The 57,671-nt window shown below is 62.2% G+C and carries 41 protein-coding genes and 1 pseudogene (2 of these 42 only partly in view); 32 read left to right on the forward strand and 10 right to left on the reverse strand.

Translation table 11 applies throughout. From position 1 onward, the window contains the following. From AC0IW7_RS06080 to AC0IW7_RS06150, 15 genes and pseudogenes are all read left to right on the forward strand, one after another. On the forward strand, positions 1-6,930 hold the 3' portion of the coding sequence (locus AC0IW7_RS06080) for a non-ribosomal peptide synthase/polyketide synthase (RefSeq protein ID WP_471816429.1). Its footprint begins 6,003 nt before the window's first position; only the last 6,930 of its 12,933 coding nucleotides appear in the window; its start codon lies off the left edge, out of view; the stop codon is at positions 6,928-6,930. Between the two features lie 864 nt (positions 6,931-7,794). Next, entirely contained in the window at positions 7,795-7,884 is a 90-nt protein-coding gene (kdpF, locus tag AC0IW7_RS06085) for a K(+)-transporting ATPase subunit F (protein WP_108097287.1), read from the forward strand. A 10-nt stretch (positions 7,885-7,894) separates the two neighbouring features. After that, complete coding sequence (gene kdpA / locus AC0IW7_RS06090) at positions 7,895-9,592, forward strand: potassium-transporting ATPase subunit KdpA (RefSeq protein ID WP_471816431.1); 1,698 nt, start codon at positions 7,895-7,897, stop codon at positions 9,590-9,592. 12 nt (positions 9,593-9,604) lie between these two features. Continuing rightward, the gene (gene kdpB / locus AC0IW7_RS06095) at positions 9,605-11,650 is read left to right on the forward strand and encodes a potassium-transporting ATPase subunit KdpB (RefSeq protein ID WP_471816433.1); all 2,046 of its coding nucleotides are present in this window, start codon (positions 9,605-9,607) and stop codon (positions 11,648-11,650) included. A 23-nt stretch (positions 11,651-11,673) separates the two neighbouring features. Then, positions 11,674-12,225, forward strand: coding sequence for a potassium-transporting ATPase subunit KdpC (gene kdpC / locus AC0IW7_RS06100; RefSeq protein WP_471816435.1), 552 nt, complete (start codon positions 11,674-11,676; stop codon positions 12,223-12,225). Positions 12,226-12,685: 460 nt separating this feature from the next. After that, entirely contained in the window at positions 12,686-15,331 is a 2,646-nt protein-coding gene (locus AC0IW7_RS06105; protein ID WP_471816437.1) for a DUF4118 domain-containing protein, read from the forward strand. Further along, on the forward strand, positions 15,328-16,020 hold the full coding sequence (locus tag AC0IW7_RS06110) for a response regulator (RefSeq protein ID WP_471816438.1): 693 nt from the start codon (positions 15,328-15,330) through the stop codon (positions 16,018-16,020). Before AC0IW7_RS06105 ends, AC0IW7_RS06110 begins: the two co-directional genes overlap by 4 nt. A 150-nt stretch (positions 16,021-16,170) precedes the next feature. Continuing rightward, positions 16,171-17,238: pseudogene (locus tag AC0IW7_RS06115) on the forward strand (monovalent cation:proton antiporter-2 (CPA2) family protein); the annotation flags it as partial. Then, positions 17,230-17,937: an NAD-binding protein gene (locus AC0IW7_RS06120; protein WP_471816572.1), complete on the forward strand. Its 708-nt coding sequence runs from the start codon at positions 17,230-17,232 to the stop codon at positions 17,935-17,937. The pseudogene AC0IW7_RS06115 and the gene AC0IW7_RS06120, both read left to right, overlap by 9 nt. Positions 17,938-18,514: 577 nt before the next feature. Beyond that, positions 18,515-19,882 carry a glutamine synthetase family protein gene (locus AC0IW7_RS06125; RefSeq protein WP_471816440.1) on the forward strand — a complete coding sequence of 456 codons (1,368 nt, stop codon included), beginning with the start codon at positions 18,515-18,517 and terminating at the stop codon, positions 19,880-19,882. Positions 19,883-20,012: 130 nt separating this feature from the next. Beyond that, a complete protein-coding gene (locus AC0IW7_RS06130) occupies positions 20,013-21,302 on the forward strand; it encodes an NAD(P)/FAD-dependent oxidoreductase (RefSeq protein WP_471816441.1) in 1,290 nt (429 codons plus the stop codon). 296 nt (positions 21,303-21,598) lie between these two features. Beyond that, complete coding sequence (locus AC0IW7_RS06135; protein ID WP_122497068.1) at positions 21,599-22,516, forward strand: AAA family ATPase; 918 nt, start codon at positions 21,599-21,601, stop codon at positions 22,514-22,516. After that, positions 22,513-23,472, forward strand: coding sequence for a DUF58 domain-containing protein (locus tag AC0IW7_RS06140; protein WP_471816574.1), 960 nt, complete (start codon positions 22,513-22,515; stop codon positions 23,470-23,472). Before AC0IW7_RS06135 ends, AC0IW7_RS06140 begins: the two co-directional genes overlap by 4 nt. Then, complete coding sequence (locus AC0IW7_RS06145; protein ID WP_471816443.1) at positions 23,469-25,463, forward strand: transglutaminase TgpA family protein; 1,995 nt, start codon at positions 23,469-23,471, stop codon at positions 25,461-25,463. The genes AC0IW7_RS06140 and AC0IW7_RS06145 overlap by 4 nt, the downstream gene beginning before the upstream one ends. A gap of 12 nt (positions 25,464-25,475) precedes the next feature. Further along, entirely contained in the window at positions 25,476-26,243 is a 768-nt protein-coding gene (locus AC0IW7_RS06150; RefSeq protein WP_471816445.1) for a CHAD domain-containing protein, read from the forward strand. A 220-nt stretch (positions 26,244-26,463) separates the two neighbouring features. Here AC0IW7_RS06150 and AC0IW7_RS06155 read toward each other — a convergent pair whose 3' ends face one another. Together AC0IW7_RS06155 and acnA are read right to left on the reverse strand one after the other, a co-directional pair. Beyond that, positions 26,464-28,029, reverse strand: a complete 1,566-nt coding sequence (locus tag AC0IW7_RS06155) for a methyl-accepting chemotaxis protein (RefSeq protein ID WP_471816446.1) — start codon at positions 28,027-28,029, stop codon at positions 26,464-26,466. Positions 28,030-28,209: 180 nt separating this feature from the next. Beyond that, positions 28,210-30,951, reverse strand: coding sequence for an aconitate hydratase AcnA (gene acnA, locus AC0IW7_RS06160; RefSeq protein ID WP_471816448.1), 2,742 nt, complete (start codon positions 30,949-30,951; stop codon positions 28,210-28,212). Positions 30,952-31,150: 199 nt separating this feature from the next. Between acnA and rlmM the strand changes: the two genes are divergently transcribed. Together rlmM and tusA are read left to right on the forward strand one after the other, a co-directional pair. Beyond that, positions 31,151-32,206 (forward strand): 23S rRNA (cytidine(2498)-2'-O)-methyltransferase RlmM, encoded by a 1,056-nt coding sequence (gene rlmM, locus AC0IW7_RS06165; protein ID WP_471816450.1) that lies wholly within the window; start codon positions 31,151-31,153, stop codon positions 32,204-32,206. Positions 32,207-32,228: 22 nt separating this feature from the next. Beyond that, a complete protein-coding gene (gene tusA, locus AC0IW7_RS06170) occupies positions 32,229-32,486 on the forward strand; it encodes a sulfurtransferase TusA (RefSeq protein WP_122451156.1) in 258 nt (85 codons plus the stop codon). Positions 32,487-32,523: 37 nt separating this feature from the next. Here the strand turns inward: tusA and AC0IW7_RS06175 are convergent, their stop codons facing one another. After that, on the reverse strand, positions 32,524-33,921 hold the full coding sequence (locus AC0IW7_RS06175) for an MATE family efflux transporter (RefSeq protein WP_471816452.1): 1,398 nt from the start codon (positions 33,919-33,921) through the stop codon (positions 32,524-32,526). A 226-nt stretch (positions 33,922-34,147) separates the two neighbouring features. Here AC0IW7_RS06175 and pdxB point away from each other — a divergent pair, with 226 nt between their 5' ends. Beyond that, positions 34,148-35,278: a 4-phosphoerythronate dehydrogenase PdxB gene (gene pdxB, locus AC0IW7_RS06180; protein ID WP_471816454.1), complete on the forward strand. Its 1,131-nt coding sequence runs from the start codon at positions 34,148-34,150 to the stop codon at positions 35,276-35,278. A gap of 95 nt (positions 35,279-35,373) precedes the next feature. Here pdxB and AC0IW7_RS06185 read toward each other — a convergent pair whose 3' ends face one another. Further along, positions 35,374-35,553 carry a PA1571 family protein gene (locus AC0IW7_RS06185; RefSeq protein ID WP_463382321.1) on the reverse strand — a complete coding sequence of 60 codons (180 nt, stop codon included), beginning with the start codon at positions 35,551-35,553 and terminating at the stop codon, positions 35,374-35,376. 156 nt (positions 35,554-35,709) lie between these two features. Between AC0IW7_RS06185 and AC0IW7_RS06190 the strand changes: the two genes are divergently transcribed. Both AC0IW7_RS06190 and AC0IW7_RS06195 read left to right on the forward strand, forming a co-directional pair. Next, positions 35,710-36,852, forward strand: coding sequence for an ATP-NAD kinase family protein (locus AC0IW7_RS06190; RefSeq protein WP_471816456.1), 1,143 nt, complete (start codon positions 35,710-35,712; stop codon positions 36,850-36,852). Between the two features lie 149 nt (positions 36,853-37,001). Next, a complete protein-coding gene (locus tag AC0IW7_RS06195; protein ID WP_471816457.1) occupies positions 37,002-38,795 on the forward strand; it encodes an ABC transporter transmembrane domain-containing protein in 1,794 nt (597 codons plus the stop codon). Here AC0IW7_RS06195 and rhtA read toward each other — a convergent pair. The 3 genes from rhtA to AC0IW7_RS06210 all read right to left on the reverse strand — a co-directional run bounded on the left by rhtA (position 38,779) and on the right by AC0IW7_RS06210 (position 40,754). Next, on the reverse strand, positions 38,779-39,678 hold the full coding sequence (gene rhtA / locus AC0IW7_RS06200; RefSeq protein ID WP_471816459.1) for a threonine/homoserine exporter RhtA: 900 nt from the start codon (positions 39,676-39,678) through the stop codon (positions 38,779-38,781). The two genes, AC0IW7_RS06195 and rhtA, sit on opposite strands and share 17 nt — an antisense overlap. A 159-nt stretch (positions 39,679-39,837) precedes the next feature. Then, on the reverse strand, positions 39,838-40,119 hold the full coding sequence (gene ppnP, locus AC0IW7_RS06205) for a pyrimidine/purine nucleoside phosphorylase (protein ID WP_122451165.1): 282 nt from the start codon (positions 40,117-40,119) through the stop codon (positions 39,838-39,840). An 89-nt stretch (positions 40,120-40,208) separates the two neighbouring features. Further along, positions 40,209-40,754, reverse strand: a complete 546-nt coding sequence (locus AC0IW7_RS06210) for a 3'-5' exonuclease (protein ID WP_471816461.1) — start codon at positions 40,752-40,754, stop codon at positions 40,209-40,211. 165 nt (positions 40,755-40,919) lie between these two features. Here AC0IW7_RS06210 and AC0IW7_RS06215 point away from each other — a divergent pair, with 165 nt between their 5' ends. The 3 genes from AC0IW7_RS06215 (at position 40,920) to AC0IW7_RS06225 (ending at position 42,824) form a co-directional block, all read left to right on the forward strand. Further along, the gene (locus tag AC0IW7_RS06215) at positions 40,920-41,783 is read left to right on the forward strand and encodes an NAD(P)-dependent oxidoreductase (RefSeq protein WP_471816463.1); all 864 of its coding nucleotides are present in this window, start codon (positions 40,920-40,922) and stop codon (positions 41,781-41,783) included. A 108-nt stretch (positions 41,784-41,891) separates the two neighbouring features. Next, positions 41,892-42,167 carry a YkgJ family cysteine cluster protein gene (locus AC0IW7_RS06220; protein ID WP_471816465.1) on the forward strand — a complete coding sequence of 92 codons (276 nt, stop codon included), beginning with the start codon at positions 41,892-41,894 and terminating at the stop codon, positions 42,165-42,167. Positions 42,168-42,215: 48 nt separating this feature from the next. Further along, positions 42,216-42,824 carry an START domain-containing protein gene (locus tag AC0IW7_RS06225; protein WP_471816467.1) on the forward strand — a complete coding sequence of 203 codons (609 nt, stop codon included), beginning with the start codon at positions 42,216-42,218 and terminating at the stop codon, positions 42,822-42,824. A 150-nt stretch (positions 42,825-42,974) separates the two neighbouring features. Here AC0IW7_RS06225 and gltA read toward each other — a convergent pair whose 3' ends face one another. Beyond that, positions 42,975-44,264: a citrate synthase gene (gene gltA / locus AC0IW7_RS06230; protein ID WP_471816469.1), complete on the reverse strand. Its 1,290-nt coding sequence runs from the start codon at positions 44,262-44,264 to the stop codon at positions 42,975-42,977. Positions 44,265-44,613: 349 nt separating this feature from the next. On the opposite strand from gltA, the gene sdhC reads away from it, so the two are divergent. The 9 genes from sdhC to sucD all read left to right on the forward strand — a co-directional run bounded on the left by sdhC (position 44,614) and on the right by sucD (position 55,986). Further along, positions 44,614-45,000, forward strand: coding sequence for a succinate dehydrogenase, cytochrome b556 subunit (gene sdhC / locus AC0IW7_RS06235; RefSeq protein ID WP_206000775.1), 387 nt, complete (start codon positions 44,614-44,616; stop codon positions 44,998-45,000). Beyond that, the gene (gene sdhD, locus AC0IW7_RS06240; protein ID WP_122451172.1) at positions 44,994-45,362 is read left to right on the forward strand and encodes a succinate dehydrogenase, hydrophobic membrane anchor protein; all 369 of its coding nucleotides are present in this window, start codon (positions 44,994-44,996) and stop codon (positions 45,360-45,362) included. Before sdhC ends, sdhD begins: the two co-directional genes overlap by 7 nt. A gap of 3 nt (positions 45,363-45,365) precedes the next feature. After that, positions 45,366-47,138: a succinate dehydrogenase flavoprotein subunit gene (gene sdhA / locus AC0IW7_RS06245; RefSeq protein WP_122451173.1), complete on the forward strand. Its 1,773-nt coding sequence runs from the start codon at positions 45,366-45,368 to the stop codon at positions 47,136-47,138. A gap of 11 nt (positions 47,139-47,149) precedes the next feature. Further along, on the forward strand, positions 47,150-47,869 hold the full coding sequence (locus tag AC0IW7_RS06250) for a succinate dehydrogenase iron-sulfur subunit (RefSeq protein ID WP_122451280.1): 720 nt from the start codon (positions 47,150-47,152) through the stop codon (positions 47,867-47,869). A 250-nt stretch (positions 47,870-48,119) separates the two neighbouring features. Further along, a complete protein-coding gene (locus AC0IW7_RS06255) occupies positions 48,120-50,954 on the forward strand; it encodes a 2-oxoglutarate dehydrogenase E1 component (protein ID WP_471816472.1) in 2,835 nt (944 codons plus the stop codon). Positions 50,955-51,031: 77 nt separating this feature from the next. Then, positions 51,032-52,267 (forward strand): 2-oxoglutarate dehydrogenase complex dihydrolipoyllysine-residue succinyltransferase, encoded by a 1,236-nt coding sequence (gene odhB / locus AC0IW7_RS06260; protein WP_463382329.1) that lies wholly within the window; start codon positions 51,032-51,034, stop codon positions 52,265-52,267. Between the two features lie 65 nt (positions 52,268-52,332). After that, the gene (lpdA, locus tag AC0IW7_RS06265) at positions 52,333-53,769 is read left to right on the forward strand and encodes a dihydrolipoyl dehydrogenase (protein ID WP_471816474.1); all 1,437 of its coding nucleotides are present in this window, start codon (positions 52,333-52,335) and stop codon (positions 53,767-53,769) included. Positions 53,770-53,932: 163 nt separating this feature from the next. After that, entirely contained in the window at positions 53,933-55,099 is a 1,167-nt protein-coding gene (gene sucC, locus AC0IW7_RS06270) for an ADP-forming succinate--CoA ligase subunit beta (RefSeq protein ID WP_463541768.1), read from the forward strand. Then, on the forward strand, positions 55,099-55,986 hold the full coding sequence (sucD, locus tag AC0IW7_RS06275; protein WP_122451178.1) for a succinate--CoA ligase subunit alpha: 888 nt from the start codon (positions 55,099-55,101) through the stop codon (positions 55,984-55,986). Before sucC ends, sucD begins: the two co-directional genes overlap by 1 nt. Before the next feature lie 469 nt (positions 55,987-56,455). Here the strand turns inward: sucD and AC0IW7_RS06280 are convergent, their stop codons facing one another. Then, positions 56,456-56,953, reverse strand: coding sequence for a DUF934 domain-containing protein (locus AC0IW7_RS06280; RefSeq protein WP_122451179.1), 498 nt, complete (start codon positions 56,951-56,953; stop codon positions 56,456-56,458). After that, a protein-coding gene (locus AC0IW7_RS06285) for a nitrite/sulfite reductase (protein ID WP_471816477.1) crosses the window boundary here: on the reverse strand, positions 56,937-57,671 show its end. Its footprint extends 924 nt past the window's final position; the window shows 735 of its 1,659 coding nt (coding positions 925-1,659); its start codon lies off the right edge, out of view; it ends in the stop codon at positions 56,937-56,939. The genes AC0IW7_RS06280 and AC0IW7_RS06285 overlap by 17 nt, the downstream gene beginning before the upstream one ends.

Here is a 57,671-nt window from a genome sequence, read left to right on the forward strand (position 1 = left end):
GGCGCCTTTCTTAACACCCAAGTGCTGCGCTGCCAGGTCGATGGGCAACTGAGCGTGGCGCAATTGCTGGAGCAGGTTCGCCACACCGTGATCGATGGCCAGTCCCACCAAGACCTGCCGTTCGATCATCTGGTCGACGCCCTGCAACCGCCACGCAGCGCCGCCTATAACCCGCTGTTCCAAGTGATGTGCAACGTGCAGCGCTGGGAATTCCAGCAAACTCGCACGCTGGCCGGCATGACGGTGGAATACCTCGCCAACGATGCGCGGGCGACCAAGTTCGACCTCAACCTGGAAGTCACCGACCTCGACCATCGCCTGGGTTGCTGCTTCACCTACAGCTGCGATTTGTTTGACGCGCCGCGCATCGCGCGCATGGCCGAGCATCTGCTCAACCTGCTACAGGCGATGCTCGATCAGCCGCAGCAACGCCTTGGCGAATTGCCGCTGCTGTCGGCGTCTGAACAGCAAGCACTGCTAGACAACCTCGGCGCAGAGCCGGGCGCGCACGCGCTTGACGCCACTGTGCACCAACGGTTCGCCGCGCAAGCCGCCGCCACGCCACACGCGCGGGCTTTGAGCGTGGGCGGCCACACGCTGACCTACGCCGAGCTGGACGCCCAGGCCAACCGCCTGGCCCAGTGGCTACGCGCCAACGGCGTCGGCCCGGAAGTGCGGGTTGGCCTGGCCTTGCCGCGTTCTACCGATCTGGTCGTCGGCCTGCTGGCCATTCTCAAAGCCGGCGGCGCCTATGTGCCGCTGGACCCGGAATACCCGCCGGAGCGCTTGCAGTTCATGGTCGAAGACAGCGGCATTGCGCTGCTGCTCGGTCACGCCGAATGGCTGGCGACGCTGGGCGACTTGCCGGGCCATGTTCTGCGCGGTTGTCTGGATCAACTCAACCTCGCCGATTATCCCAGCCAGGCGCCGACTGACCTCAGCTCGCCGCTGCATCAGGCCTACTTGATCTACACCTCCGGCTCCACCGGCAAACCCAAGGGGGTGGCCGTCAGTCACGGCGAAATCGCCATGCACTGCCGCGCCGTGATTGCCCATTTCGGGATGCGCAGCGACGACTGCGAGCTGCACGTGTATTCCATCAACTTCGACGCCGCCAGCGAGCGCCTGCTGACGCCGTTGCTCTGTGGCGCCGAAGTGGTGCTGCGCGCGCAGGGCCAATGGGGCGCCGAGGACATCTGCGGGCTGATCCGTCAGCACCGCGTCACCATTCTCGGTTTCACCCCCAGCTACGGCAGCCAGTTGGCGCAATGGCTGGCAAGCCGTGGCGAACAGCTGCCGGTGCGCCTGTGCATTACTGGCGGCGAGGCGCTGACCGGCGAGCACCTGCAACGTATTCGCGCAGGCTTCGCACCCGTGCAGTTCTTCAACGCCTATGGGCCGACGGAAACGGTGGTGATGCCACTGGCCAGCCTGGCGCCGGAGCACCTGCCCGAAGGTGCCAGCAGCGTGGCCATCGGCCGGATAGTCGGCGCGCGCACTGCGTATGTGCTGGACGCCGACATGGCGCTGGTGCCGCCCGGTTCCACCGGCGAGCTCTACATCGGCGGCGCCGGCCTGGCCCGTGGTTATCACGCGCGGCCGGCGCTGACTGCCGAGCGTTTCGTGCCCAACCCGTTTGCCAACAGCGGCGCGGGCGGGCGCCTTTACCGCACGGGCGACTTGGTGCGCCAACGCGCCGATGGGCAACTGGAATACGTCGGCCGTATCGACCAACAAGTGAAGGTGCGCGGCTTTCGTATCGAACTGGGCGAGATCGAAGCGCGCCTGCTCGACCACCCCGAGGTCAACGAGTGTGTGGTGCTGGCGCTGGACGGTCCCAGCGGCAAACAGCTGGTGGCCTATGTCGGCACGGCGCTGGCCGATGCCAACAGCGAGCGACAGCAAACCCTGCGCGACAGCCTGAAAACGCACCTGCTGGCGCAACTGCCGGACCATATGCTGCCGACCTTCACCGAGCTGCTGCCGAGCTTGCCGCTGACCGCCAACGGCAAGGTCGAACGCCGCGCCTTGCCCGCGCCCGACCTGGAACAAAACCGTCAGCAGTTCGTAGCCCCACGCAGCGAGATGGAACAGCGCTTGGCGGCGATCTGGCGCGACGTGCTCAACGTGCAGCAAGTGGGCCTGGCGGATAACTTTTTCGAATTGGGCGGCGACTCGATTCTGTCCATTCAAGTGGTCAGCCGCGCGCGCCAACAGGGTATTCACTTCAGCCCGCGCGACCTGTTCCAGCATCAGACCGTGCAGGCGCTCGCCAGCGTCGCCACGCATCAACAGCAGGTGCTGAGCGAGCAGGTCGCCTTGAGCGGCGAGGCGGCGCTCACGCCCATTCAGCACTGGTTTTTCAGCCGCGACATGGGCGAGCGCAACCACTGGAACCAGGCGCTGGTGCTGCACGCGCAACAACCGCTGGACGCCGACCTGTTGCAGCGCAGCGTGCAGCGTGTGATGCAACAACACGACGCCTTGCGCCTGCGCTTTACCGATGCCGATGGCCAATGGCGTGCGTTTTACCGCGAGCACACCGATGACGACGCGCTGCTCTGGCAGACCAGCGCCGAGCAAGCGCCCGCGCTGTTCGAACAAGCCCAGCGCAGCCTCGACCTTGAGCACAGCCCGCTGCTGCGTGCCGTGCTGGTGGACGGGCAAAAACTGCTGCTGGCGATTCATCACGCCGTGGTCGATGGCGTCTCATGGCGCGTGCTGCTCGACGATCTGCAATCGGTTTATGAGCAGTTAATAAGCGGCAAAACAGAACCGCAATTGCCGGCCAAAACCAGCGCCATGGGCCAATGGGCCGCGCGCCTCGGCGCTTATGCCAGCAGCGAATCGCTGCGCGAAGAGCTGGGCTGGTGGCAGCGGCAACTGGGCGGGCAGGGCGGTGAACTGCCGGGCGTGCGCAGCGCCGGCAGCAACCTTGAGCGCGACGCCGACAGCGTTAGCGTGCGCCTTGATACCGAGCGCACACGCCAGCTGCTCACGCAGGCGCCAGCGGCCTATCGCACCCAGGTCAACGACCTGCTGCTGACCGCGCTCAGCCGCGTGTTGTGCCAATGGACCGGGCAGACCTCGGCGCTGATTCAACTCGAAGGCCATGGCCGCGAAGCGCTGTTCGACGACCTCGACCTGACCCGCAGCGTCGGCTGGTTTACCAGCGCTTATCCGCTGCGCATCGGCCATCACGCCGACCTCGCCACGGCGATCAAAGCCACCAAGGAACACTTACGCAGCGTGCCGCACAAAGGCCTGGGTTATGGCGTATTGCGCTACCTCGCCGACCCGGCCAGCCGCGCCGCCGTCAGCGAATTGCCCGAAGCCAGAGTGACCTTCAACTACCTCGGCCAGCTCGACGCAGGCTCGGATGGGCTGTTCACGCTGCTGCAAGACAACCCCGGCGCCATTCACAGCGCGCTGGCGCCACTGGCCAATGAGCTGAGCATTGACGGCCAGGTGCTTAACGGCGAACTGCACGTGCGCTGGACCTTCAGCCGCGAACGCTACGATGCCCACGCGGTGCAAGGGCTGGCCGAGGCATTGATCGAAGAACTGCACGGCGTCATCGAGCATTGCCTGCAAGCCGGGATCGGCGGCTTCACACCGTCGGACTTCCCCCTTGCGCACCTCAGCCAGCAGCAGCTCGACAACCTGCCGGTGCCCGTAACGCACATCGACGACGTGTTTCCGCTCACGCCCATGCAGGAAGGGTTGCTGCTGCACACGCTGCTGGAACCGGGCACCGGCATCTATTACATGCAGGATCGCTACCGCATCAACAGCGTCCTGGACCCTGAGCGTTTCGCCCGCGCCTGGCAGGCTGTGGTCGCGCGCCATGAAGCGCTGCGCGCCTCGTTCGCCTGGAACGCCGGCGAGGCCATGCTGCAGATCATTCACAAACCCGGCGCCGCCGACCTGGAGCTGCTCGACTGGAGCGCCTTGCCCGAACACGAGCATGAAACGCGTCTGCAAGCCCTGCACAAACGCGAGCGCGAAGCCGGCTTCGACTTGCTCAATCGCCCGCCCTTCCACCTGCGCCTGATCAAGCTGGCCGAGCAGCGCTACTGGTTCATGATGAGCAACCACCACATCCTCATCGACGCCTGGTGTCGGGGCTTGCTGATGAGCGATTTCTTCGAAATCTACAGCGCCCTCGGCGACCAACGTGCGCCGCAATTGCCCGAAGCGCCGCGTTACCGCGACTACATCAGTTGGCTGCAACGCCAAGACCTCAATCAGGCGCGCGAGTGGTGGCAACGCAACCTGGCCGGGTTCGAGCGCCGCACGTATATCCCCAGCGACCGGCCCATCGCCCACGACCACAGTGGTGACAACGGCGGCATGTTGGTCGGCGATTGCTACACCCGTTTGCAACCGAGCGAAGGCGCGCACTTGCGCGAATTGGCGCAGCGTCATCAGCTCACCGTCAACACCTTCGCCCAGGCTGCCTGGGCGCTGGTGCTGCGCCGTTACAGCGGCGAGCGCGACGTGCTGTTTGGCGTGACTGTGGCCGGTCGCCCGGTGGGCATGCCCGCCATGCAACGCACCGTTGGCCTGTTTATCAACAGCGTGGCCCTGCGGGTGAAACTGCCGGCCGCCGGGGAAAAGCGCAGCGTGCGCGACTGGCTGCACGGCCTGTTCGCCAGCAACATGGACCTGCGCGAACACGAATACCTGCCGCTGGTGGCAATTCAGGAATGCAGCGAATTGCCCAAGGGCCAGCCGCTGTTCGACAGCCTGTTCGTGTTCGAAAACGCCCCGGTGGAAACCACCGTGCTCGACCAGGCGCAAAGCCTGAACGCCACCTCCGACTCGGGCCGCACCCACACCAACTTCCCGCTGACGGTGGTGTGCTATCCGGGCGACGACCTGGGTCTGCACCTGTCCTACGACCAGCGCTACTTCGACGTGGCAACCATCGAACGCCTGCTCGCCGAATTCAAACGGCTGCTGCTGGCCCTGGCCGAACACTTCCACGGAGATCTGGACGAACTGCCTTTGTTGGGCGAGCGCGAACGGCATCTGCTGACCGTCGACTGCAACAACAGCGAGCGCGCCTATCCGCTGGAGCAAGGCTACGCACGGCTGTTCGAAGCGCAGGTTGAGGCCGCGCCGCAACGCGTGGTCGCCAGTTGCCTGGAGCAGCACTGGACCTATGAGCAATTGAACGGGCGCGCCAACCGTCTTGGTCACGCGTTGATCGCCGCCGGCGTGCGCCGCGACCAGCCGGTGGCGCTGCTGGCCGAGCGCAGCCTGGAACTGCTGGGCATGATCGTCGGCAGCTTCAAAGCCGGCGCCGGCTACCTGCCGCTGGACCCCAGCCACCCCGTGCAACGGCTGACGCGCATCATCGAACTGAGCCGCACGCCGGTGCTGGTGTGCACCCGCGCATGCCGCGCGCAGGCGCTGACCCTGCTGGAAGAACTCGGCTGCGGCGGCCGTCCGCGCTTGCTGGTATGGGAGGAAATACAGGAAAGCGCCTGGCCGGACTGCAACCCCGGCATCTACAGCGCGGCGAACAACCTGGCCTACGTGATCTACACCTCGGGCTCCACCGGTTTGCCCAAAGGCGTGATGGTCGAGCAGGCCGGCATGCTCAACAACCAACTGAGCAAAGTGCCGTACCTGAACCTCGGCAGCGACGATGTGATCGCGCAAACCGCCTCGCAAAGCTTCGACATTTCCGTCTGGCAATTCCTCGCCGCGCCGCTGTTTGGTGCGCGCGTGGCCATCGTACCCAACACCATCGCCCACGACCCACAGGCGCTGCTCGCCCATGTCGCCGAACAGCGCATCAGCGTGCTGGAAAGTGTGCCGTCGCTAATCCAGGGCATGCTCGCCGAAGAGGTAATCCAGCCGCTGCACACCCTGCGCTGGCTGCTGCCCACCGGCGAAGCGATGCCGCCGGAACTGGCGCGCCAGTGGCTGCACCGCTACCCCAACGTCGGCCTGGTAAACGCCTACGGGCCGGCCGAGTGCTCGGATGACGTCGCGTTTTTCCGCGTGGACCGCGCGTCCACCCAAAGCGCCTACCTGCCCATCGGCAGCCCCACCGACAACAACCGCCTGTACCTGCTGGACGACGCCCTCGAACTGGTGCCGCTCGGTGCGGTAGGGGAACTGTGCATCGCCGGCACGGGCGTCGGGCGCGGCTACGTCGGCGACCCCCAGCGCACCGCCCAGGCCTTCGTGCCCAACCCGTTTGCCACGGGCGAGCGCCTATACCGGAGCGGCGACCTGGCCCGACGTCGGGCCGACGGCGTGCTGGAATATGTTGGGCGTATCGACCATCAAGTGAAAATTCGCGGCTTCCGTATCGAACTCGGCGAAATCGAAGCGCGGCTGCATGAACAGGCCGACGTGCGCGATGCAGCCGTGGCCGTGCAAGAAGGACCGACCGGCAAATACCTGGTCGGCTACCTGGTGCCGGTTGCGGCGGAGCGTGAACCGGGAGTGTGGTTCGACCAAATCAAACAACGCCTGCGCGCCGACCTGCCGGACTACATGGTGCCGCTGCACTGGCACCTGCTAGACCGTCTGCCACTGAACGCCAACGGCAAACTCGACCGCAACGCCTTGCCGGCCCTGCAACTCGGCCCGCTGCCGGGCCAGCACTACGTTGCACCGCGTACCGAGCTTGAACAGCAACTGGCCGACATCTGGGCACAGGTATTGAAACTTGAGCGAGTCGGCGTGCACGACAACTTCTTCGAACTGGGCGGGCACTCCCTGCTCGCCACGCAAATCGCCTCACGGGTGCAAACCGTGCTGCAACGCAACGTGCCGCTACGGGCCATGTTCGAATGCAGCTCGGTGGCCGAGTTGGCCGAATACGTGGAAGGGCTAGACAGCCAGGCCGTGGTGGAACAGAAGGCCGAGCGGGTGAGTGATTTGATGGCGCGGTTTGAAGCGATGTAGATCAAGAGCATCGCGGCTAATCGGAATGTCGCCCAGCCGCTCCCACAAAAGTCAATGCCGACCCCGTGGGAGCGGCTTCAGCCGCGAGTTTTTGATGTTGCTCTACAGCCTTTGATCTGGCCTTTGATCTGGCTTTTGATCCACCGCTTTTGATCTAGCTTGTGATCTACCCGCCCCATTCATCGCAGGCCGAGTGGAGTCGACGCGTAGGGGGTTGAGCGGCCGGGAGCCGCGAAAGGAACATCGGGCCATGGATGGCCCGTTGTGACGGCCCCCGGAGTGGCGACGGAGCGAGGGGACCCGGAGCGCAGCGTAGGGCCAAGGTAGGGGCAAGACTTTTTGGTTTCTTTTTCGTCGACTGGAAAAAGAAACTCGCGCGTAAGGCGCGAAACAAAACGTTCAGCGCACGCGGTAATGAATACCGCCGTCCGTGCCATATGCATCCGGCTCAGGACTCTGGATCCCCGCATGCGCGAGGATGACGGGGGTTAGGGTGCGGAATCTACGTTAGGCGCGAAACAAAACCCAAAGCGTAGCCGGGCAACACACAATCCGAAAACGTCTCCGATCAAGCTCCCTCTCCCCTCGGGGAGAGGGTTGGGGAGAGGGTTGGGGTGAGGGGGGCGGTTGCGTTTGTTTCCCTCTCTCCCGGCCTCTCTCCCGCAGGCGGGAGAGAGGAGCAAAGCGGTTGAGTTTGTTTCCCTCACCCCCGGCCCCTCTCCCGCAGGCGGGCGAGGGGTGCAGAGCCGTTGCGTTTTTTACGGCTTCTTTACGCCCAAGCCTCGCTTCACATCTCGCCCCTTTACGCCTCCCGTCCCGACAATCTCCCGCAAGCGGCAGTCGCCGTATGACGGAGAAATATCCATGCATCTTCTGGACGGGTTGTCCCTGCTGTTGGCCAGCGGACTGTTCATTTACCTGCTGGTTGCGCTGTTGCGCGCCGGGCGTAGCTGAGGAGCCGGCAATGGACAGTCATGTCGTTTTACTGCTGGTGGCGTTTTTCACCTTGGTGCTGTTGCCGGCACCCTGGCTGGGGCGCTTTTTCTATCGGGTGATGGAGGGCGAACGGACCTGGCTTTCGCCGGCGTTGCAGCCGGTGGAGCGGTTCAGTTATCGCGTTGCAGGCGTGGACGCCAAGCAAGAACAGGACTGGAAGGCCTACGCCTTGTCGCTGCTGGCCTTCAACCTGGCCGGCTTGTTGCTGTTGTTCGCCATTTTGCTGCTGCAAGGCGTGTTGCCGTTGAACCCGCAGCACATGCCGGGGCTTGAGTGGACGCTGGCGTTCAACACGGCGGTGAGCTTTGTCACCAATACCAACTGGCAGGCCTATAGCGGCGAAGCCAGCCTGAGTTATTTCAGCCAGATGGTCGGCCTTGGCGTGCAGAATTTTGTCAGCGCCGCTACCGGCCTGGCGGTGTTGGTAGCGCTGTGCCGGGGCATTTCCCGTGGTTCCAGTCAGACACTCGGTAACTTCTGGGTCGACCTCACGCGCGGCACGCTCTACGGCCTGCTGCCGTTGTGCATCGCCCTGGCGGTTTTCCTGGTGTGGCAGGGCGTGCCGCAAACCTTTAGCCATTACCTGGACGCCACCACCCTGCAAGGCGGCGAACAGAGCCTGCCGTTCGGCCCGGCGGCCAGCCAGATTGCGATCAAGCAACTGGGCACCAATGGCGGCGGCTTCTTTGGCGTGAACTCGGCGCACCCGTTCGAGAACCCGACGGTGTGGAGCAACCTGTTTGAGATGGCCTCCATCCTGCTGATTCCCGCCGCGCTGGTGTTCACCTTTGGCCACTACGTCAAAGACCTGCGCCAGAGCCGCGCGATTCTCGCCTGCATGCTGATTCTGCTGGTGCTCGGCGTTGGCGTGACGCTGTACAGCGAACTGCAACCGAACCCGGCGCTGGCCGGCCTGAACATCGAGCAAAGCGGCTCGCTGGAAGGCAAGGAAAGCCGCTTCGGCATTGGCGCTTCGGCGCTGTGGGCGGTGGCCACCACGGCGGCGTCCAGCGGTTCGGTGAACTCAATGCACGACAGCTTTAGCGCCCTGGGCGGCATGGTGCCGATGTTCAACATGATGGTCGGCGAGGTGATTTTCGGCGGCGTCGGGGCCGGCCTCTACGGCATGTTGTTGTTCGTGCTGATTGCGGTGTTCCTCTGCGGCCTGATGGTGGGCCGCACGCCGGAATACCTCGGCAAGAAACTCGAAGCCCGCGAAGTGCGTTTGCTGGTGCTGACCCTGCTGGTCATGCCGCTGGGCGTGCTGGTGCTGGGCGCGCTGACTGCCGTGCTGCCGTTTGCCAATGCCTCGGTGAGCAACCCCGGCGCCCATGGCCTGAGCCAGATTCTTTACAACTACACCTCCGGCACGGCCAACAACGGCTCGGCGTTTGGCGGCTTCAGTTCGAACACGCCGTTCCACAACCTGATGCTCAGCCTGGCCATGTTGCTCGGGCGCTTCGGCTACATCCTGCCGGTGCTGGCGATTGCCGGCAGCCTGGCGGCCAAGCGCCGGGTGCCGGTGGGGCAGAACAGCTTCCCCACGCACGGCCCGCTGTTTGTCAGCCTGTTGATCATCACCATTTTGCTGGTGGGTGGTTTGACCTTCCTGCCGGTATTGGCCCTGGGGCCGGTGGCCGAACACCTCAGCCTGCTCGGTCATTAATTAGGAATCGCCATGAACGCCAAGACTCAACCCTTGCAAGTACCGAGCGCGCCGGCCACGCCGCGCAAGCAGTGGCAGGCAGCGATGGTGCAAGCCTTCGTCAAACTCGACCCGCGCCAACTGGTGCGCTCGCCGGTGATGCTGGTGGTGGAACTGACCGCCATTTTCACCACCGTGTTGTGCGCCTTGCCGGGCCAGCCGGTGCCCACTTTTATCGCCGTGCAAATCGCCGTATGGCTGTGGTTCACGGTACTGTTCGCCAACTTCGCCGAAGCGCTGGCCGAAGGCCGTGGCAAGGCCCGCGCCGACAGTTTGCGTGCCGGCACCCAAGGTCTTTCCGCACGCCGCCGCTTGCAAAACGGCACCTTCGAAACCGTGCCGGCTGCCTCGTTGCGCAAAGGCGAAGTGGTGCGGGTTGAAACCGGCGAATTGATTCCCGGCGACGGCGAGGTCATCGAAGGCATCGCCGCCGTTAACGAAGCGGCGATTACTGGCGAATCGGCGCCGGTGATTCGTGAATCCGGTGGCGACCGCTCGGCCGTCACCGGCAATACCCGTGTGGTCTCCGACTGGCTGCTGGTGCGCATCAGCGTTAACCCTGGCGAGTCCACGCTGGACCGCATGATCGCCCTGGTGGAAGGCGCCAAACGGCAGAAAACCCCCAACGAAGTGGCGTTGGATATCTTGCTGATCGGCCTCACGCTGATCTTCCTGCTGGTGGTCGTCACCTTGCAGCCGTTCGCCATTTATTCCGGTGGCGCCTTGCCGCTGGTGTTTCTCGTAGCGCTGCTGGTAACGCTGATTCCCACCACCATTGGCGGGCTGTTGTCGGCCATCGGCATTGCCGGTATGGACCGTCTGGTGCGCCTGAACGTGATCGCCAAGTCCGGTCGCGCCGTGGAAGCAGCGGGCGATGTGCATGTGTTGCTGCTGGATAAAACCGGCACCATCACCTTCGGCAACCGCCGTTGCAGCGCCCTGTACGCCGCGCCGGGCATCACCGGCAAAGCCCTGGCTGAAGGCGCGTTGCTGGCCTCGCTGGCCGATGACACGCCGGAAGGCAAATCGATTGTCGAGTACCTGCGCGGTCTGCATCCGATGAACGAGCCGGTGCGCGACGCGGTGCATGCCGTGCCGTTCAGCGCCGAGACGCGGTTGTCGGGTGTGGATTTCGAAGGCCACATCTACCGCAAAGGGGCCGTGGATGCCTTGCTGGCCTTTATCGGCATGTCGCGCAGTGAAATGCCGGCCGTGCTGTCCCGCGAGATCGACAAGATCGCCCAGAGCGGTGGCACGCCGTTGTTGGTGTGCGCCGACGGCAAGCTGCTCGGCGCCATCCATTTGAAAGACGTGGTCAAGCCCGGCATTCGCGAGCGCTTTGCCGAGCTGCGTCAGCTGGGCATTCGCACCGTGATGGTGACCGGCGACAACCCACTGACCGCCGCCGCCATCGCCGCCGAAGCGGGCGTGGACGACGTGATTGCCGAAGCCACACCGGAGAAAAAACTGGCGCGTATTCGTGCCGAGCAGGCCGACGGCAAGATGGTCGCCATGTGCGGCGACGGCGCCAACGACGCCCCGGCGCTGGCCCAGGCCGATGTCGGCATGGCCATGAACGACGGCACCCAGGCCGCCCGCGAGGCCGCCAACCTGGTGGACCTCGACTCCGACCCCACCAAGCTGCTGGATGTGGTGCAGGTGGGCAAAGAACTGCTGGTGACCCGTGGCGCGCTGACCACCTTTTCCATCGCCAACGACGTGGCCAAGTACTTCGCCATTCTGCCGGCGCTATTCACCAGCATTTATCCGCAACTGGGCGTGCTTAACGTGATGCAACTGCAAAGCCCGCAGAGCGCGATTCTTTCAGCCATCGTCTTCAACGCCCTGATCATCATCGCCCTGGTGCCGCTGGCCCTGCGCGGGGTGCGGGTGGAAGCCGTGGACGCTGCCAGCCTGCTGCGCCGCAACCTGCTGATTTACGGGGTTGGCGGGCTGGTGGCGCCGTTTGTGGGCATCAAGTTGATCGACCTGTTACTGACCAGTATTGGCTTGGCGTGAAGCCAGGTTTTTGGAGAGACGAAATGAACAGCTATGTGCGCCCTGCGGTAAGTCTGATTGCCTTGATGACCGTACTCACCGGCGTGGCTTATCCGCTGGCAGTCACCGGCGTGGCCCAACTGGCCTTCGCCGACCAGGCCAACGGCAGCCTGATTCACGACAGCCAAGGCCGCCTGCGCGGCTCCAGCCTGATCGCCCAGCCATTCGAAGGCGCGCAGTGGTTCCAATCGCGCCCTTCGGCCGGTAGCTTTGCCACCGTTTCCAGCGGCGCCAGCAACCTGGCCCCGAGCAACCCGGCGTTGCGTGAACGGATAGCCGGCGACAGCGAAAAACTCGCCGTGGCCGGGCAGGGCGCGGTGCCCATGGCGCTGGTCACCACCTCCGGCAGCGGCCTGGACCCGGACCTGCCGGTGGCGGCGGCGCAGTACCAGGTTGCGCGGATTGCGGCGGCGCGTAATGTCGACGGCAAGGCGCTGGAGCGGTTGATAGAGCAGAGCGTAAGTCGGCCGCTGATTGGGCCGGCGGTGGTGAATGTGCTGGCGTTGAATAGGGCGCTGGCTGGGGAGGGGGAATAGACGTAGGGTGCGCGGGAACGACGGAGGTTTTTCATACGGTCTCCGTCATCCTCGCGAACGCGGGGATCCAGGCTTTCGGATAGATCGGTGTACGTCGCAACATTCTGGATTCCCGCCTGCGCGGGAATGACGGAAGTTTTTCGTACGTTCTCCGTCATCCTCGCGAACGCGGGGATCCAGGCTTTCGGATAGATCGGTGTAAGTCGCAACATTCTGGATTCCCGCCTGCGCGGGAATGACGGAGGTTTTTCATACATACACCGTCATCCCCGCGAAGGCGGCGGTCCGACGATTCGGGATCCAGAGTTTTTGATAGATCGGTGTACGTCGCAACATTCTGGATCCCCGCGTGCGCGAGGATGACGGAAGTTTTTCATACGTTCGCCGTCATCCCCCGCGTGCGCAAGACTGAAAAAGGTTGTTCTTAAAATAACCGCAACATCCCACCCAACGGAGCCCCATGAGCAACAGCGAACGCGCCGACGCCCTCCTGGCAGCGGTCAATTCCGCCAACGGCCGAGGCCGACTGAAGGTCTTTCTCGGCGCCGCCCCCGGTGTTGGTAAAACCTACGCCATGCTCCAAGCCGCCCAGGCCCAGCTGCGTCAGGGCGTTGACCTGCGCGCCGGCGTGGTAGAAACCCATTCCCGCGCCGAAACCGAAGCCCTGCTGGTGGGCCTGCCGCAACAGCCGTTAAAACGCCTCGACTACCGCGGCATGCAGCTCACCGAGTTGGACCTCGACGGCCTGCTGGCAAAACCGCCCAAGCTGGTGCTGGTCGACGAACTGGCCCACACCAACGCCCCTGGCAGCCGCCACGCCAAGCGCTGGCAAGACGTGCAAGACCTGCTCGCCGCCGGCATCGACGTGTACACCACCGTCAACGTGCAGCACATCGAAAGTCTCAACGATCAGGTGCAGTCGATCACCGGCGTGCACGTGCGCGAAACCGTGCCCGATTGGGTGCTGCAAGAAGCCTACGAATTGCTGCTGATCGACCTGCCGCCGCGCGATCTGTTGGAGCGTCTGCGCGACGGCAAGGTGTATGTGCCGGAGCAGGCGCGGGCCGCCATCGATGCGTTTTTCAGCCAGACCAACCTCACCGCCCTGCGCGAGTTGGCGATGCAAACCGCCGCCGCGCGGGTGGATGCCGACCTTAATCAGGGCTATCGCCAGCTCGGCCAGGAGGCGCCTGCGGTGCGCGGCCGGTTGTTGGTTGGCATCGACGCCGACGCCCAGGCCGAGCGCCTGGTGCGCCATGCTTGCCGGGTGGCCGAGCGCCGGCATTTACCGTGGAGCCTGGTGCATGTCGACACCGGCTCTGCCCGCGACGAACAGGCCCGTGCGCGGTTGCAGGCGGCGCAGCAATTGGCCGAGCGCCTGGGCGGCGAAGTGGTCAGCCTGCGCGCCGGCGAAGTGGCAAAAACCCTGATTCAACACGCCGCTGAGCGCCGCGCCAGTCTGATTCTGGTGGGCCGCAGCCGGCAGCGCTGGCTCGGTGCCGGCGTCGCGCAGCGCTTGTTGCGCCATGGCGACGGCTTGGAAATCAGCGTGCTCGACAGCGACGCGGCGCCACGCACGCGAGCGTTGCGGGCGCGTCATCCGTTGCAACGCGGCGATTATCTGCTGGCCGTGGCCGCTACCGCCGTGGCGACGCTGGTGGCCTGGGCGGTGGCGCAGGTGTTGGCGCTGCCGAACATTTCCTTAGTGCTGCTGGCCGCCGTGCTGCTGGTGGCGGTGCGCACCAGTTCCGGGCCGGCTTTGCTGAGCGCGGTGCTGTCATTCCTGGCTTACGACTTCCTGTTTATTCCGCCGCATTTCTCCCTGGCCATTCACCGCCATGAAGACGTGTTGACGCTGCTGTTTTTTCTGCTCATGGCGGCACTCACCGGCAATCTCGCCGCGCGGCAGCGTCGACAGTTGCGGGCGCTGCGTGAAACCCAGAGTGAAACGGCGGCGCTGCTCGACCTGTCGCGCAAGCTCACCGCAGCCACCGACCGTCAGGCCGTGGTGCTGGCGGCGAGTCAGCAACTGGCGAGCTGGACCGACGTGGAAATCTGCCTGCTCGGGCGCAGCGATGACGGCATGTGGAAAGTGGAGGGCGGCGTGTCGCGCTTGCTCAGCGATGCCGAACGCATGGCGGCCGAATGGGCCTGGCAACACGATCAGGCCGCCGGCCTGGGCACCGACACGTTGCCGAGCGGGCGTTGGTGGTGGTGGCCGTTGTCGGGCGAAGACGGGCCGCTGCTGTTGCTCGGCGTCAGCCCCAAAGACCAGCAACCACTGGCCATGGAACGCCGACGTTTGCTCAGCGCGCTTGGCCAGCCGCTGGGCCAGGCTTTGGCCCGCGCGCAACTGGCGCAAGACCTGGAAGCCGCACGCCTGCACGGCGAAACCGAACAACTGCGCAGCGCCTTGCTGGCCTCGGTGTCACACGACCTGCGCACGCCGCTCACGGCCATGCGCGGCGCCATCGACAGCTTGCTGACCCTGGACGGCCAGTTGCCCCACAGCGACCGCATCGAACTGTTGGAAAGCACCCGCGATGAAGCCGAGCGCCTGGACCGTTATATCCAGAACCTGCTGGACATGACGCGCCTCGGCCATGGCAGCCTGAAGTTGGCGCGTGATTGGGTAGCGCCGGTGGATATCGTCGCCAGCGCCCTGCAACGTTTGCGGCCGTTGTTGGCGCCGTTGCAAGTGGAAACGGAAGTGCCGGCCGAACTGCCGCTGCTGTGGGTGCACGCGGCGCTGATTGAACAGGCGCTGATCAACGTGCTGGAAAACGCCGCACGCTTTTCGCCGGCCCACGGTCGGCTGCGCGTGGCGGTGAACAGCGATGCCAGTGAGCTGCGTATCAGCGTCAGCGATCAGGGACCGGGAATTCCCGAGGCCGAGCGGGCAAAAATTTTCGACATGTTCTACACCGCCGCCCGTGGCGACCGAGGCGGGCAGGGCACCGGTTTGGGCCTGGCGATCTGCCAAGGCATGCTCGGCGCCCACGGCGGCCGCGTGACGGTGGGCGACGGCCTGGATGGGCGCGGCGCCAGCTTGACCCTACACTTGCCGCTGCACCCGCAACCGTCTGCCGATAACGACCTCATATGACCAGCAACCCCAGCACCATCCTGCTCATCGACGACGAGCCGCAGATTCGCAAATTCCTGCGCATCAGCCTCGCCGCCCAGGGCTACAAAGTGATCGAAGCCGCCACCGGCACCGAGGGGCTGGCGCAGGCGGCATTGGCCAAGCCGGATTTGCTGGTGCTCGACCTGGGGCTGCCGGACATGGACGGCCAGCAGGTGCTGAGCGAGGTGCGCGAATGGTCGCAGGTGCCGGTGCTGGTGTTGTCGGTGCGCGCAGGCGAGGGCGAGAAGGTCAAGGCGCTGGACAGCGGTGCCAATGACTACGTGACCAAACCGTTCGGCATTCAGGAATTTCTCGCCCGCGTTCGCGCGCTGCTGCGCCATGCCCAGGCCGGCGACGCCCCGCAAGCCTCGGTTAGCGTCGGCCCGCTGACTGTCGATTTCGCTTACCGCCGCGTAACCCTGAACGGCCAGGACATCAGCCTGACCCGCAAGGAATATGCGGTGCTGGCGCAACTGGCGCAGCACATCGGTCGCGTGGTCACCCAGCAGCAACTGCTCAAAGACATCTGGGGCCCGACCCACACTGAAGACACTCACTACCTGCGCGTGGTCGTTGGCCATTTGCGCCAGAAGCTCACCGACGACCCGGCCAACCCGCGCTTTATCAGCACTGAAGCGGGCGTTGGCTATCGCCTGAGCGCCTCCTGACAGGCCAGCGTCCATCAGCCGCCGTGCAGTGCGCGGCGTTTTTACCGATAATCCACGCCCCCGGCCGTTGGCCGACCTACAAATGGGAGCACGGGCGTGGAGCACGGCGATAGTTTTCTGCAGTCAGGGGTGGTTTTCCTACTGGCGGCAGTGTTGGTGGTGCCATTGGCCAAGCGCCTGCAATTGGGCTCGGTGTTGGGCTACCTGCTCGCCGGGGTGTTGATCGGCCCGTCGGTGCTGGGGCTGATCGGCCAGCCGCAAAGCGTTGCGCAAATCTCTGAACTGGGCGTGGTATTGCTGCTGTTCATCATCGGCCTCGAGCTGTCGCCCCGCCGCTTGTGGGTGATGCGCAAATCGGTGTTTGGCGTGGGCCTGGCGCAGGTGGCGTGCAGCGGCCTGTTAATCGGCGGCATCGCCTACGCGTTCTTCGATCAGGCGTGGAACAGCGCGGTAATTCTCGGCTTGGGCCTGGCCTTGTCCTCCACCGCGTTCGGGCTGCAAATCCTTGCCGAACGCAAGGAACTGAACAAACCCCACGGCCGCCTGGCCTTCGCCATTTTGCTGTTTCAAGACATCGCCGCCATTCCGCTGATCGCCCTTATTCCCTTGCTCGGCAGCGCCCATCACGGCACATCGGCGGGCGATGAAGTGAGCCAGGTGGTGAAAATCATCATCAGCATTGCCATCGTCGTGGTCGGCGGCCGCTACCTGCTGCGCCCCGTGTTCCGCGTGGTGGCCAAAACCGGCTTGCGCGAAGTGTCCACCGCCACGGCTTTGCTGGTGGTCATGGGCACCGCCTGGCTGATGGAGTTGGCGGGAATTTCCATGGCCTTGGGCGCGTTCCTCGCCGGGTTGCTACTGGCCGATTCCGAATACCGCCACGAGCTGGAAGCGCAGATCGAACCGTTCAAAGGCTTGCTGCTCGGCTTGTTCTTTATGAGCGTGGGCATGACTGCCGACTTCGCCCTGCTGATGCGCGAACCCTGGGTCGTGCTGGGCTTCACCGCCATTCTGATTTGCGCCAAGTTGCCGCTGCTGTTCGGCATTGGCCGCTGGCTGGGCGAACTCGACCGCCGTGCTGCGCTGTCGTTGGCCGTGGTGTTGGCGGCGGGCGGCGAGTTCGCCTTCGTGGTGTTCAACATGGCGCACCAGAACGGCCTGTTCAGCGACCGCTTGCTGGGGCTGGTGGTGCTGTCGATCACGCTGTCGATGGCTATAACGCCGCTGTTGCTGCTGGCTATCGCCGCGCTGTGCAAACCGCAGCCGGTGCCCGAGCGCGAAGCGCCCGAGGAATACAGCCAGTTTGACGCCGACGCCCCGCGCGTGGTGATCGCCGGCATGGGCCGCATGGGCCAGATCGTCGCCCGGGTACTGCGCGCGCAGCGCGTGCGGTTCGTGGCGCTGGACACCTCGGTGGAAAGCGTCGAATACCAACGCAGTCTCGGCAGTATGTCGATCTTCTATGGCGACCCGCTGCGCCCGGAAATTCTGCATGCCGCCCATGTCGACAAGGCTGAGCTGTTTATCGTCGCCACCGACGACCCGGAAACCAACATCGAAACCGCGCGCCTGGTGCGCAAGTTGTACCCACACCTGAAAGTCATCGCCCGCGCCCGCAACCGCCAGCACGTGCACCATTTGGTCGACCTGGAAGCCACCGCCGTGCGCGAAACCTTTCACTCCAGCCTGGAAATGGGCCGCCTGATTTTGCTGGAACTGGGCTTGACCAAAGAACAGGCCGAAGCACGCATCCGCCGCTTCCAACGCCACGACGAAGATGTGCTGCGCCAACAGCATTTGGTTTACAACGACGCGGCCAAAGTGAACCAGACGGCCCGCGAGGCGCGCGCGGAACTGGAGAATCTGTTTGAGGCGGACTTGGTGGAAGAGCGGGCGGTGCGGGGGGATTTGTCGTAAGGGCCGGTGCAGTTCGGAATGCAGAACTTCGGAAGAATTGCATTTCCCTGGTAGAAACTGGATCCCCGCCTTCGCGGGGATGACGGAGGTTTTTCCTGATGGCTGGGTGTCGACCGACGCACTGCTGGAGTACGAGAATCGCAAACAAAACACCCGTCATTCCCGCGCAGGCGGTGGTCCGACAATTCGGAATCCAGTATTTCGGATTAATCGCATTTCCTTAAACGACTCTGGACCACCGCCTTCCCCAATGTTTACCCCACCCAAAACTAAACATACTCAGATTTGAATTTAACCCCCCATCCCCCTTATGTGACTCTCCAGGCATCTGTTTACAGAGCCTTTCTTTTGAGCACTTCGCTTCCCATCGAATTGGCATTCTGGGCCTTGTGGCACTGCCGCCATGCCCGTCCGCCAGACGCCGCTTCTCTCTGATCGGGCCTTAGCCCGCTACGTGCCCCGCGCACGTTTCCTGTATCGCCAGCGCCCAGCCGAACGCCAACAGAAGTGGCGCTTTGCCCGCGTCTGGCTGATTGCCCAACGCCGTGGCGCTGGGTGCCAATCAAGAGAATGCCCCATGAGTTTTGCCGATCCGCAAGAAGCCCAAACGTTTCTGCAACAGAACCCCGATCTCGAGATGTTCGAGCTGTTCATCATCGACAACAACGGCGTGCCGCGCGGCAAGTTGTTGCACCGCGACGAGTTGATGGCTGTGTACGAAACCGGCCGGCCGCTGCCCAGCACTATTCTGGGCCTGAGCATTAATGGCGATGACGTGGAAAACTCCGGGCTGGTCTGGGACGTGGGCGATATCGACTGCCGCGCCTACCCGGTGGCCGGCAGCCTGACGCGCTTGCCGTGGCGCCTGATGCCGACCGCCGCCGTGCAGGTAAGCATGCACAGCGAGCAGGGCATGCCGGCAGCGGTGGCCGACCCGCGCCGCTTGCTGGAGAAAGTGATTAACGAGCTGCAAGCCGACGGCTATTACCCGGTCATGGCGGCCGAGTTGGAGTTCTACCTGCTCGACCAGAAACGCGACGCCCAAGGCCGGCCGCAACCGGCGCTGGATGCCGATGGTGGTCGGCCTTACAGCACGCAGGTGTATGGCTTGCGTGAGCTGGAGCAGATCGAGCCATTCCTGGCCGACCTGTACGCCGCCTGCAAAGCCCAAGGCATTCCGGCGCGCACGGCGATATCCGAATACGCGCCCGGCCAGGTGGAAATCACCCTGGAACACCGCACCGACGCCCTGCAAGCCATGGACGAAGCGGTGCGCTACAAACGCCTGGTCAAAGGCGTAGCGCACAAGCACGGCATGACGGCCTGCTTTATGGCCAAGCCTTTCGATCACATCGCCGGCACCGGCATGCATATGCACGTCAGCATCGCCGATAAACACGGCAACAACCTGTTCGCCAGCGAAGCGCCGGACGGCACGCCGCTGTTGAAACAGGCAGTGGCGGGCATGCTGTCGACGTTGCTCGACTCGCTACTGTTTTTCTGCCCGAACGCCAACTCCTATCGCCGCTTCCAGGCCAACAGCTATGCGCCGTTGGCGCCGACCTGGGGTGTCGATAACCGCACCGTCAGCCTGCGTGTGCCGGGCGGCCCAGCGAACAGCCGGCACATCGAACACCGCATTTGCGGCGCCGACGCCAACCCGTATCTTGCAGCGGCGGCGATTCTGGCCGGCATCCATCGCGGCATTCGCGAACAGCTCGACCCCGGCGCGCCGGTTGAAGGCAACGGCTACGCCCAAGCCACCGACGTGCTGCCCACCGACTGGCTGACCACCCTGCGCGCCCTGGAGAAATCCGCTTGGGCGCGAGACGCGCTGGGCGAAGACTTCTTGCGCATTTATCTGGCCGTAAAGAACGCCGAATACCGCCAATTCATGGGCGAAGTGGGCGAGCAAGACTGGCGCTGGTACCTGCAACAGGCCTGATTAATTTTTACCATCGAGCCGACCTCAATCCCGTAGAGGCCAGCGCTCTGGCGAAGCACTTCACCTCAACCGCTTCGCGACAGCTGGCTCCTGCAGGAACACGAGAGGGCCGAGAGATTTGGATGAATTTATGACTTCGCAACGCAGCAATTCCTACTACACCGCCACGCTCAACGAAGAAACCAATTACCCGCGCCTGGAAGGCGAAGTGCGCGTGGACGTGGCCATTATCGGCGGCGGTTTCACCGGCGTTTCCACGGCGCTGGAATTGGCCGAGCGCGGCCTGAAAGTGGCGATTATCGAAGCGAAAAAAATCGGCTGGGGCGCCACCGGGCGCAACGGCGGGCAAGTGACCGGCAGCCTGTCGGGCGATGAAGCGATGCGCAAACAGATGCGCGCCAAGCTCGGCGATGACGTCGACGACTTCATCTGGAACCTGCGCTGGCGCGGCCACGAAATCATCAAAAAGCGCGTCGAGAAATACAACATCCAGTGCGACCTCAAACACGGCCACCTACACGCCGCCTACAAACCCAGCCACATGGACGGCTTCCGCGCCAACTACGATGAAGCCGTGCGCCGGGGAATGGGCGATGACGTGCGGATGGTCAGCGCCGCCGAGATGCCCAGCCTGCTGGAAACCAGCATCTATCACGGCGCGCTGCACAATCGGCGCAACATGCACGTGCATTCGCTGAACCTGTGCCTGGGCGAAGTGCGCGCGGCCGAAAGTCTGGGCGCCGTGGTGTTCGAAAACTCCCCCGTGGTCGACATCATCCACGGCGAGGTGCCCGTGGTGGTCACCGAGCACGGCCGCGTGGTCGCCAACTCGGTGATCCTCGCCGGCAACGCCTACCACAAGCTGGAGAAACGCAAGATGGCCGGCATGATCTTCCCGGCCTCCGGCGGCATCGTCGTCACCGAGCCGCTGGGCGAAGAGGTGGCCGCCAAGCTCAACCCGCAAGACCTGGCGGTTTACGACTGCCGCTTCGTGCTCGACTACTACCGAATGACCGCCGACAAACGCCTGCTCTTCGGCGGCGGCGCCAACTACTCGGGCCGCGACTCGCGCGACATCGCCGGTGAATTGCGCCCGGCCATCGAGCACACGTTCCCGCGTTTGAAAGGGGTGAAAATCGACTTCCAGTGGAGCGGCATGATGGGCATCGTCATCAACCGCATTCCGCAGCTGGGCAAGCTGTCGAAAAACGTCTGGTATGCGCAGGGTTACTCGGGGCACGGCGTGGCGACCACGCATATCGTCGGCGAAATCATGGCCAACGCGGTGACCGGTTCCCTGGAAAAGTTCGACACCTTTGCCGGCGTCAGCCACATCCGCCTGCCGTTTGGCGATTGGGTGGGCAATCAGATGCTGGCGGTTGGCATGTGGTACTACCAGATGCTTGAGCGGTTGCGTTGAGGCTGAAGGCCGCTGGTTTCCGATCCGCGCACCTGTAGGAGCGGCTTCAGCCGCGATGGCGTTGATGGGTTTGCGCATGTGCGGAAAAACGGCGGGCGAAAAATGTTCCGCTCGAAAACCCCAGCCCACGATCAAAACCCATAGAGCCAATTACCGCAGCTGACGTCGGCAGCGTATTGCCCATGATGTGCGCCACTGCGCACATCACCGCTCAATACGTCAGCAAAGGTTGCAGAACCTTTGCCATCACGCCACACCCCGGTAGCATCCGGGGTTCGTGGATTACGGGGTGACGCATGCTTACCAAACTCGACGCCTGCCTGAATGCAGTCAATCAAATCCTGCTTGGCAAGGAACCCCAGGTTCGCCTGGCGCTGACCTGCTTGTTGGCGCGGGGCCATTTGCTGATCGAAGACTTGCCCGGCATGGGCAAGACCACGCTCAGTCACGCGCTGGCCAATGTGCTGGGTTTGAACTTTCAGCGCATTCAGTTCACCTCCGATTTGCTCCCCGGCGACATTCTCGGCACCTCGGTCTTCGATAAAGACAGCGGCCTTTTTGTGTTCCATCCGGGGCCGATTTTTGCCGAGTTGGTGCTGGCTGATGAGATCAACCGCGCCACGCCGAAAAGTCAGAGCGCGCTGCTGGAGGCAATGGAGGAAGGGCAGGTGACCATCGAGGGCGCGACCCGGCCACTGCCGGAGCCGTTCTTTGTGATTGCCACGCAAAACCCGGTCAGCCAGGGCGGCACGTTTGCGTTGCCCGAGTCGCAGCTGGACCGGTTTCTGATGCGCTTGTCGTTGGGCTATCCGGCCAAGGCGGCGGAAAAGGCCCTGCTGCTCGGCGAAGCGCGGCGCGAGATGTTGCCGCGTTTGGATGCGGTGCTCAGTCATCAACAACTCGCCGAGCTGCAAGCCGAAGTGCCCAAGGTGCGCGCCAGTGATGCGCTGGTGGACTACGTGCTGCGCTTGGTTGAAGCCACGCGCACGCAGCCGCAATTTGCCTGGGGGTTGTCGCCACGGGCGAGCCTGGCGCTGTTGGCGGCGGCGCGCGCCTGGGCGTTCCTGGCGCAGCGCGATTATGTGATTCCCGAGGATGTGCAAGCGGTGTTGCCCTCGGTGGTGGGCCACCGTTTGCGTGAGCGCGCGGACCCGGCCGGGCACGGCGGCGGCGCGTTAGTGCAGTGGTTGCTACGCGAAGTGCCCGCGCTCTGATGGCAATGCTCAAGCAGCGTTGGCAGCGCTGGTTACACCGGCGTATTCCACCGGCCAACAGCGTGCTGCTGACGCAGCGGCGGATTTTTATCATCCCCACGCGCATCGGCGCCGCGTTTGGCTTGGCGCTGTTTTTGATGTTGATGGCCGGGGTCAATTACCAGAACAGCCCGGCGTATGGCCTGACCTTTCTGCTCGCGGCGGTGTTCGTGATCGCCATTTTTCATACCTACCGAAACCTGGCCGACCTGACGTTGCATGCGGCCGGCGGCCGTCCGGTGTTTGTCGGCGAGCAAGCGACGTTCCGGGTACGCCTTAGCAGCAACGGCGGCGTGCACCAGTCCATCGCCCTGGGGTGGCCGCCGCAGGAGTTGCAGCGTTTCGACGTGAGCGCCGATGGCATCGCTGAAAGTGAGATCACCGTGCCGGCCATCCGCCGGGGCTGGCTGCGACCTGGCCGGCTACGGGTGGAAAGCCGCTTTCCGCTGGGCATATTGGTGGCGTGGAGCCAAGTGGACCTGGACCAGGCGCTGTTGGTGTATCCGCGTCCGTTACCCGGTGAATTGCCGTTGGTGGCCGGTATCAAAGACGACGATGACGACGACGGCGCCCGCGCCGTTGGCCAGGGTGCGGATGATTTCCAGGGCCTGAAGGCCTATCAGCCGGGCGACTCGAAACGGCGTTTGCACTGGAAGGCCTATTCCCGTGGCCAAGGCCTGCTGGTGAAGGATTTTGCCAGCCTGACCGGGCGCGACCTGTGGCTGGATTTCGATGAATTACAAGGCGACAGTGAAATGCGCCTGTCGCTGCTGTGCCACTGGGTGCTGGCGTTGTCAGAGCGTCAGCAACCCTTTGCCTTGCGCTTGCCCGGTTCGGTGCATGGCCCGGACATCGGCGAAACCCACCGCGAAGCCTGCCTGCGCGCCCTGGCGCTGTACGGGGAGGGCGGGCGATGAGCGCCGCGCAAGCGATTCCGCGCATCAGTCTGTTGTGGCTGCTGGTGGCGCAGGTGCTGGTGATCGTTCCGCACCTGGAGCACTTGCCGCTGTGGATCATCGCCTTGTGGCTGGTGTGTGCCGGCTGGCGCGTGCAGATTTTCCGCATGCGCGCGCAATACCCGGCCACCTGGCTGAAGTCCGGCCTGACGGTGGGGATTGTCGGTGGCGTGTTTTTATCGCGGGGCAGCCTGATTGGCTTGGACGCTGGCGTGGTGCTGCTGATTGCCGCGTTTATTTTGAAACTGGTGGAAATGCGCACCCGCCGCGATGCGTTGGTGCTGATCCTGTTGGGCTTCTTTGCTGTGGTCACGGTGTACTTGTTTGACGACCGCTTGACCACGGTGGCCTTCACTTTGCTGCCGGTGGCAGGCTTGTTGGCCGCGCTGATTGCCTTGCAGCAGAGTCCGCAACAACAAAGCCCGTGGCCGCCGCTGCGCCTGGCCGGCGGCTTGCTGCTGCAGGCCGTGCCGCTGATGCTGCTGCTGTTTCTGTTTTTTCCTCGCTTCGGGCCGCTGTGGTCGCTGCCCATGCCCGATCAGCGCGCCATTACCGGGCTGTCGGACAGCATGGCGCCGAACGACATCGCTGAGCTGAGCCGCTCTGATGCGCTGGCCTTTCGCGCCAGTTTCGAGGGCGCACCTCCGCCGCGTAGTCAGCAGTATTGGCGGGCACTGACGCTGGATAAATTCGAGGGCCGGCGCTGGTCGCAGTCATCGGAAGTGCGCTGGGCGCCGGCGCCGCCGTGGACGCGAGCAGGTGAACCGCTGCGTTATCGCATCGTCATGGAAGCCAGTGGCAAGCCCTGGCTGTTCGGGCTCGACCTGGCCACCACTGAGCTTGAGCGCACGCGGCTAATGAGTGATTACCGCCTCGAGCGCGGCCGGCCGGTCGACAAAACCCTGGTCTACACCGTGACCTCCTGGCCACAAGCGCTGCGTGAACTGCAGGCCAGCAAACCGGCGTTACGCCGTGCCTTGCAACTGCCGGCCGACGGCAACCCGCGCACCCGCGAATGGGCGCAGCAGCTCAAGGCGCAGTTCCCGGACGAGCAGGCGCGGGTGCAAGCGGTACTGAGCCATTTCAACCGCGAGCCGTATTTCTACACCCTGCGGCCACCGCAAGTGGGTGAGAACAGCATCGATGATTTTCTCTTCACCACGCGGCGCGGCTTTTGCGAGCACTACGCCGGCGCCACGGCATTCGTGTTGCGTGCGGCAGGTATTGCGGCGCGGGTGGTGACCGGGTATCAGGGCGGCGAATTGAACCCGTCGGGCAATTACATTCAGGTGCGCCAGTTCGACGCCCATGCCTGGGTCGAATATTGGCGCGAAGGCGTGGGCTGGACCGTGATCGATCCGACCTTTCAGGTAGCGCCGGAGCGTATCGAGCAAGGTTTGGAACAAGCGCTGGCAAATGAACAAAGCTTTTTGGAGCGCACGCCGTTGTCGCTGTTGCGCTACCGCCATATCAACTGGCTCAACCAACTGCGCCTGAATTGGGAAAACCTCAATTACGGCTGGGAACGCTGGGTGCTGGATTACCAGCAGGGCACGCAATTGGAAGTGTTGCAGCGCTGGTTTGGTCGCCTTGATTCGCGCGATTTCCTCTTGGGTCTGGTCGGCGGCGGCGCGTTGGTGTTGACGCTGATTGCCCTGTGGCTGTTCAAACCCTGGCGCCGTGAGCGCGATGTGCAGCAGCGCCTTTATCAACGCTTCGAACGCCTGCTGGCCCGCCACGGTGTTCGGCGTTTGCCGGCCGAAGGCGCGCGCGCATTTGCCGAGCGCGCCGCGCTGGCATTGCCAGGGCAGGTGGGGCACATTCGCGCTTTCGCCGATGCCTTTGAAGCGCAGCGCTATGGCGGTAAGCCCGTTGCGCCCGAGCAGTTGCAGCAGCACTTGCGAACCTTGCGCCGCGCGTTGCCGATGCGCTGGTTGCAGCGTGATGACTAGATAAGGTTGCCCATGTCCGAATTTATCGATGCCCTGATCGCCCGGGTTGTGCAGTTGGAAGTCAATTTGCTCGCCAGCCGCGAGCGCCTGGCGGCCGCCACGGATGACGAAGCCTTGCACGACGTGCGCATCGCCATACGCAAGCTGCGCAGCCTGTTGCGGCCGTTTCGCAAGATTATCGAACATGACCCATTGGTGACGGCCGCAGCGGCGGCGGGGCGCAGTAGCAGCCCGGTGCGCGACAGTGAAGTGCTGTTGGCCGAGTTGCGCCGTCATCCGGCAATGGCGGCGGTTGTCGCCCGCCGAGAGCGCGAATTGCCGGCGCAGTACCAGCAACTGCTGCGCAGCTCGGAGGCGATGCGCTTGCAGCACGCCCTGGACCTGTGGCCCTCATTCTTCCGCCGCACCTTGCATGACGCGGCGCCGGAGCATTTGAAGGGTTACATCACGCGCCAGCTACGCAAGGAGAGCGAGCGGCTGAGCGCGGCTATGGCTGACCCGGCCCACGATCGGCATCGCCTGCGCATTTTGATTAAACGGGTTCGCTACTGCGCTGACACTTACCCCGACTTGGTCGAGGTTTCGGCCAAACAGGTGAAAGCCTTGAAGCGTGCGCAGAATGCCCTAGGCGCGTGGCATGACCGGCTGCAATGGCTGGCGCGGGCGGAGCAGGAGGCAGAGTTGGGGCCGTTGGTTGCGGTTTGGCGGGCGGAGTTGGCGGAGGCTGAAGGGCGTTCGGATGGGGCGTTGGAGAGGTTGGGGGAGGTGTTTGGGGGGTAGGTTTTTTGTTATTCGGGTTGCTTCGTACCGTGCACGGCTTCAGATACTGGATCCCCGCGTTCGCGAGGATGACGGATGTTTTTACTAAGACAGGTGGCAGCTTTCGCGCAATGGCTTAAATATTTAAACCCAACCCCCCGTCATTCCCGCGAAAGCGGGAATCCAGTATTTGAAGCCGAACACGGTATGAAGTGCGGCGAAAGTCCGAGATAACCCAAACCTACCGATTAAACCGCTCCACCAACGCCGACTGCCGCTGCGCCGTCACCGTCAATTCCCGGCTCAACTGCGCCGTGTTCTGCGCTTCCCCGGAGGTCTGGTCCGCCAACTGGGCAATGGTGGTGATGTTCTGGTTAATCTCATCCGCCACCGCGCTTTGTTCTTCGGCCGCCGCGGCAATCTGGTCCGCCATGTCGGCAATATTGGCCACCGCTTCGCTGATGCCGACCAGCGCCTGGTCGGCTTTAAGCACACGTTCCACGCCTTCGTCGGCCTGCTTGCGGCCAATCTCCATGGTCAATACGGCTTCTTCAGCGGTGCGTTGCAGCTTGGCGATCAGTTGGTGAATTTGTCCGGTTGATTCGGCGGTGCGTTGCGCCAGCGAGCGGACTTCGTCGGCGACCACGGCAAAACCACGGCCCATTTCACCAGCACGCGCGGCCTCGATAGCGGCGTTGAGGGCGAGCAGGTTGGTTTGGTCGGCGATGCCTTTGATCACGTCAACCACGCCGCCGATTTCGTTGCTGTCTTGCGCCAGGCGCGTGACGGTTTCGCCGGTTTCGCCTACAGAAATGGACAAGCGCTGAATCGCTTCGCGGGTTTCGCCGGCAATGCTGCGGCCTTCGCCGGTCAGGCGGTTGGCTTCCTGGGTGGCGATGGCGGTGCGGGCTACGTTGCTGGCCACTTCCAGGGTGGTGGCAGCCATTTCGTTGACGGCGGTGGCCACCTGTTCGGTTTCCACGCGCTGGCGCTCCAGGCCTTTGGAGCTGTTCTGCGCCAAGGTGTCGGCCTGGCGCGCTTGCTCCGTCAGGTGCTCGGCGCTGTCTTGCAGGCGGGTGAGGCAGGTTTTCAGGCGCGCTTCCTGGCTGAGCATGGCCAGTTCCAACTGCGCCTGGGGCCCGCGACTGTCGGTGTACATGGTGGCGATCAGCGGGTCGGAGTTGCTTTGTTCGGCGAGTTTAAGCAGGCGACGCAGGCCGCGTTGCTGCCAGTTCAGGCCCAGCAAGCCCAGCGGTACGGAAAGCGCCGCTGCGGCCAGGAAGCCCCAATGGAAATCAAGCCAGGCGCCCATCACGAAACCAATCTGGCTGATCAGAATGAACGGCACCCAGTTCTGCAGAACGGGCAGCCAGACGTTGCTCGCCGGCACCGCTGCGCTGCCGCTGTTGATGCGCTGATACAGCGCCTCGGCCCGGCGAATCTGTTCGGCGGTGGGCTTGACGCGTACCGACTCAAAACCGATGACTTGGCTGTTTTCCAGCACCGGCGTGACGTAGGCGTTGACCCAGTAATGGTCGCCGCTGGCACAACGGTTTTTGACAATGCCCATCCACGGCCGGCCCGACTTCAGCGTGGTCCACATGTGTGCGAACACCGCCGGTGGCACGTCGGGATGACGGACCATGTTGTGCGGTGAACCGACCAATTGCTCACGCGAATAGCCGCTGATTTCCACGAACGCGTCGTTGGCGTAAGTGATTTCGCCTTTAAGGTCGGTGGTGGAGATCAGGCGCTGTTGAGCGGGGAAAGTACGTTCACGTTGAGTGACGGGCTGATTGTTGCGCATGGGGCGAATATCCGTAATGTCCGTGCCGTTCTGATCGGCCGCTGTCGGGCAAAGTTGAGAAGAATTTTCCTACAACCCTTTCCGATGCAGTGTAACCAGATTTGAACTGGCGCACAGTTTCCACGGGGCCGGACGGCGCTGCGCCCCCTGCGCAACGCCGCCGGCTAGAGCCTGCCGGGGTCAGGCAGCGATCAATTGCCGCAGCACGTAATGGAGAATGCCGCCGGCGCGGAAGTACTCCACTTCGTTGAGTGTATCGATGCGGCACAGCACCTCGAATTGCTCCTGTTTGCCGTCCTCGCGGGTGAGGGTGATGGGCAGGCGCATCGAGGTTTTCAGCTCGACGTTATCGAGCCCGCCGATGCTCAGGGTTTCCTTGCCGGTCAGGCCAAGGGCCTTGCGGTCCTGCCCTTCGAGGAACTGCAACGGCAGCACGCCCATGCCCACCAAGTTGGAGCGGTGGATACGCTCGAAGCTTTCCGCCAGCACAGCTTTTACGCCCAGCAGGTTGGTGCCCTTGGCGGCCCAGTCGCGGGACGAACCGGTGCCGTATTCCTTACCGGCCACCACCACCAACGGCGTGCCTTCTTCCTGGTAACGCATGGCCGCATCGTAGATCGCCAGCTTCTCGCCGCTGGGCACGTGCAGGGTGTTGCCGCCTTCTTCGCCGCCGAGCATTTCGTTGCGGATGCGGATGTTGGCGAACGTGCCGCGCATCATTACTTCGTGGTTGCCGCGCCGCGAGCCGTAGGAGTTGAAGTCTTGCGGCTCCACGCCTTTGTCGCGCAGGTAACGGCCGGCCGGGCTGCTGGCTTTGATATTGCCGGCAGGGGAGATGTGGTCGGTGGTTACCGAGTCGCCAAGCAGGGCAAGAATGCGCGCGTTGTCGACGTTGCCGATTTTCGGCGGCGCCTGGTCGATGGCTTCAAAGAACGGCGGATGCTGGATATAGGTGGAGTCGTTTTGCCAGGCGTAGGTGTCGGCGTCTGGCACCTGAATGGCCTGCCACTTTTCATCGCCGGCAAACACTTCGGCGTATTCCTTGTGGAACATGGCGGTGTCGACTTTCTGCACCGCCTCGGCGATTTCCGCCTGGCTTGGCCAGATGTCGCGCAGGTACACGGGCTGGCCGTCCTTGCCGGTGCCGAGCGGGTCTTCGCTGAGGTTGGTGCGCACGGTGCCGGCCAGGGCATAGGCCACCACCAGCGGCGGCGAGGCGAGCCAGTTGGTTTTCACCAGTGGGTGTACGCGGCCTTCGAAGTTGCGGTTGCCCGACAGAACCGAGGCGACGGTGAGATCGGCTTGCTGAATGGCTTTCTCGATCGGCTCGGGCAACGGCCCGGAGTTGCCGATGCAGGTGGTGCAGCCGTAACCGACCAGGTCAAAGCCCAGGGCGTCGAGGTACTCGGTCAATCCCGCTGCGGCGTAGTAGTCGGTGACTACTTTCGAGCCCGGCGCTAATGAACTCTTCACCCACGGTTTGCGTTGCAGGCCTTTCTCCACCGCTTTTTTCGCCAGCAGACCGGCCGCCATCATCACGCTGGGGTTGGAGGTGTTGGTGCACGAGGTGATAGCCGCAATCACCACGGCGCCGTGTTTCAGGTGATGGGTTTCGCCGTTGAATTCATAGGAAACGTCGCCAGCATTGGCGCCGTCGTTGATCGCGGTGCCGCCACCGCCTTCGCTGAGCAGGCGGCCTTCTTCGGTGCTGGCCGGTTTCATTTGCAAGCCGAGGAAGTCGTCGAAGGCTTTGCTCACCGCCGGCAGGGCGACGCGGTCTTGCGGGCGTTTGGGGCCGGCGAGGCTGGCTTCGACGGTGCCCATGTCCAGCGCCAAGGTGTCGGTGAACACCGGCTCGTGGCCCGGTTCACGCCATAGGCCTTGGGCTTTGCTGTAAGCCTCGACCAGCGCCACGGTGGCGTCCGGCCGGCCGGACAACCGCAGGTAGCCGAGGGTGATGTCGTCCACCGGGAAGAAGCCGCAGGTGGCGCCGTATTCAGGTGCCATGTTGGCGATGGTGGCGCGGTCGGCCAGGGGCAGGGTGGCGAGGCCGTCGCCGTAGAATTCGACGAATTTCCCCACCACGCCTTTTTTACGCAGCATTTGCGTGACGGTGAGCACCAGGTCGGTGGCGGTAATGCCTTCTTTCAACTGGCCGCTGAGTTTGAAGCCGATCACCTCGGGAATCAGCATCGACACCGGCTGGCCGAGCATGGCCGCTTCCGCCTCGATGCCGCCCACGCCCCAGCCCAAGACGCCGAGGCCGTTGATCATGGTGGTGTGCGAGTCGGTGCCGACCAAGGTGTCGGGGAAGGCGAAGGTGTGGCCGTCTTCTTCTTTGGTCCACACCGTGCGGCCGAGGTATTCCAGGTTTACCTGGTGGCAGATGCCGGTGCCCGGCGGCACCACGCTGAAGTTATCGAAAGCGTTCTGGCCCCAGCGCAAAAACGCATAGCGCTCGCCGTTGCGCTGCATTTCGATTTCCACGTTTTGCTCGAAGGCGCTGGCGTCGGCGAATTTGTCGACCATCACCGAGTGGTCGATCACCAGGTCAACCGGCGACAGCGGGTTGATCTTCTGCGGGTCGCCGCCGGCCTTGGCCATGGCCGCGCGCATGGCGGCCAGGTCGACCACCGCGGGCACGCCGGTGAAGTCTTGCATCAGTACGCGGGCGGGGCGGTATTGGATTTCGCGGTCCGAGCTGCGGCTTTTCAGCCAGTCGGCCAGCGCCTGCACATCGCTGCGGGTGACGGTTTTGTCGTCTTCCCAGCGCAGCAGGTTTTCCAGCAGCACTTTCAGCGACATGGGCAGTTTGTCGACATTGCCCAAGGCTTTCGCGGCTTCCGGGAGGCTGAAATAGTCATACGTCTGGTCGCCAACCTGCAGGCGCTGGCGGCTGTTGAAACTGTTCAGGGACGGCATGCTCATCTCCAAATGGGGCTACACGGTAGGGGCCCGGTGCGCAGTTAACCTGCGTCGTAGTCGGTTGCGGCGCACAAATACAGCTCTAGCCTAGCTGGCGCCGCGGCTTTCGCTTGTGCCCAGGGACCTTTCAACTGACTGCCCTTGAGCGCTTGCGGTTCCAACTCGGCTATCATGCGCGCCCTGAGGAGAACGCCTGATGACCACTTTGTTGCTGCACTGCCGCCCCGGCTTCGAAAGCGAGGTGTGCTCGGAAATAAGCGACCACGCCGCGCGCCTGGAGGTGGCCGGGTACGCCAAGGCCAAGGCCAGCAGCGCGTACGCCGAGTTCATTTGCACCGAGGCCGACGGCCCCGAGCGGCTGATGCGCGGCCAGCGCTTTGCCCAGCTGATTTTTCCCCGGCAGTGGGCGCGCGGTGAGTTTATCGACCTGCCTGAAACCGACCGCATCAGCGTGCTGCTCGCCCATCTGCAAGCCTTGCCCGTGTGCGGCAGCCTGTGGCTGGAAGTGCTCGACACCAACGACGGCAAAGAGCTGTCGAACTTCTGCAAAAAATTCGAAGCGCCGCTGCGCAACGCGCTCAGCAAAGCCGGCCGGCTGGTGGAAGACGCCCGCAAGCCGCGTTTGTTGCTGACCTTCAAAAGTGGCCGCGAAGTGTTTGTTGGCCTGGCCGAAACCAACAACTCGGCATTCTGGCCTGGCGGCGTGCCGCGCCTGAAATTCCCCCGCGAGGCGCCGAGCCGCTCGACGCTCAAACTGGAAGAAGCCTGGCACCAGTTCATTCCCCGTGAAGAGTGGGACGAACGCCTTAACGGCGACATGACCGGCGTTGACCTGGGCGCCTCGCCTGGCGGCTGGACGTATCAACTGGTGCGCCGTGGCATGTTGGTCACCGCCATCGACAACGGCCCGATGGCCGAAAGCCTGATGGACACCGGTTTGGTGCAACATTTGATGGTCGACGGTTTCACCTGGACGCCCAAGCAGCCGGTGGATTGGATGGTGTGCGACATCGTCGAGAAGCCCGCGCGCAACGCCGCGTTGCTGGAAACATGGATTGGCGAAGGCCATTGCCGTGAAGCGGTGGTCAACCTGAAGTTGCCAATGAAACAGCGCTACGCCGAAGTGAAGCGTTTGCTCGAACGTATTGAAGAGGGCTTCAAAGCCCGTGGCGTAAAAGCCAGCATCAGCTGCAAACAGCTGTACCACGACCGTGAAGAAGTGACCTGCCACCTGCGCCGGCTAAGCAAATAGCCGCCCGTTTCTGGAGTTGTTTATGCCTGAATTCGATCCCGCCGCGCCCCTGGACGGCACCCTCGACGCCACCGGCCTGTTCTGCCCGGAGCCGGTGATGATGCTGCACAACAAAGTGCGCGACTTGCCGGCCGGCGGCCTGCTGAAAGTGATCGCCACCGACCCCTCGACCCGCCGCGATATTCCCAAGTTTTGCGTGTTTCTTGGGCATGAACTGGTTCAGCAGGAAGAAGAGGCGGGCACTTATTTATATTGGATTCGTAAGAAGGTTGAAGGCTGATCAGATCAGTCTCGCACTACACGATCTTATTAGGCCTTCAGGCCTTGGCGTTATGAATCCGTATCCGCTTCCTGGCGCTGCGCACCAGCCGAATGCTGAGCATCACGGCGGCGCAGGTCAGGCCCACGATCAATCCCTGCCATAACCCTTTCGGCCCGCTGGGTTCGCCGAACCAGTCGGTCAGGCCCAGCGCGTAGCCCACGGGCAGGCCGATGCCCCAGTAGGCGAACAAGGTCATGATCATGGTCGCGCGGGAGTCTTGGTAACCGCGCAGGGCGCCCGCTGCGGTCACTTGCACCGCGTCGGAGAATTGGTACAGCGCAGCAAACACGATCAGCGCCGAGGCCACGCCGATCACGGCTGTGTCGCGGCTGTAGATGCCGGCGATTTCGGTGCGCAGTTGCAGCATCAACACGGCGGCCACGCAGGCAAACGCCAACGCCGTGAGAATTCCGACACCGGCCACAAAGCGCGCCTGGCGCGGGTCGCCAGCGCCCAAGGAATGGCCGACGCGCACGGTCACCGCCATGCCCAGGGCGTAAGGAATCATGAAGGTCAGCGAGCTGAAGTTGAGCGCCACTTGGTGGCCGGCGACTACGTCGGCACCCAGGCTGCCGATAAGCAAGGCGATAACGGCGAAGATGCTCGACTCGGCAAACACGGCGATGCCAATCGGCAGGCCGACGCTGAGCAGGCGCTGAATCACGTCCCAGCGCGGCCATTCGAAATGACTGAACAGCCCTGCCGTTTTGTACACCGGCGCCCAGCGCACCCAGCCGAGCATGGCGAAGAACATGCACCACATCGCCACCGCCGTGGCCCAGCCGCAGCCGGCACCGCCGAGCGCGGGCAGGCCGAAGTGACCGTATATGAAGATGTAATTGAGCGGCACGTTCAGCAGCAGGCCGAACAGCCCGATCATCATGCTTGGCCGCGTGCGTCCCAGGCCGTCGCTGAAGCAGCGCAGCACGTAATACAGCGCCACCGAGGGAATGCCGCAGCCGATGCCGTACAGGTAAACCATGCTCGGGCCGATCAGCTCGGGGTCGACGTTCATAAAGCGCAGCACCGGCTCGGCATTCCACAGCACGATGCCGGCAGCAATGCCGACCGCCGTGGCCAGCCACAAGGCCTGGCGCACCAGCGCGCCGATGTCGCGCTCCTGGCCGGCGCCAAAGCGTTGCGCCACCTTTGGCGTGGTGGCCAGCAGGATGCCGGTCATCAGCAAATAAACCGGCACCCAAATCGAATTGCCCAAGGCCACGGCGGCCAGGTCGCGGGGGCCGACGCGGCCGGCCATCACGGCGTCGACAAAGCCCATCGCCGAATGCGAAAGCTGGGCAATCATGATGGGCAGGGCGAGAACAAGCAGGGCGCGTAGTTCGCGCAGGCAGCGGTTGAAACGGGATTCGCGGGCGGTCACGAGGCAGTCCATGTTTATCACGTGCGCACTGTATCGGCAGTGGTGGCCGGGCACTCGCTCTGTCCGAGACATACGACTTAAAGCGCGAGCTGCGCCAGGTCAGAGCTTGCAAAGGAGCGGCGAGTTTACGCCTTGACGCGTCAGTCAGGAAAGAGCCTCACGCGCGCGCGATGGCATGTGAAGATCGCCCCTGAGCGCCTGACGGCCTAGAATGTCGGCCTGACTTTTGGAGCCTGTCATGCGAATTCTTGCCGACGAAAATATTCCCCTGCTGGACGAGTTTTTTGCCGAGTTCGGCGAGATTGAACGCATGCCCGGGCGCGCCTTCGACCGCGACAGCGTGGCCCGCGCCGATGTGCTGCTGGTGCGCTCGGTCACCCAAGTGAACCGCGCGTTACTGGAAGGCAGCAAGGTGCGCTTCGTGGGCACTTGCACCATCGGCACCGACCACCTGGACCTCGACTATTTCGCCGAGCAGCACATCGGCTGGGCCAGCGCACCGGGCTGCAATGCACGCGGCGTGGTGGATTACGTGCTCGGCAGCTTGCTCAGCCTGGCCGAAGTGCGCGGCGCCGATCTGGCCCAGCGCACCTACGGCGTGGTTGGCGCCGGGCAGGTGGGCGGGCGGCTGGTCGATGTGCTGCGCGGGCTCGGTTGGCAAGTGCTGGTGTGCGACCCGCCGCGCCAGGCGGCGGAGGGCGGCGATTACGTGAGCCTGGAGGAAATCATTCAGCGCTGCGATGTGATCAGCCTACACACGCCGCTGATCGCCAGCACCCGCCACCTACTCAACGCCGAGCGCCTGGCGCAGATGCAACCTGGCACCTGGCTCATCAACGCCAGCCGGGGCGCCGTGGTCGACAACGTTGCGCTGCGCGAGTTGCTGCAACAACGGCACGACCTGGAAGCGGTGTTGGACGTGTGGGAAGGCGAGCCGCAGGTGGACCCGGATTTGGCCGAGCTGTGCCTGATCGCCACGCCCCATATTGCCGGCTACAGCCTGGACGGCAAATTGCGCGGCACGGCGCAGATTTACCAAGCCTTCTGCCAGCACTTCAACCTGCCGCCACGGGTGCAACTGGACGACCTGTTGCCGCCTTATTGGCTGACAGAGTTCGGCCTGGATGCGACGGCCGCTGTGCCGGTCGCACTAGCCGCGTTATGCCGCGCCATCTACGACCCGCGTCGTGACGACGCCGATTTTCGCCGCAGCCTGACGGGCAACGCCGCCGAACGAAAAAGCGCCTTCGACGCCTTGCGCAAACACTACCCGGCGCGGCGTGAAATTGATGGCTTGCATGTGAAACTGAGCGGCGAAGCGCCAGAGCTGGCGCAGGTGGTGCGGGCGTTGGGCGGGACGTTGGTGTAAACGGAAATTGCGTTGGGGTAATCGAGGCTAAAGCCTCTCCCACAGGTCACGGTGTGGTCTGTAGGAGAGGCTTTAGCCTCGATGGCTTTCCCTGATTACTCTGGCTTAGGCTCGCCCAAGGCAATTTCTTCCATCTTCTCGCAGGCCTGTTGAACCATGCCTTCGGTAATAGGAATCTCCCGGCCTTGGGCGTCAATCACGGCGCCGCCGACAGGGTGTTGGGGTGGCACCGGGTGTACGCGGCGTTCGGCGGTATGCAGGGTGTGCAAGCTCATGGCTCGTCTCCTCATCTGGGTTGTGCCGACAATAGCGGGCCTTGATGAAAGCCCAATGACAACGTCGCGCCACAGCAGCGCGAGGCCATTCCCGTTAAGCGGGGCGTAGTTTTGTGAAACGATGCGGGCCGAGTAGTTCCCGCGCATGGGGTGCGTATGTCGGTTTTTCACCTGGGTTTAATCATCAATCCCCTGGCCGGGCTGGGCGGTCCGGCGGCGCTCAAGGGCAGCGACGGCATGGCGGCAGAGGCGATTGCCCGTGGCGCTCAACCCCGCGCTGCCGAGCGCACGCGGGTGGCGCTGGAGCTGTTGTTGCCGTTGCAAGAACGCCTGGAGTTTCTAACGTTTCCCGGCGCCATGGGCGGCGATTTGCTCGCGCAGATGGGCTTCAAACATCGCTTGCTAGGCCAGCTTGGTGGGCCTGACACAAGCGCCGCCGATACCCGCGCAGCCGTTCATGCATTACAAACAGAAGGGGTGGGGTTGCTGCTATTTGCCGGCGGCGACGGCACCGCGCGTGATGTCTGCGAGGTGACGCGCGAAGGGCAGGCGGTGTTGGGTATTCCGGCGGGGGTGAAGATTCAGTCCGGTGTTTACGCCGTCAGCCCACGCGCTGCCGGCGAGCTAACGCGGCGCCTGGTGGAAGGCGGGCTCGTTCGCTTGAGCAGCGCCGAGGTGCGCGATATCGATGAAAGCGCTTTGCGCGAAGGTCGCGTCACCGCGCGCTGGTATGGCGAATTGAGCGTGCCGCAAGAAGGCGGCTTCGTGCAGCAGGTGAAGCAGGGCGGGGTGGAATCGGAAGAACTGGTGCTCAGCGAAATCGCCGCCTGGCTGGAAGACACCTGGGAACCTGACGTGCGCTACGTCTTCGGCCCCGGCTCGACGCTGCACGGCCTGGCTCAGAATCTTCGGCTGGACACCACGTTGCTGGGCGTGGACGTGATCGAAAACGGCCAAGTGCTGGCCCGTGACGTGACCGAGGCGCAGCTGTTTGAACTGGTGGATGGACAGCCGGCGCGGGTGCTGGTCACGGCGATTGGCGGCCAGGGCCACATTCTTGGGCGCGGCAACCAGCAGATCAGCCCTCGGGTGTTGCGTGCGGTTGGGTTGGACAACCTGCGCGTGGTGGCGACCAAACGCAAATTGGCCACGCTTGAAGGGCGACCCTTGTTAGTGGACAGCGGCGATGCGGCGCTGGATGACAGTTTTCCCGACGTGGCTAAGGTGTGGGCGGGGTACAAAGAGGAGTTGGTGTATCCGCTGTCGGTGGGCGGCGAAGAGTCACGCGAGCCCTTGTAGGAGCGAGCTTGCTCGCGAATGCCTTTTTCAGGGTTCGCGAGCAAGCTCGCTCCTACAGAAGCCATGCTTATATTTGTTTGCGCTTTGCTTGTGTCCCGCCCCAACCGTCCCCATCTACCGCTAGCCCCTTCCTCTCTGCGAGCCGCCGCATGATCTCCATTTTGTCTTCCCGCCAGCGCAAGGCGCTGCGCATGACGCGTGAGTTTGTTGCGCCGTACCGCTGGCACGTAATCGGCGCGCTGGTGGCGCTGATGTTTACGGCTGGCATCACGCTGTTTATGGGCCAGGGCGTGAAGCTGTTGGTGGACCAGGGTTTCGCCACCCAGTCGCCGCATATGCTTAACCAGTCCATCGCGCTATTTATGGTGCTGGTGGTCGCGCTGGCGGTCGGCACCTTTTCGCGGTTTTACCTGGTGTCGTGGATCGGTGAGCGCTTCGTGGCGGATATTCGCAAGAAGGTGTTCAACCACCTGATCACGCTGCATCCCGGCTTTTATGAGACCAACCGCAGTTCGGAAATCCAGTCGCGGCTGACGGCCGATACCACGTTGTTGCAGTCAGTAATCGGCTCGTCGCTGTCGTTGGCGTTGCGCAACGCGTTGATGCTGGTGGGCGGCGTGGTGCTGCTGTTTGTCACCAACCCCAAGTTGTCGCTGATCGTGATCGCCGCCTTGCCGCTGGTGATCGCGCCGATTCTGATTTTCGGCCGCCGTGTGCGCAGCCTTTCGCGCCAAAGCCAGGACCGCATTGCCGATGTCGGCAGCTACGTCGGCGAAAGCCTGGGCCAAATCAAGACCGTGCAGGCGTACAACCATCAGGAGCAGGACAAACGTCGCTTCGGTGGCACGGTGGAGGACGCGTTTGAAACCGCGCGCAAGCGAATTTCCCAACGCGCCTGGCTGATCAGCGTGGTGATTCTGCTGGTGCTGGGCGCGGTTGGTGTGATGCTCTGGGTTGGCGGCATGGATGTAATTGCCGGGCGCATCAGCGGCGGTGAGCTGGCGGCGTTTGTGTTTTACAGCCTGATCGTCGGCACTGCGTTTGGCACCTTGAGCGAGGTGCTGGGCGAGTTGCAACGGGCGGCGGGGGCGGCCGAGCGAATTGCCGAACTGCTGCAGGCGCGCAGTGAGATCAAGGCGCCGACGAGCGATTTGTTGGTATTGCCCGAGCGCGTCAGTGGCCGCATCGAGCTGGATGCCGTGCGCTTCGCCTATCCCACGCGCCGTGATCGTTTTGCCGTGGATGGAATCAGTTTGCAGGTGGAACCGGGCGAGACCCTGGCGTTGGTGGGGCCGTCCGGCGCCGGCAAGTCGACGCTGTTCGATCTGCTGCTGCGCTTTTTCGACCCGCAAGAAGGGCAGATTCGGGTGGAGGGGCTGCCCATCGCGCAGCTCGACCCTGTCGACCTGCGGCGCTGCTTCGCGTTGGTATCGCAAAATCCGGCGCTGTTTTTTGGCAGCGTGGAAGACAACATTCGCTATGGTCGCGCCGCTGCCACCCACGCTGAAGTGGAAGCGGCGGCCCGTGCCGCGCATGCTCACGAATTCATCATGGCCATGCCTGAAGGCTATAAAACCCATTTGGGCGACGGTGGACTTGGCCTATCGGGCGGCCAACGCCAACGTCTGGCGATTGCCCGGGCGTTGCTGGTGGATGCGCCGATTCTGCTGCTGGACGAAGCCACCAGCGCCCTGGATGCCGAGAGTGAGCACCTGATTCAGCAGGCATTGCCCACGTTGATGGCCGGGCGCACGACGCTGGTCATCGCCCATCGGTTAGCCACGGTGAAAAGCGCGGACCGCATCGCCGTGATCGACAAGGGGCAATTGGTGGCGCTGGGCAGTCATGCGCAATTGGTGGCGGGCAATCCGTTGTACCGGCGCCTGGCCGAGTTGCAGTTCAACAGCAGCAGCGACGAGACGCCGTTTACTCAGCCCGCTTGATATCGCGCGGCGGATTCTTCGCCGGCTGCGGTTTCACGGTCAGCGCCACGCCGATAGCGGCGACGATGATCGAGCCGATGGCCACCCATTGGCTGCTGCTGAGTTTCTCTTGTAGAAAGATCAGCCCCGACATCGCGGCAATCGCCGGTTCCATGCTCATTAGCGTGCTGAAGGTGCGCGCCGGCAGGCGGGTCAGGGCGAACATTTCCAGGCTGTAGGGCAGGGCGGTCGACAGAATCGCCACGCCAATCGCCATCGGCAGCAAAGTGAAATGAAACATCGCGCTGCCGGCGGCAAATACTCCGATCGGAAACACGATAACGGCGGCGACCACCGTGCCCAGCGCTACGGTTTGGCTGCCGTGTTCGGCACCGGCGCGTTGGCCGAACAAAATGTACAGCGCCCAGCACACGCCAGCGCCCAAGGCCAACGCGGCGCCCAGCGGGTCGAGTTCGGCATTGGCCGGGTTCACTGGCAGCAGCAAGGCCAGGCCGATTACGGCCAGGGCGATCCAGACAAAGTCGATAAAACGCCGCGACGACAGCATGGCCAGCACCAATGGCCCGGTGAACTCCAGCGCCACGGCAATGCCCAGCGGCACGGTCTTCAGCGACATATAAAACAGCAGGTTCATCACCCCGAGCGAGGCGCCGTAGCCGAGCAGCGACAGCACACCGGCGCGGTTGAACGGCGCACGCCATGGGCGCATCACCAGGCACAGAATGATTGCCCCCAGGCTTAGGCGCAGCGCTGAAACGCCTTCGGCGCCAACGACCGGGAAAATGCCCTTGGCCAACGCCGCGCCGCCCTGAATGGAGCTCATGGCGATGATCAGCAAAAGAATGGGGAGGGCAATCGAGACGGCGGGTTTGGACCCAGGCATGGGGAATTCCGGTTGGAGCGTGGCAGTGAGCAAAATGAGCGCTGGAGCTGATCGCGGCTGAAGCCGCTCCTACACAAAAGCGTGGGAGCGGCTTCAGCCGCGATGCTGTTGGGCGGTTTTTACCGCTCCGGAGTTTTTATCCGCGGGACGGGGTAGAGCTTAGCGGTACTCGCACAAGTACGCGGTGTCGACGGCCACTTTCAGCTGGAATTTGCTGTTGGCTGGAACGGTGAAGTTGCTGCCGGCTTCGAAGGTTTCCCAGGCGTCGGTGCCTGGCAGTTTCACGGTCAGGGCGCCGGCGACAACGTGCATGACTTCCAGTTGGCTTGTGCCGAATTCGTATTCGCCAGCGGCCATGACGCCGATGGTGGCCGGGCCTTGTTCCATGCCGAAAGCGATGGATTTAACGGTACCGTCGAAGTATTCGTTGACCTTGAACATGACATTTCCTTTAAAGGACGAAAAAAGGTCGGCCAGTATGCCCAAGGCGCTGGGCCCCGTCACCTGCGCGGGCCGCGCTACGGCGGCGTTTACGAGGCGGGCAGGACCAAGGGCAAAAGCCGCGCGGTGTTGCGCGCATCTTCCAGCGCGCGGTGCTGCTGGCCTTGAAAACTCAGGCCGGCTAATTGCAGGGCGGTGTTCAAACTCACCGGTTTTTGCAGTTGGCGGGCTTTGGCGAAGCGTTGTTTGAGGTTCAGGTGCGGCACGCTGGCGAGCAGGCTGGTGAGCTGGTGCTGCTGCCAATCCTGTTCCAGCTGTTTACGGTCGTAGTCGCCCCAACTGGCCCAACCCACCAGGCGCGGTTGGTGCGCGCCGAGCCAGCGTTCGAACAGCGGCCACACCGTTACAAGCGGCGCCGCAGCGTCGACATTCGCCTGCGTGATATGGGTGAGTTGCCGACAGAAACTGGTGAGGTGAGGCCGCCGCAGCGGGCGGACGAAGCGCTGGAAATGGTCGACCTCGCGACCTTCGGCGTTCACCAGACTGGCGCCGATTTCGATGATTTCCATGTCTGTAACCGGCCAGCCACCTTCTTCAGTCGTGGCTTCCAGGTCGATCACCAACCAATATCCCATCGTTCTCTCCATCCGTTGGGCAAGCAGTATGGAAGGCCTTTCGACGCCTCGCAAACCCCATTCCAGGCGCCTGCGTGGCGTATGACCGACGAAGTCGGGGATTTTCTCCCGACCAAATCGTCAGGGCGCTCTACGCTTGTGGTAACCCTAGAAAGGAGAGATGTGATGGCGACTGTGGCGTTTATCGGGCTCGGCACCATGGGCTTTCATATGGCTGGGCACCTGGCTTGCGAAGGGCATCAGGTGACCGTGTACAACCGCACCCAGGCCAAAGCGGATGTGTGGTGCGAAGAATTTGCAGGCGAAAGCGCCGGCTCCCCGCGCGAAGCGGCCGAGGGCGCGGAATTCGTAATGACTTGCGTGGGCAACGACGAGCAATTGCGCGCCGTGTTGCTGGGCGAAAGCGGGGCGTTGGCCGGCATGGCGGCCGGTAGCGTGCTGGTGGATCACACCACGGCCTCGGCCGATATCGCGAAAGAAATGGCGACGCTGGCGGCCGAGCGCGAGGTGGGGTTTCTGGATGCGCCGGTGTCGGGCGGCCAGTCGGGCGCGGAGGGCGGCATGTTGACCGTGATGGTCGGCGGCGACGCCGCGTTGTTTGAGCGCGCGGCGCCGGTGGTCGAGAGTTATGCCAAACGGGTCAAGCGCATGGGGCCGGTCGGCAGCGGTCAACTGACCAAAATGGTCAACCAGATTTGTGTGGGCGGCTTGCTGCAAGCCTTGGCCGAGGCGCTGCAATTTGCCCGTCGCGCCGGGTTGGACGTGCCCAGCGCCATGGACATCATCAGCCATGGCGCGGCGCAGTCGTGGCAGTTGGAGCATCGCTATCAAACGATGCTGGAGGGCAAGTTCGATAACGGTTTTGCCGTGGATTGGATGCGCAAAGACTTCGCCATGGTCTTTGCGGAAGCCAAGCGTAACGGTGCGCAGCTGCCGGTGACGGAGCTGGTGGACCGGTTTTACGCCGAGGTGCAAGGGCAGGGCGGGGGACGCTGGGACACCTCCAGTTTGATTACACGTCTGAAGTAGTTCGCGGTGGCTTTGCGGTGGCCGGGCGCGCGAGTAGAATCGCCGCCCGTCGCCGGCGCGCCTGGTTACAGCGCGCACGGTTGGTTTGTTCACGAGGTATGAGTCGTCATGAATTGCCGCCCCGGTTGCGGTGCCTGCTGCATCGCCCCCTCCATCAGCTCGGCGATACCTGGTTTGCCTAACGGCAAGCGGGCCGGCGAACGTTGTTTGCATCTGTCGGTCGATAATTTGTGCGCGCTGTTCGGTTCGCCGCAGCGCCCGCCCGTGTGCTCGGCGTTCAGCGCCGATGTTGAGGTATGTGGCAGCAGCCGCGAGGAGGCGATCCGATTGCTGGGTTGGCTGGAACAGGCCACCAGCCTCGGCACCGAAGCGGCTATCCAATAAAGCCCGGGGGCCTCTGGCACCTCGCGCATCATCAGTAAGGAGTTCGTGATGGGTTTGCTAAGTCGAGTGGCTGGCGTGTGTGCCGTGAGTCTGCTGGCGTCTACAGCGGCGCATGCCGAGGATTGGAAGCTGGCCAAGGATGAAGACGGCATCAAAGTCTTTCTGAGCGAAGTACCCGGCTCGCAATACAAAGCCTACCGGGGCGTGACCATCATCAAGAGCGACATCGCCACCCTGCGTGCCTTGCAGGAAGACGTCGGCGGCTCGTGCAAATGGATTTTCCAGTGCAGCGAACAAAAGCTGATCAAAAGCGAAGGGGCGCAGAGCTGGACGTACAGCCGCTTCAGCCCACCGTGGCCGGTAACCCCACGGGATTCGATCATCCACGTGACCACCACCGAAGAACCTGACGGCACCGTGCTGCGCAAGCTCGAAGGCTTGCCCACCTATCAGCCTGAAGAGAAAGGCTATGTGCGAGTGACCAAGGTGGACGGCTTTTGGAAGATGACTCCCAAGGGCACAGGCGATGTGGAAGTGACGTATCAGGTGACCACCGAACCGGGCGGCAGCGTGCCGTCGTGGTTGGCTAACAGCTTTGTGGTCGATGCGCCGTTTAAAACCCTTCAAGGGATGAAGGAGCGGGCGGAGAAGAAGTAGCGGGCCTGGCCTCTTGTAGGAGCGAGCTTGCTCGCGAAGCCTGTGATGTTCAAAAAGCTTCGCGAGCAAGCTCGCTCCTACGGTTCGGGACAGGTTCGTGATGCAATAAAAAACCCCGCCTAGGCGGGGTTTTTGTCGACCGCGTGATGCTTATTTGCGGTCTTTCAGAGCGGTAATATCGCGCTGCTCGTAGCCGGTATAAAGCTGGCGCGGACGGCCAATTTTGTACGGGCTGGAGAGCATTTCTTTCCAGTGCGAGATCCAGCCGACAGTCCGCGCCAGGGCGAAGATTACGGTGAACATGCTGGTCGGAATGCCGATCGCTTTGAGGATGATGCCCGAGTAGAAGTCGACGTTCGGGTACAGGTTGCGTTCTTTGAAGTACGGATCGGTCAGGGCGATCTCTTCAAGGCGCATGGCCAGTTCCAGCTGCGGGTCGTTCTTGATGCCGAGTTCTTTCAGCACTTCGTCGCAGGTCTGCTTCATTACGGTAGCGCGTGGGTCACGGTTTTTGTAAACGCGGTGACCGAAGCCCATCAACTTGAACGGGTCGTTCTTGTCTTTGGCCTTGGCGATGAAGGTGTCGATGTTTTCGACGCTGCCAATCTCGTCCAGCATGGTCAGCACAGCTTCGTTGGCGCCGCCGTGGGCAGGGCCCCAGAGCGCAGCGATACCGGCAGCGATACAGGCGAACGGGTTAGCACCCGAAGAGCCGGCCAGGCGTACGGTGGAGGTGGAAGCGTTTTGTTCGTGGTCGGCGTGGAGGATGAAGATCCGGTCCATTGCCTTGGCCAACACCGGGCTGATCGGTTTGATCTCGCAGGGGGTGTTGAACATCATGTGCAGGAAGTTTTCCGCGTAGGTCAGGTCGTTGCGCGGATACATCATCGGCTGACCCATGGAATACTTGTAAACCATGGCCGCCAGGGTCGGCATTTTCGCCACGAGGCGAATGGCCGAAATCTCGCGGTGCTGCGGATTATTGATGTCCAGCGAGTCGTGGTAGAAGGCCGAGAGGGCCCCTACTACACCGCACATGATGGCCATCGGGTGAGCGTCGCGACGGAAGCCGTTGAAGAAGCTTTTCAGCTGCTCGTGAACCATGGTGTGGTTCTTTACGGTGCTGACGAACTTGGCTTTCTGCTCTTCGGTTGGCAGTTCGCCATTGAGCAGCAGGTAGCAGGTTTCGAGGTAGTCGGACTGCTCGGCCAATTGCTCGATCGGGTAGCCGCGGTGCAACAGGATGCCTTTGTCACCGTCGATATAGGTGATCTTCGACTCGCACGAGGCGGTCGACATAAAGCCAGGATCAAAAGTGAAATGGCCCGTGGCGGTAAGGCCCCGCACATCTACAACATCGGGACCAACGGTGCCGGATAAAACGGGCAGCTCGACGGGGGCTGCGCCCTCGATGATCAACTGCGCTTTTTTGTCAGCCATGTGTGGCCTCCTATTTATGCTTGAAATCACCAGACTGCCCCCCACGCAGGGCCCGCCACACTATAGAGAGATAAATCCTAAAGTCAATTTACCGGAACCCATGCGCCAGAAGGCTTGCAGCGGTGTTTTGCGTCTTTTTTGGCGCTATTTACGCCTTTTGCCAAGTAAGCGCAATGAGCGGTTTGGGGTAGGCCTTTTCGTTGTCATTAGTAACCTAACTGTCTATACTCCCCCACCGACCGCCAGGGGCCTTGGAGCCTTTATTCTGGAGGTTGTCACTCCCTGGGTAGTGGGTTCTGACCAGTGCACTTCCCGACAACTTTGCCCTGATTGTTAGGGGCCCTTCAGTGTGAAAAAAGCCGTGAATAGCCAAAGACCTGTAAACCTAGACTTAAGGACGATCAAACTCCCAGTCACTGCTTACACGTCCATCTTGCACCGGATCTCCGGTGTCATCCTTTTCGTGGGCCTCGCTGTGCTGCTGTACGCACTCGACAAGTCCCTCGAGTCTGAGGATGGCTTCAAGCAGGTGGCCGCGTTTCTGGCCAGCCCTCTGGCCAAGTTTGTGATTTGGGGCCTGCTCTCCGCTCTGCTGTATCACTTGGTGGCAGGTATTCGCCATCTGATTATGGACGTGGGCGTTGGTGAGACGCTGGAAGGCGGCAAACTGGGCTCGCAAATCGTACTCGTCGTTTCGGCGGTAGTGATTGTGCTGGCGGGAGTATGGATATGGTAACTAACGTCACGAACTTCTCACGCTCCGGGCTATATGACTGGATGGCCCAGCGCGTGTCTGCGGTTGTACTCGCGGCTTATTTCCTTTTCCTGATTGGATACCTCGTGGTTCACCCAGGCCTGGACTACACCGTCTGGCATGGTCTGTTCTCACAGAACTGGATGCGCATTTTCAGCCTGTTGGCGCTCGTTGCTCTGGGCGTTCACGCCTGGGTTGGCATGTGGACGATTTCCACCGACTACCTGACGCAAATGGCGTTGGGCAAGTGGGCGACCGGTGTGCGTTTTCTGTTCCAGGCAGCGTGTGGCATCGCCATGTTCGCTTACTTCGTCTGGGGCGTGCAGATTCTTTGGGGTATCTGATTCATGGCTAACATTAATACGCTTTCCTTCGATGCCATCATTATTGGTGGTGGCGGTGCCGGGATGCGCGCCGCACTGCAGCTGGCCCAAGGCGGCCACAAGACTGCAGTAGTGACCAAGGTGTTCCCGACCCGCTCGCACACTGTGTCGGCACAAGGCGGTATCACCTGCGCCATCGCGTCGGCCGACCCGAACGATGACTGGCGCTGGCACATGTACGATACCGTCAAGGGTTCCGACTACATCGGTGACCAGGACGCTATCGAGTACATGTGTTCCGTAGGCCCAGAAGCGGTGTTCGAACTCGAGCACATGGGTCTGCCGTTCTCCCGTACCGAACAAGGCCGCATCTACCAGCGTCCGTTCGGTGGCCAGTCGAAAGACTTCGGCAAAGGTGGCCAGGCTGCCCGTACATGCGCCGCAGCTGACCGTACCGGTCACGCGTTGCTGCACACGCTGTATCAGGCCAACCTGAAGGCCAACACCGTATTCCTCAACGAATACTATGCAGTGGATCTGGTGAAGAACCAGGACGGCGTGTTCGTCGGCATCATCGCCATCTGCATTGAAACCGGTGAAACCTCGTACATCCGCTCCAACGCCACCGTTCTGGCAACGGGTGGTGCGGGCCGTATCTACTCGTCCACTACTAACGCCCTGATCAACACCGGTGACGGTATTGGTATGGCGTTGCGTGCTGGCGTGCCGGTACAAGACATCGAAATGTGGCAGTTCCACCCCACCGGTATCGCCGGCGCTGGTGTACTGGTTACCGAAGGCTGCCGTGGTGAAGGTGGATACCTCATCAACAAACACGGCGAGCGTTTCATGGAGCGTTACGCTCCGAACGCGAAAGACCTGGCGGGTCGTGACGTAGTTGCTCGTTCGATGGTTAAAGAAATCATCGCTGGCAACGGTTGCGGTCCGGATGGCGACCACGTGATGCTGAAACTCGACCACTTGGGCGAGGAAGTGCTGCACAGCCGTCTGCCAGGTATCTGCGAACTGTCGAAGACCTTCGCCCACGTTGACCCGGTTGTTGCGCCGGTTCCTGTGGTTCCAACTTGCCACTACATGATGGGCGGCGTTGCCACCAACATTCATGGCCAGGCGATCACTCAGGATGCTGCGGGTAACGACCACATCATTCCGGGCCTGTTCGCAGTAGGCGAAGTGGCGTGCGTATCGGTGCACGGTGCCAACCGTCTGGGCGGCAACTCGTTGCTCGACCTGGTGGTGTTTGGTCGTGCGGCCGGCATCCACTTGGAACAAACTCTGAAAGAAGGCGTCGACTATCGTCGTGCCACTGAAACCGACGTTGATGTTGCTCTGGCGCGTTTGAATGGCCTGAACGAGCGCACCAGCGGCGAAGACGTTGCGTCCCTGCGTAAGGAACTGCAGAGCTGCATGCAGAACTACTTCGGTGTATTCCGTACCGGCGAATACATGCAGAAGGGTATTGCTCAGTTGGCTGACCTGCGTGGCCGCATCGCTGCCGTCAAGATCGACGACAAGAGTCAGGCCTTCAACACCGCGCGCATCGAAGCGCTCGAGTTGCAGAACCTGCTGGAAGTGGCCGAAGCCACTGCCATTGCCGCTGAAGTCCGCAAGGAATCTCGTGGTGCTCATGCTCGTGAAGACTACGAAGATCGGGATGACGAAAACTGGCTCTGCCACTCCCTGTATTTCCCAGGCGAGAAGCGTGTGTCCAAGCGTGCCGTCAACTTCGCGCCTAAGACTGTTCCGGCGTTTGAACCCAAAATTCGTACTTATTAAGGGTGGCCATTATGTCTCTTGGTAAAACTCTGCAAGTTAGCGTTTACCGCTACAACCCGGAAACGGATGCCGCACCGTTCATGCAGGACTTCAACGTCGATATCGACGGCAAAGACCTGATGGTGCTGGACGTTCTGGCGTTGATCAAAGAACAGGATCAGGGCTTCTCGTATCGCCGTTCCTGCCGTGAGGGTGTTTGTGGCTCCGACGGCATGAACATCAGCGGCAAGAACGGTCTGGCCTGCATCACGCCGATTTCGGCGGTAGTGAAGGGCAACAAGCTGATCGTTCGTCCACTGCCAGGTTTGCCGGTTATCCGTGACCTGGTCGTCGACATGAGCATCTTCTACAAGCAGTACGAAAAGGTGAAACCTTTCCTGCAGAACAATACTCCGGCGCCGGCTATCGAGCGTCTGCAGACCCCCGAAGAGCGCGAGAAGCTCGACGGTCTGTACGAGTGCATTCTGTGTGCGTGCTGCTCGACGTCGTGCCCTTCGTTCTGGTGGAACCCGGACAAGTTCCTCGGTCCAGCTGCGCTGCTGCAAGCCTATCGTTTCCTGGCTGACAGCCGCGACACCCATACCGAAGAGCGTCTGGCTGCACTCGATGACCCGTTCAGCGTATTCCGCTGCCGCGGGATCATGAACTGCGTGAACGTTTGCCCTAAAGGTCTCAACCCGACCAAGGCAATCGGCCACGTACGCAGCATGTTGTTGCACAGCGGTACCTGATTTACCGGCAATACCTGCTTAACCAGCTACACCTGCGGCGCCGACCATTCGGCGCCGTAGTTTAAGACCGGGTCGCTACCCAAAAGGCGGCGGCCTCACTTTGAAAAATTGACGACCAGCAGGGGCATCCGGGCTGGTACCCGGACTATCTGCGGGATCCGAAGTGGCTTTACCAGGTCGCTGGTTTTGGGCTGGGTAATTTCATGCGGTTTCCACGCCGGTGGTGTCCCCTTACCGAGGGTGACCAAGCATGCAAGAAAGCGTGATGCAGCGCATGTGGGACAGTGCCCACCTATCCGGTGGTAACGCTGCCTACGTGGAAGAGCTCTACGAGCTCTACCTGCACGATCCCAACGCTGTGCCAGAAGAGTGGCGCACCTACTTCCAGAAGCTGCCGGCCGATGGCAACGTCACCAATGACGTTTCCCACTCGACGGTGCGCGATCATTTCGTGTTGCTGGCCAAGAACCAGCGTCGCGCTCAACCGGTGTCTGCCGGCAGCGTGAGCAGTGAGCACGAGAAGAAGCAGGTCGAAGTCTTGCGACTGATTCAGGCGTATCGGATGCGTGGCCATCAGGCCTCTCAGCTCGATCCGCTCGGTCTGTGGCAGCGCCCGGCACCGGCTGATTTGGCGATCAATCATTACGGCCTGACTGATGCCGATCTCGACACAACCTTCCGTACCGGTGAGCTTTACATCGGTAAAGAGGAGGCGACGTTACGCGAGATCTATGTGGCTCTGCAGCAGACATATTGCCGCACCATTGGCGCCGAGTTCACGCACATCGTCGATTCCGAGCAACGCAAGTGGTTCCAGCAGCGTCTGGAAAGCGTGCGCGGTCGTCCGACGGTTTCCCCTGAGGTTCAGAGCCATCTGCTCGAGCGCCTCACCGCCGCTGAAGGCCTGGAAAAATACCTGGGCACCAAGTATCCGGGCACCAAGCGTTTCGGTCTGGAAGGTGGCGAGAGTCTGATTCCGCTGCTCGACGAACTGATTCAGCGTTCCGGTTCTTACGGCACCAAAGAAATTGTGATCGGCATGGCCCACCGTGGCCGTCTCAACGTGCTGGTCAACACCTTCGGTAAAAACCCGCGCGACCTGTTCGACGAGTTCGAAGGCAAGAAGAAGCTGGTCGAGTTGGGCTCCGGCGACGTGAAGTACCACCAGGGTTTCTCATCCAACGTGATGACCACTGGCGGTGAAGTTCACTTGGCCATGGCGTTCAACCCGTCCCACCTGGAAATCGTTTCGCCAGTGGTCGAGGGTTCTGTTCGTGCCCGCCAAGACCGTCGCAACGACACCACAGGTGACAAGGTTCTGCCGGTTTCTCTGCACGGTGACGCGGCGTTCGCCGGTCAGGGTGTGGTCATGGAAACCTTCCAGATGTCGCAGACCCGCGGCTTCAAGACTGGCGGCACTGTGCACATCGTGATCAACAACCAGGTTGGCTTCACCATCAGCAACCCGGAAGACTCCCGTTCCACCGAGTACTGCACCGACGTCGCCAAGATGATTCAGGCGCCGATCCTGCACGTGAACGGTGATGACCCGGAAGCCGTGTTGTTCGTGACCCAGCTGGCCATTGATTACCGCATGCAGTTCAAGCGTGACGTGGTAATCGACCTGGTTTGCTACCGTCGTCGCGGCCACAACGAGGCCGACGAGCCGAACGGCACCCAGCCGTTGATGTACCAGCAAATCGCCAAGCAGCGGACCACCCGTGAGCTGTATGCCGACGCGTTGATCCAGTCCAACAGCCTTGATGCCGACAGCGTTCAGCACAAGGTCGACGACTACCGCAACGCGCTGGACAACGGTCTGCACGTTGTAAAAAGCCTGGTTAAAGAGCCGAACAAAGAGCTGTTCGTGGATTGGCGTCCATACCTGGGCCACGCCTGGACCGCGCGTCACGACACCCGCGTACCGCTGAAAACCCTGCAGGAACTGGCGACCAAGTTGCTGGAAGTGCCAGAAGGTTTCGTGGTTCAGCGTCAGGTCTCGAAAATTCTCGAAGACCGCCAGAAGATGGCTGCCGGTGGCTTGCCGATCAACTGGGGCTTCGCTGAAACCATGGCGTACGGCACCTTGCTGTTCGACGGGCACCCGATTCGCCTGACCGGCCAAGACGTTGGCCGTGGCACCTTCTCGCACCGTCACGCGGTGCTGCATAACCAGAAGGACGCCGGCACTCACGTTCCGTTGAAGCACCTGTACGAAGGTCAGCCGCGTTTCGACCTGTACGACTCGCTGCTGTCCGAAGAAGCCGTGCTGGCCTTCGAATATGGCTACTCGACCACCAAGCCGGATGCGTTGGTGATCTGGGAAGCGCAGTTCGGCGACTTCGCCAACGGTGCACAAGTGGTTGTCGACCAATTCATCACCAGCGGCGAGCACAAGTGGGGTCGTCTGTGCGGCCTAACCATGCTGCTGCCGCACGGTTATGAAGGGCAGGGGCCTGAGCACAGCTCGGCGCGTCTGGAGCGTTACCTGCAGCTGTGCGCCGAGCACAACATTCAGGTGTGCGTGCCGACTACCCCGGCGCAGGTCTACCACATGCTGCGTCGCCAGGTGATTCGCCCGCTGCGTAAGCCATTGGTCGCATTGACGCCGAAGTCGCTGCTGCGGCACAAATTGGCCATTTCGACCTTGGAAGACCTGGCCGAAGGTTCGTTCCAAACGGTACTTCCAGAGATCGATGCACTCGATCCGAAGAAAGTGAAACGGTTGGTACTGTGCAGCGGCAAGGTCTACTACGACCTGCTGGAAAAGCGCCGTGCCGAAGGCCGCGACGATACCGCCATCGTGCGTATCGAGCAGCTGTATCCGTTCCCTGAAGATGACCTGGCCGAGGTGCTTGCTCCGTACAAGAACCTTGAGCACGTGGTCTGGTGTCAGGAAGAACCGATGAACCAGGGCGCTTGGTATTGCAGTCAGCACCACATGCGTCGCGTCACCAGCGCGCACAAGAAAGGCCTGTTCCTCGAGTACGCCGGCCGTGAAGGCTCTGCTGCTCCGGCCTGTGGTTACGCTTCGATGCACGCCGAGCAGCAGGAAAAACTGCTGCAAGACGCCTTTACTGTTTAACGCCTTCGTCCCACAACGGGCTGCAGCGATCCTGCAGCCCGTTCGCTGAAGAACCCGAATTTAAGGAACCGTACACAATGGCTATCGATATCAAAGCCCCGCAATTTCCGGAATCGGTTGCTGACGGCACCGTTGCTACCTGGCACAAGAAGCCGGGCGACGCCGTCAAGCGCGACGACCTGATCGTCGACATCGAAACCGACAAAGTGGTCATGGAAGTGCTGGCTGAGGCCGACGGCGTTCTGGCTGAAATCGTCAAGAATGAAGGCGACACCGTTCTCAGCGGCGAACTGCTGGGCAAACTCGGTGATGGCGCCGGCGCTGCTGCCGCCCCAGCCGCCGCGGCACCGGCTCCTGCAGCCAGCGCTGCTGCCGCTCCGGCTGCTGCCCCGGCTGCCAAGTCCGAAGACCTGATCCTCGCTCCAGCTGCGCGCAAGCTGGCTGAAGAAAACGGCATCGACGTCAACAGCATCGCGGCCAGTGGTAAAGGCGGTCGCGTCACCAAAGAAGACGTTGTTGCTGCCATCGAAGCGAAGAAAAACGCTCCGGCTGCACCGGCCAAAGCTGCTGCCGCACCGGCTGCTGCCGCTCCGGTTTTCGCTGCTGGCGACCGCGTGGAAAAACGCGTTCCGATGACCCGCCTGCGCGCCAAGGTGGCCGAGCGTCTGGTTGAAGCTCAGTCGACCATGGCCATGCTGACCACCTTCAACGAAGTCGACATGACTGAAGTGATGGCCCTGCGCAGCAAATACAAAGACCTGTTCGAGAAGACCCACAACGGCGTGCGCCTGGGCTTCATGTCGTTCTTCGTCAAAGCCTCGGTTGAAGCCCTCAAGCGCTTCCCGGCGGTGAACGCGTCGATCGACGGCACCGACATCGTGTACCACGGCTACCAGGACATCGGCGTTGCCGTATCCAGCGACCGTGGCCTGGTGGTTCCGGTTCTGCGTAACGCCGAACTGATGAGCCTGGCAGAAGTCGAAAACGGCATCGCCACCTTCGGCAAGAAGGCTAAAGAGGGCAAGCTGTCCATCGACGAGATGACTGGCGGCACCTTCACCATCACTAACGGCGGCACCTTCGGTTCGATGATGTCGACCCCGATCGTCAACCCGCCGCAGGCTGCCATTCTTGGCATGCACAACATCATTCAGCGCCCCATGGCAATCAATGGTCAGGTTGTCATCCGTCCAATGATGTACTTGGCGTTGTCTTACGACCACCGTCTGATCGATGGCAAGGAGGCCGTGAGCTTCTTGGTAACGATCAAGAACCTGCTGGAGGATCCGGCGCGCCTGTTGCTGGATATCTAATCCGTTCTCTGATCACGGCGGCCCCCAAAAGGGGCTGTCCGGTTTCATCCGAAAAGGAATGAGTTATGACGCAAAAATTTGACGTGGTAGTGATCGGTGCTGGCCCAGGAGGCTATGTAGCCGCTATCAAGGCCGCTCAACTGGGTTTGAAAACTGCCTGTGTCGAGAAATATCAGGGTAAGGAAGGCAAAATTGCCTTGGGCGGTACCTGCCTGAACGTCGGTTGCATTCCATCCAAGGCGTTGCTCGACAGCTCCTACAAATTCCACGAAGCCCACGAAGGCTTCGCTGTGCACGGCATCAGCGCCAAGAACGTCTCTATCGACGTGCCGGCCATGGTTGCGCGCAAAGACACCATCGTTAAAAACCTGACTGGCGGCGTTGCCACCCTGTTCAAGGCCAACGGTGTCACCCTGCTCGAAGGCCACGGCAAGCTGCTGGCGAACAAGCAGGTTGAAGTGACCGGCCTTGACGGCAAAGCGGTTGTCTACGAAGCCGACAACGTGATTCTGGCCTCTGGCTCGCGTCCGGTAGACATCCCGCCAGCTCCGGTTGATCAGGACGTTATCGTCGACTCCACCGGCGCTCTGGATTTCCAAGCCGTACCGAAAACCCTCGGCGTGATTGGCGCTGGCGTTATCGGTCTGGAGCTGGGTTCGGTATGGGCCCGTCTGGGTGCCGAAGTGACCGTGCTCGAAGCACTCGACAAGTTCCTGCCAGCGGCTGACGAAGCCATTGCCAAGGAAGCGCTGAAGATCCTCACCAAGCAGGGTCTGAAAATCAAACTGGGCGCTCGCGTAACCGGTTCGGAAGTGAAGAAGAAGCAAGTCACCGTTACCTACACTGACGCCGAAGGCGAGCAGGAGCAGGTATTCGACAAGCTGATCGTGGCTGTAGGCCGTCGCCCGGTAACCACCGAGTTGCTGGCAGCGGACAGCGGCGTCGACCTCGACGAGCGCGGTTATATCTTCGTTGACGACCACTGCACCACCAGCGTTCCAGGCGTTTACGCCATTGGTGACGTGGTACGTGGCGCGATGCTCGCGCACAAAGCCTCGGAAGAGGGCGTGATGGTTGCCGAGCGTATCGCCGGCCACAAAGCGCAAATGAACTACGACCTGGTGCCATCGGTTATCTACACCCACCCGGAAATCGCATGGGTTGGCAAAACCGAGCAGGCGCTCAAGGCTGAAGGCGTTGCCATCAACGTCGGCACCTTCCCGTTCGCTGCCAGCGGCCGCGCCATGGCTGCCAACGACACCGCCGGTTTCGTCAAAGTCATCGCCGATGCCAAGACTGACCGCGTTCTGGGCGTTCACGTAATCGGCCCGGCTGCTGCCGAGCTGGTGCAACAAGGCGCTATCGGTATGGAATTTGGCACCAGTGCCGAAGACCTCGGCATGATGGTGTTCTCGCACCCAACCATGTCCGAAGCGCTGCACGAAGCGGCCTTGGCAGTGAATGGCGGCGCCATCCACATCGCCAACCGCAAAAAGCGTTAATAGCGACAACAAGAACCACGCCGGGCGGCCCGTCGTGTGTCTTCACTTCGAAGACGCACCGCGGAATGCCCAGGCGGACTGTTTCTAGAAAACGGTCACAGGTGGCGCGGCAACTATCACGCAGCGTCGAATGCGCAATACCTAACGAAGACGGTAGACAAGCATGAATCTTCACGAGTATCAGGGTAAGCAACTGTTTGCTGAGTACGGCCTGCCCGTATCCAAAGGCTTTGCAGTAAACACCCCGGAAGCGGCCGCTGAGGCCTGCGACAAAATTGGTGGCACCGAGTGGGTTGTCAAAGCCCAGGTCCACGCAGGTGGTCGCGGTAAAGCCGGTGGTGTGAAACTGGTCAAGAGCAAGGACGAGGCCAAGGCCTTCGCCGCTCAGTGGCTGGGCAAGCGTCTGGTGACGTACCAGACCGACGCCAACGGCCAGCCGGTCAACCAGATTCTGGTTGAGTCCTGCACCGATATCGCCAAAGAGCTGTATCTGGGCGCAGTCGTTGACCGCTCCAGCCGTCGCATCGTGTTCATGGCCTCCACTGAAGGCGGCGTGGACATCGAGAAGATCGCTCACGACACCCCTGAGAAGATCCTCAAAGCCACTATCGATCCATTGGTTGGCGCTCAGCCTTACCAAGGTCGCGACCTGGCTTTCCAACTGGGCCTGCAAGGCGACCAGATCAAGCAGTTCACCCACATCTTCGTTGGCCTGGCCAAACTGTTCCAGGACTACGACCTGGCACTGCTGGAAGTGAACCCGCTGGTTATCAAAGCTGACGGCAACCTGCACTGCCTCGACGCCAAGATCAACATCGACAGCAACGCCATGTACCGCCAGCCAAAACTGCGCGCCATGCATGACCCGTCGCAAGATGACCCACGTGAAGCCCACGCTGCGAAGTTCGAACTGAACTACGTAGCCCTGGAAGGCAACATTGGCTGCATGGTCAACGGTGCTGGCCTGGCCATGGGTACCATGGACATCGTCAACCTGCACGGCGGCAAGCCAGCCAACTTCCTCGACGTAGGCGGCGGCGCTACCAAAGAACGCGTTACCGAAGCGTTCAAAATCATTCTGTCCGACACCAACGTTGCAGCTGTTCTGGTGAACATCTTCGGCGGCATCGTTCGTTGCGACATGATTGCCGAAGGCATCATTGGCGCAGTGAAAGAAGTTGGCGTGAAAATCCCGGTGGTTGTGCGCCTTGAAGGCAACAACGCTGAACTGGGCGCCAAGGTACTGGCAGAGAGCGGCCTGAACATCATCGCGGCAACCAGCCTGACCGACGCTGCTCAGCAAGTCGTCAAAGCTGCGGAGGGCAAGTAATGAGCGTCCTGATCAATAAAGACACCAAAGTTATCTGCCAGGGCTTCACCGGCTCGCAGGGTACTTTCCACTCCGAACAAGCCATTGCCTACGGCACCCAAATGGTTGGCGGCGTGACTCCGGGCAAAGGCGGCACCACTCACCTGGGCCTGCCAGTGTTCAACACCGTGAAAGAAGCTGTAGAGAAAACTGGCGCTACCGCCAGCGTGATCTACGTTCCGGCTCCTTTCTGCAAAGACTCGATCCTGGAAGCCGCTTTCGGTGGCATCAAGCTGATCGTGTGCATCACCGAAGGCATCGCGACCATCGACATGCTGGAAGCCAAGGTCAAGTGCGACGAATTGGGCGTACGCCTGATCGGCCCTAACTGCCCAGGCGTGATCACTCCGGGCGAATGCAAGATCGGCATCATGCCCGGTCACATTCACCTGCCAGGCAAAGTCGGCATCGTTTCGCGTTCCGGCACCCTGACCTACGAAGCTGTTAAGCAGACCACTGACGCCGGTTTCGGTCAGTCCACCTGCGTCGGCATCGGCGGTGACCCGATCCCAGGCTCCAACTTCATCGACATCCTGAAGCTGTTCCAGGAAGACCCGAAAACCGAAGCCATCGTAATGATCGGCGAAATCGGTGGTTCGGCTGAAGAAGAAGCCGCTGCTTACATCAAAGCTCACGTGACCAAGCCAGTGGTTTCCTACATCGCTGGTGTGACTGCCCCTCCAGGCAAGCGCATGGGCCACGCAGGCGCCATCATCTCTGGTGGTAAAGGCACCGCTGACGAGAAATTCGCAGCGCTGCAGGACGCGGGTGTCAAAACCGTGCGTTCGCTGGCTGACATTGGCAAGGCGCTAGCCGAGCTGACCGGCTGGACCGCCAAAAACGCTTAATTGCGTTTGGGCAATTAAAAGGCCACCCCTCGGGGTGGTCTTTTTTTTGCCCCCACGATCTCCGGGTCGTCGGCCATGCGGCGTTGCGGTCGCTCCTGAAATGCTCACGTACTAAATGTACGCTGCGCTTTCAGGAGCGTCCGCGCCTTGCCTGACCTTAGCCCCGGAGATCTCAACCGTGGCGCCTGTTTAAAGAGCAAGCGCTGCGATCTCCGGGTCGTCGGCCATGCTGCGTTGCGCTCGCCCGGTAAATGCTCACGTACTGCAGTACGCTGCGCTTTCCCGGACGACCGCGCCTTTCCTGACCTTAGCCCCGGAGATCTCGACCGTGGCGCCTGTTTGAAGAACGTGTGGGATCCTGTGGGAGCGGCTGGGCGGCATTCCGATCAGCCGCGATGCTTTTGATCTCCAAGAACATCGCGGCTAAAGCCCCGCCCACAAAAAAGCCCGCATCTGCGGGCTTTTTCGTTTATGCCCTTCTTCGAAAGAGGGGCAGGGGTTGGTCAGCGGACGCTTGGTAAACCTCGTTGAATTCGCTGAAGGCTTTAAGCGCGTCGTCCGGGTCTTTGTCTTCGCGCAGGGCGAAGGCGTCGAAGCCGCAGCGGTGCAGGGCCCAGAGCTGGTCGCGGAGCACATCGCCAATGGCGCGGATTTCGCCTTTGTAGCCGTAGCGGGTGCGCAGCATGTAGGCGGTGGAGGAGTGGCGGCCGTCGGTGAAGGCGGGGAAGTTCAGGGCGATGACCTGGAAGTTGTCCAGTTGATCGGCGATCTCTTCAATTTCTTCACCGGCTTCCAGCCATACGCCCAAGCCGCCGTCGCGGGCTTTCAGGGCGCTGCTGTGTTCCACATACAGGCCCAGCGGTACGATCAGGTCGTCGCAGTTGGACACGCCTTCCAGCGTCGCGTCCTTGGGCAGCAGGTGCCAGGTTTCGTCGACCAACTGACCGTTCTTAATGATTCGCTGCATATACGCGCTCCTTGAACGGGTCAATGCCGACACGGCGGAAGGTGTCGAGGAAGCTTTCTTCTTCGTGACGGGTTTCCACGTACACGTCGATGATTTTGCTGACCACGTCGGCCATGTCTTTTTCGGCGAACGATGGGCCGAGAATCTGCGCCAGGCTTGCGTCGCGACCCGAGCTGCCGCCGAGCGATACCTGGTAGAACTCCTGGCCCTTCTTGTCCACGCCCAGAATGCCGATGTGGCCGACGTGGTGGTGGCCGCAGGCGTTCATGCAGCCGGAAATGTTCAGGTCGATATTGCCGATGTCGAACAGGTAGTCCAGGTCGTCGAAACGACGCTGGATGGCTTCGGCAATTGGAATCGACTTGGCGTTCGCCAGCGAGCAGAAGTCGCCGCCCGGGCAGCAGATGATGTCGGTCAGCAAGCCCACGTTTGGTGTGGCGAAGCCGTTTTCACGCAATTCGCCCCACAAGGTGAACAGCTGGCTCTGCTCGACGTCGGCCAGAATGATGTTCTGGTTATGGCTGTTGCGCACTTCGCCAAAGCTGTAGCGATCGGCCAGTTCGGCGATAACGTCGAGCTGCTTGTCGGTCACGTCGCCAGGGGCAACGCCGGTGGGCTTCAGCGACAGGGTGACGGCGACGTAGCCCGGCTTCTTGTGGGCGAACACGTTGCGGCTGGCCCAACGATCAAAGCCGGGGTGCTCGGCGCGCAGGGCGGC

This window comes from Pseudomonas sp. AC229, from assembly GCF_979254655.1.

Coding starts and splice junctions, on each gene's coding strand:
- AC0IW7_RS06185 (WP_463382321.1), bottom strand. CDS start 35,553: ATGAGCTTGCACACCCTGCATACCGCCGAACGCCGCGTACACCCGGTG.
- kdpF (WP_108097287.1), top strand. CDS start 7,795: ATGCATCTTCTGGACGGGTTGTCCCTGCTGTTGGCCAGCGGACTGTTC.
- pdxB (WP_471816454.1), top strand. CDS start 34,148: ATGCGAATTCTTGCCGACGAAAATATTCCCCTGCTGGACGAGTTTTTT.
- AC0IW7_RS06110 (WP_471816438.1), top strand. CDS start 15,328: ATGACCAGCAACCCCAGCACCATCCTGCTCATCGACGACGAGCCGCAG.
- AC0IW7_RS06255 (WP_471816472.1), top strand. CDS start 48,120: ATGCAAGAAAGCGTGATGCAGCGCATGTGGGACAGTGCCCACCTATCC.
- sucD (WP_122451178.1), top strand. CDS start 55,099: ATGAGCGTCCTGATCAATAAAGACACCAAAGTTATCTGCCAGGGCTTC.
- AC0IW7_RS06145 (WP_471816443.1), top strand. CDS start 23,469: ATGAGCGCCGCGCAAGCGATTCCGCGCATCAGTCTGTTGTGGCTGCTG.
- AC0IW7_RS06215 (WP_471816463.1), top strand. CDS start 40,920: ATGGCGACTGTGGCGTTTATCGGGCTCGGCACCATGGGCTTTCATATG.
- lpdA (WP_471816474.1), top strand. CDS start 52,333: ATGACGCAAAAATTTGACGTGGTAGTGATCGGTGCTGGCCCAGGAGGC.
- rhtA (WP_471816459.1), bottom strand. CDS start 39,678: ATGCCTGGGTCCAAACCCGCCGTCTCGATTGCCCTCCCCATTCTTTTG.
- AC0IW7_RS06190 (WP_471816456.1), top strand. CDS start 35,710: ATGTCGGTTTTTCACCTGGGTTTAATCATCAATCCCCTGGCCGGGCTG.
- AC0IW7_RS06105 (WP_471816437.1), top strand. CDS start 12,686: ATGAGCAACAGCGAACGCGCCGACGCCCTCCTGGCAGCGGTCAATTCC.
- AC0IW7_RS06210 (WP_471816461.1), bottom strand. CDS start 40,754: ATGGGATATTGGTTGGTGATCGACCTGGAAGCCACGACTGAAGAAGGT.
- tusA (WP_122451156.1), top strand. CDS start 32,229: ATGCCTGAATTCGATCCCGCCGCGCCCCTGGACGGCACCCTCGACGCC.
- AC0IW7_RS06155 (WP_471816446.1), bottom strand. CDS start 28,029: ATGCGCAACAATCAGCCCGTCACTCAACGTGAACGTACTTTCCCCGCT.
- AC0IW7_RS06195 (WP_471816457.1), top strand. CDS start 37,002: ATGATCTCCATTTTGTCTTCCCGCCAGCGCAAGGCGCTGCGCATGACG.
- kdpB (WP_471816433.1), top strand. CDS start 9,605: ATGAACGCCAAGACTCAACCCTTGCAAGTACCGAGCGCGCCGGCCACG.
- ppnP (WP_122451165.1), bottom strand. CDS start 40,119: ATGTTCAAGGTCAACGAATACTTCGACGGTACCGTTAAATCCATCGCT.
- acnA (WP_471816448.1), bottom strand. CDS start 30,951: ATGCCGTCCCTGAACAGTTTCAACAGCCGCCAGCGCCTGCAGGTTGGC.
- AC0IW7_RS06135 (WP_122497068.1), top strand. CDS start 21,599: ATGCTTACCAAACTCGACGCCTGCCTGAATGCAGTCAATCAAATCCTG.
- AC0IW7_RS06280 (WP_122451179.1), bottom strand. CDS start 56,953: ATGCAGCGAATCATTAAGAACGGTCAGTTGGTCGACGAAACCTGGCAC.
- AC0IW7_RS06130 (WP_471816441.1), top strand. CDS start 20,013: ATGACTTCGCAACGCAGCAATTCCTACTACACCGCCACGCTCAACGAA.
- kdpC (WP_471816435.1), top strand. CDS start 11,674: ATGAACAGCTATGTGCGCCCTGCGGTAAGTCTGATTGCCTTGATGACC.
- AC0IW7_RS06125 (WP_471816440.1), top strand. CDS start 18,515: ATGAGTTTTGCCGATCCGCAAGAAGCCCAAACGTTTCTGCAACAGAAC.
- AC0IW7_RS06220 (WP_471816465.1), top strand. CDS start 41,892: ATGAATTGCCGCCCCGGTTGCGGTGCCTGCTGCATCGCCCCCTCCATC.
- AC0IW7_RS06120 (WP_471816572.1), top strand. CDS start 17,230: ATGGCTATAACGCCGCTGTTGCTGCTGGCTATCGCCGCGCTGTGCAAA.
- AC0IW7_RS06150 (WP_471816445.1), top strand. CDS start 25,476: ATGTCCGAATTTATCGATGCCCTGATCGCCCGGGTTGTGCAGTTGGAA.
- odhB (WP_463382329.1), top strand. CDS start 51,032: ATGGCTATCGATATCAAAGCCCCGCAATTTCCGGAATCGGTTGCTGAC.
- AC0IW7_RS06250 (WP_122451280.1), top strand. CDS start 47,150: ATGTCTCTTGGTAAAACTCTGCAAGTTAGCGTTTACCGCTACAACCCG.
- sdhD (WP_122451172.1), top strand. CDS start 44,994: ATGGTAACTAACGTCACGAACTTCTCACGCTCCGGGCTATATGACTGG.
- rlmM (WP_471816450.1), top strand. CDS start 31,151: ATGACCACTTTGTTGCTGCACTGCCGCCCCGGCTTCGAAAGCGAGGTG.
- sdhA (WP_122451173.1), top strand. CDS start 45,366: ATGGCTAACATTAATACGCTTTCCTTCGATGCCATCATTATTGGTGGT.
- kdpA (WP_471816431.1), top strand. CDS start 7,895: ATGGACAGTCATGTCGTTTTACTGCTGGTGGCGTTTTTCACCTTGGTG.
- AC0IW7_RS06225 (WP_471816467.1), top strand. CDS start 42,216: ATGGGTTTGCTAAGTCGAGTGGCTGGCGTGTGTGCCGTGAGTCTGCTG.
- gltA (WP_471816469.1), bottom strand. CDS start 44,264: ATGGCTGACAAAAAAGCGCAGTTGATCATCGAGGGCGCAGCCCCCGTC.
- AC0IW7_RS06175 (WP_471816452.1), bottom strand. CDS start 33,921: ATGGACTGCCTCGTGACCGCCCGCGAATCCCGTTTCAACCGCTGCCTG.
- sucC (WP_463541768.1), top strand. CDS start 53,933: ATGAATCTTCACGAGTATCAGGGTAAGCAACTGTTTGCTGAGTACGGC.